The 47,538-nt window shown below is 43.0% G+C and carries 30 protein-coding genes and 2 tRNA genes; 10 read left to right on the forward strand and 22 right to left on the reverse strand.

Annotated features, from left to right (window positions below):
- The first annotated feature begins 50 nt into the window (after positions 1-50).
- The 3 genes from CHB62_RS01780 to CHB62_RS01790 all read left to right on the forward strand — a co-directional run bounded on the left by CHB62_RS01780 (position 51) and on the right by CHB62_RS01790 (position 2,732).
- On the forward strand, positions 51-1,478 hold the full coding sequence (locus CHB62_RS01780; RefSeq protein ID WP_394341632.1) for a C69 family dipeptidase: 1,428 nt from the start codon (positions 51-53) through the stop codon (positions 1,476-1,478).
- A gap of 224 nt (positions 1,479-1,702) precedes the next feature.
- Positions 1,703-1,774: transfer RNA gene (locus CHB62_RS01785), tRNA-Arg, on the forward strand.
- Between the two features lie 154 nt (positions 1,775-1,928).
- Entirely contained in the window at positions 1,929-2,732 is an 804-nt protein-coding gene (locus tag CHB62_RS01790; protein ID WP_089365446.1) for an ADP-ribosylglycohydrolase family protein, read from the forward strand.
- 1,158 nt (positions 2,733-3,890) lie between these two features.
- Here the strand turns inward: CHB62_RS01790 and pdxT are convergent.
- The 3 genes from pdxT to CHB62_RS01805 all read right to left on the reverse strand — a co-directional run bounded on the left by pdxT (position 3,891) and on the right by CHB62_RS01805 (position 6,982).
- Positions 3,891-4,478: a pyridoxal 5'-phosphate synthase glutaminase subunit PdxT gene (gene pdxT, locus CHB62_RS01795; RefSeq protein WP_089365447.1), complete on the reverse strand. Its 588-nt coding sequence runs from the start codon at positions 4,476-4,478 to the stop codon at positions 3,891-3,893.
- Positions 4,475-5,347 carry a pyridoxal 5'-phosphate synthase lyase subunit PdxS gene (gene pdxS / locus CHB62_RS01800; protein WP_089365448.1) on the reverse strand — a complete coding sequence of 291 codons (873 nt, stop codon included), beginning with the start codon at positions 5,345-5,347 and terminating at the stop codon, positions 4,475-4,477. The genes pdxT and pdxS overlap by 4 nt, the downstream gene beginning before the upstream one ends.
- A gap of 681 nt (positions 5,348-6,028) precedes the next feature.
- On the reverse strand, positions 6,029-6,982 hold the full coding sequence (locus CHB62_RS01805) for a hydroxymethylpyrimidine/phosphomethylpyrimidine kinase (RefSeq protein WP_089365449.1): 954 nt from the start codon (positions 6,980-6,982) through the stop codon (positions 6,029-6,031).
- Positions 6,983-7,207: 225 nt separating this feature from the next.
- Between CHB62_RS01805 and CHB62_RS01810 the strand changes: the two genes are divergently transcribed.
- On the forward strand, positions 7,208-9,673 hold the full coding sequence (locus CHB62_RS01810; RefSeq protein WP_089365450.1) for a TonB-dependent receptor: 2,466 nt from the start codon (positions 7,208-7,210) through the stop codon (positions 9,671-9,673).
- 363 nt (positions 9,674-10,036) lie between these two features.
- Here CHB62_RS01810 and CHB62_RS01820 read toward each other — a convergent pair whose 3' ends face one another.
- From CHB62_RS01820 to CHB62_RS01840, 5 genes are all read right to left on the reverse strand, one after another.
- Positions 10,037-11,485, reverse strand: coding sequence for an alpha-galactosidase (locus CHB62_RS01820; protein ID WP_089365452.1), 1,449 nt, complete (start codon positions 11,483-11,485; stop codon positions 10,037-10,039).
- 132 nt (positions 11,486-11,617) lie between these two features.
- Positions 11,618-12,853 (reverse strand): SusF/SusE family carbohydrate-binding protein, encoded by a 1,236-nt coding sequence (locus tag CHB62_RS01825; RefSeq protein WP_089365453.1) that lies wholly within the window; start codon positions 12,851-12,853, stop codon positions 11,618-11,620.
- Positions 12,854-12,883: 30 nt separating this feature from the next.
- The gene (locus CHB62_RS01830) at positions 12,884-14,629 is read right to left on the reverse strand and encodes a RagB/SusD family nutrient uptake outer membrane protein (RefSeq protein ID WP_013264020.1); all 1,746 of its coding nucleotides are present in this window, start codon (positions 14,627-14,629) and stop codon (positions 12,884-12,886) included.
- Between the two features lie 34 nt (positions 14,630-14,663).
- Complete coding sequence (locus CHB62_RS01835) at positions 14,664-17,651, reverse strand: SusC/RagA family TonB-linked outer membrane protein (protein ID WP_089365454.1); 2,988 nt, start codon at positions 17,649-17,651, stop codon at positions 14,664-14,666.
- A gap of 642 nt (positions 17,652-18,293) precedes the next feature.
- Positions 18,294-19,286 carry a patatin-like phospholipase family protein gene (locus tag CHB62_RS01840; RefSeq protein WP_089365455.1) on the reverse strand — a complete coding sequence of 331 codons (993 nt, stop codon included), beginning with the start codon at positions 19,284-19,286 and terminating at the stop codon, positions 18,294-18,296.
- 202 nt (positions 19,287-19,488) lie between these two features.
- On the opposite strand from CHB62_RS01840, the gene CHB62_RS01845 reads away from it, so the two are divergent.
- Positions 19,489-21,204 carry an RluA family pseudouridine synthase gene (locus tag CHB62_RS01845; protein ID WP_089365456.1) on the forward strand — a complete coding sequence of 572 codons (1,716 nt, stop codon included), beginning with the start codon at positions 19,489-19,491 and terminating at the stop codon, positions 21,202-21,204.
- Positions 21,205-21,217: 13 nt separating this feature from the next.
- Here CHB62_RS01845 and CHB62_RS01850 read toward each other — a convergent pair whose 3' ends face one another.
- The gene (locus CHB62_RS01850; RefSeq protein WP_089365457.1) at positions 21,218-23,206 is read right to left on the reverse strand and encodes a KUP/HAK/KT family potassium transporter; all 1,989 of its coding nucleotides are present in this window, start codon (positions 23,204-23,206) and stop codon (positions 21,218-21,220) included.
- Positions 23,207-23,348: 142 nt separating this feature from the next.
- On the opposite strand from CHB62_RS01850, the gene metG reads away from it, so the two are divergent.
- The gene (gene metG, locus CHB62_RS01855) at positions 23,349-25,412 is read left to right on the forward strand and encodes a methionine--tRNA ligase (RefSeq protein WP_089365458.1); all 2,064 of its coding nucleotides are present in this window, start codon (positions 23,349-23,351) and stop codon (positions 25,410-25,412) included.
- 252 nt (positions 25,413-25,664) lie between these two features.
- Here metG and CHB62_RS01860 read toward each other — a convergent pair whose 3' ends face one another.
- Entirely contained in the window at positions 25,665-26,699 is a 1,035-nt protein-coding gene (locus CHB62_RS01860; protein WP_089365459.1) for a Fic family protein, read from the reverse strand.
- Between the two features lie 275 nt (positions 26,700-26,974).
- Positions 26,975-27,775: a hypothetical protein gene (locus CHB62_RS01865; RefSeq protein WP_240616193.1), complete on the reverse strand. Its 801-nt coding sequence runs from the start codon at positions 27,773-27,775 to the stop codon at positions 26,975-26,977.
- 341 nt (positions 27,776-28,116) lie between these two features.
- Here CHB62_RS01865 and CHB62_RS01875 point away from each other — a divergent pair, with 341 nt between their 5' ends.
- Complete coding sequence (locus CHB62_RS01875; RefSeq protein ID WP_089365461.1) at positions 28,117-28,866, forward strand: hypothetical protein; 750 nt, start codon at positions 28,117-28,119, stop codon at positions 28,864-28,866.
- Between the two features lie 314 nt (positions 28,867-29,180).
- Here the strand turns inward: CHB62_RS01875 and CHB62_RS01880 are convergent, their stop codons facing one another.
- Positions 29,181-29,981, reverse strand: coding sequence for a hypothetical protein (locus tag CHB62_RS01880; RefSeq protein ID WP_089365462.1), 801 nt, complete (start codon positions 29,979-29,981; stop codon positions 29,181-29,183).
- 341 nt (positions 29,982-30,322) lie between these two features.
- Between CHB62_RS01880 and CHB62_RS01890 the strand changes: the two genes are divergently transcribed.
- Positions 30,323-31,072 carry a hypothetical protein gene (locus tag CHB62_RS01890; protein WP_089365464.1) on the forward strand — a complete coding sequence of 250 codons (750 nt, stop codon included), beginning with the start codon at positions 30,323-30,325 and terminating at the stop codon, positions 31,070-31,072.
- 50 nt (positions 31,073-31,122) lie between these two features.
- Here the strand turns inward: CHB62_RS01890 and CHB62_RS01895 are convergent, their stop codons facing one another.
- From CHB62_RS01895 to CHB62_RS01930, 8 genes are all read right to left on the reverse strand, one after another.
- Positions 31,123-33,117, reverse strand: a complete 1,995-nt coding sequence (locus tag CHB62_RS01895; protein WP_089365465.1) for a helix-hairpin-helix domain-containing protein — start codon at positions 33,115-33,117, stop codon at positions 31,123-31,125.
- Between the two features lie 195 nt (positions 33,118-33,312).
- Positions 33,313-33,858 carry a hypothetical protein gene (locus CHB62_RS01900; RefSeq protein ID WP_089365466.1) on the reverse strand — a complete coding sequence of 182 codons (546 nt, stop codon included), beginning with the start codon at positions 33,856-33,858 and terminating at the stop codon, positions 33,313-33,315.
- 81 nt (positions 33,859-33,939) lie between these two features.
- Positions 33,940-34,650, reverse strand: coding sequence for an ABC transporter ATP-binding protein (locus CHB62_RS01905; RefSeq protein ID WP_089365467.1), 711 nt, complete (start codon positions 34,648-34,650; stop codon positions 33,940-33,942).
- Positions 34,651-34,668: 18 nt separating this feature from the next.
- Positions 34,669-36,330 (reverse strand): putative transporter, encoded by a 1,662-nt coding sequence (locus tag CHB62_RS01910; protein WP_089365468.1) that lies wholly within the window; start codon positions 36,328-36,330, stop codon positions 34,669-34,671.
- Between the two features lie 9 nt (positions 36,331-36,339).
- Positions 36,340-37,158 (reverse strand): pyridoxamine kinase, encoded by an 819-nt coding sequence (locus tag CHB62_RS01915; protein ID WP_009013005.1) that lies wholly within the window; start codon positions 37,156-37,158, stop codon positions 36,340-36,342.
- Between the two features lie 604 nt (positions 37,159-37,762).
- Complete coding sequence (gene secDF / locus CHB62_RS01920) at positions 37,763-40,783, reverse strand: protein translocase subunit SecDF (RefSeq protein ID WP_089365469.1); 3,021 nt, start codon at positions 40,781-40,783, stop codon at positions 37,763-37,765.
- Positions 40,784-40,888: 105 nt separating this feature from the next.
- On the reverse strand, positions 40,889-41,989 hold the full coding sequence (locus tag CHB62_RS01925; RefSeq protein WP_089365482.1) for an endonuclease/exonuclease/phosphatase family protein: 1,101 nt from the start codon (positions 41,987-41,989) through the stop codon (positions 40,889-40,891).
- Positions 41,990-42,194: 205 nt separating this feature from the next.
- Positions 42,195-43,151 carry a rhomboid family intramembrane serine protease gene (locus CHB62_RS01930; RefSeq protein ID WP_089365470.1) on the reverse strand — a complete coding sequence of 319 codons (957 nt, stop codon included), beginning with the start codon at positions 43,149-43,151 and terminating at the stop codon, positions 42,195-42,197.
- A 215-nt stretch (positions 43,152-43,366) separates the two neighbouring features.
- On the opposite strand from CHB62_RS01930, the gene CHB62_RS01935 reads away from it, so the two are divergent.
- On the forward strand, positions 43,367-43,642 hold the full coding sequence (locus CHB62_RS01935; protein WP_009013001.1) for an HU family DNA-binding protein: 276 nt from the start codon (positions 43,367-43,369) through the stop codon (positions 43,640-43,642).
- A gap of 391 nt (positions 43,643-44,033) precedes the next feature.
- On the opposite strand, the gene CHB62_RS01940 is transcribed toward CHB62_RS01935, so the two are convergent.
- Complete coding sequence (locus tag CHB62_RS01940; protein WP_089365471.1) at positions 44,034-46,097, reverse strand: TonB-dependent receptor; 2,064 nt, start codon at positions 46,095-46,097, stop codon at positions 44,034-44,036.
- A gap of 201 nt (positions 46,098-46,298) precedes the next feature.
- Positions 46,299-47,063, reverse strand: coding sequence for a winged helix-turn-helix domain-containing protein (locus tag CHB62_RS01945; RefSeq protein WP_089365472.1), 765 nt, complete (start codon positions 47,061-47,063; stop codon positions 46,299-46,301).
- A gap of 212 nt (positions 47,064-47,275) precedes the next feature.
- Between CHB62_RS01945 and CHB62_RS01950 the strand changes: the two genes are divergently transcribed.
- A tRNA-Gln gene (locus CHB62_RS01950) sits at positions 47,276-47,346 on the forward strand.
- Positions 47,347-47,538: the final 192 nt, after the last annotated feature.

Consider the following 47,538-nt stretch of genomic DNA (forward strand, 5'->3'; position numbering starts at 1 on the left):
AGTAATTAACAACAAGAACTAAGACATTTAAGCTTATGAAAACAGACAAAATGCAAATTGAACACAACCTCCCTTCAGAGTGTACAACCATCATCATTGGTCAAGAACAGACTGCTGATGGTTCTATGATAGTAGCGCGTTCAGAGGACTGGGACGCTATGGAAGCAAAGAACTACGAGATATTCGAAGATACAGACAATGGTCCACGTGAGTTCGTTGCAAAGGATAGCCCTTTCCGTTGCGAACTCCCAGAGAAGGCTTTGGGCTACTCTGCCCTTTCTCCGTTTAATCTCCATGGCCATTGGGGTAGTGCTGGTTTCAACACTGCAGGCGTGGGCATGAGTGCTACGGAGAGTATCTTCAGTAGTGACGAGGTGTTGGAACACGACCCATTAGTAGAGAATGGTGTGGCAGAGAACTCTGTCTTCAACATAACCCTACCTTACGTACGCACCGCTCGTGAAGGTGTTGAGCGATTGGGTATGCTCATCGAGAAGTATGGTATTGCTGAGGGCTTCGGCATTGGCTTTGTGGATAGTAAAGAAATATGGTACTTAGAGACTGCTTGTGGCCATCGTTGGTTGGCTTGTCGTATGCCAAAAGACCAATACTTCGTCACTGGCAACCAAAGTCGCTTCCGTACTTACGACCCTAATGATAAGGAGAATTACCTTGCATCAGCCGACTTGATTGAGTTTGCTGAGAAGCATGGACTCTATAACCCAGCGCAGGGTGCATTCGACTTCCACGTTGCCTACGCACGTGATGTCGTCCTTGACACTACTTATAACTACCCACGTGTATGGGGCTTACAGCAGTTATTCTCTCCAGAAATCAAGAATGACGTAACACGAAACACCTTCCCTGTCTTTGCTAAGCCTGCTCATAAAATCACACTGACCGAACTCCGCACGGCGTTCCGCTTCCACTACGACAATACGGAGCACGACCCATATCTTAATAGCAATCCAAAGGAGCCTTACCGTCCTGTTTCTATCTTCCGTACCACCCAGACTCACCTCCTACAGGTACGTCCAGAACTGCCACAGGCTATCGGCTGTATCAACTATGTTGCTATGGGTATGGCTGATCTCGGTGTGTTCCTTCCACTCTATCAGGGTATCACTTCTTATCCAGAAGCCTATACAAAGGGTAATGGAGAGTCAAGTGCTGACTCGGCTTATTGGAAGTTCCGCAAGATAATGGTATTGGGTATGACCAACTACAACAAGTATGCTCCTGTCATCAAGGAGGCGTATGCGAAGTTTGAAGCCGAGACCGACCAGCGCCAACGTGAGATGGAAGAAGAGTATTTGCGCATCTACAAGACACAACCTCTCCATGCACAAGACCTGTTACAGGCGTTCTCTGACAAGGTTCTTAACAGTGCACTCGACCTTGCCGACCGCCTGCAAGAACGACTCTTCACGCTGATGACGCAAGACATACAGCAGGAATATCTCTTTCACGGAGCATAATATCGAGAAGGGATTATAGATAATTCCATCACACATTGGGCTGTATCAACTTGTATGAACACACTTGATACAGCCCTTCATGTAGCGTATTAATAAGGTAGGACCACCATGGAAAGGTAAAAAAACTATCATTTCACCTTATATATAACTTTTTTTTCCTATCTTTGCAACCGAGAGTTATTCCACAGCCTCCTAACAGAAGCAAAGTAATACTCGACAGGCTCGCTCTGATAGTTCAATGGATAGAACGTAGGTTTCCTAAACCTTTGATCCGGGTTCGATTCCCGGTCGGAGTACAAACAGCTGCTTTTCTTCTCTTATCGACAAGAGACAAGGGGCTGACTATCCTTTTTTATACGGATTTACTACTAACAACCTAACAGGAAACATATACCCCATAGTGTTTTTCAATCCGCTCTCAAACTATAGAGAGATTAAAGACGAAACTTTATGATTGGTGCTATTATAGGAGATATTGTAGGCTCACGCTTCGAGTTCGGAGCGGTCCCACAGAAAGACTTTGAGCTTTTCACCCCCGATTGTTCTTACACTGATGATACGATATGCACCATGGCTATTGCCGATGCGGTGCTGAACGAACGTGACTATCAGGAGAGTCTGCTCGATTGGTGTCGGCGTTATCCAGACCCAATGGGCGGCTATGGCAATCGATTCTATCAATGGATTAACGCAGACAACCCTGTGCCAATGAACTCTTTCGGCAACGGTTCTGCCATGCGTGTCAGCCCAATTGGCTGGCTATTCGACGAGTGGGAGGATGTGGTTGAGGAGGCTAAGAAGAGCGCAATGGTAAGTCATAACCACCCAGAAGGCATCAAGGGTGCACAATGTATTGCTGAAACCATCTGCTGGCTACGACTGATGCGTTTCTCTAAGGCGGATGTCGAGCGCAAAGTTGAGAAATTCTTTGGATACGAATTGCCTCCTATGCGCGACATAAAGAAGATTGGCTCAGAGGGACACTTCGATGCTACCTGCCAAGAAACAGTACCGATGGCACTGCGCTGCTTCATGGATGCTAATAGTTTTGAGGATACTATCCGCCTTGCAGTACTGTGTGATGGCGATACCGACACAAAGGCTTGCATCGCTGGTTCAGTTGCTGAAGCCTATTATCCTGTACCAGAATGGATGATAGAAAAGGCTATCAGCTACTTGCCCGACGATATGCTCAATATCCTCGGACAGTTCTATGAGCGCATACAAGATAGCTGTGGCCCTAAAAAGCGATAGACTCATCCTACGTCGGTACGTTAGCTTTCAACAGGAAAAAGTAGTCGCTTAATTGTCTTAGAAACAGTTCTTGAGGCATCAACAGACCTACTATGCTTTTTGAAGCTTATTGATTACAAACTATCACATTGTTATATTATTTACTTGATATAAATCAATAATAACGCATAAACCCAAAATAACTATTGAAAAAGTTGCAAATATGAAATAAACTCCATATCTTTGCATCGTGTTTTTCATAGTATTAGATTTAAGGTTAACAAAGGTTGGACTACAGCGGTAGTCCTTTTTTTATGCCTATAAGTCTCGTACTACAACCTTTCTAACAATAAACACGACTCTACCCTACTGTTTTATGCTGTCCGAAAAACAATCTTCATAACCCTTACTCCTTCATATCTTACTCGTTTCATCCGTCCTTCCCATTATGCTTTCGAATGTTTCTTATAGCCTTAACGCCTGCGTCTCTTGCCGAACGTACGTGCCCTATCATCTTTGATAGTCTTTTTATATGAACTACCTTGATAAGCAGCTCACCCTTCGAAGGTCAATTTAAGAGCTTAAAATATCTTTACATAGCAACAAGCCAATCATCCTCTCAACAAGTGCATAACATTCCCTACCACCGACTTTATAACCAACAAGAAATCAATAGGTTACAAGCTGCGTTTAAGAAGACGCCTTTCTTGCTTCAAGAAGGGCGTCTTCAACACCCAAGAAGGGCATGTTCTTGAATGTAGAAGAGCCTCTTCTTACTTCAACATCAGCCTCTTCTCGAATGAAAGGGGAAATGATTAACGAAAAATATCAACAATTCCTATCCGTATGGTTAGTATTCTTTCTCTCTCTATCAGTATTGTTGTAGGGATAAGTTCACGCATCACACCATCCCCAAAAAGAAATTTCATCCATTATCATGACGCCTTTCATATACCTTCCTCACCTTATAATATTATAGTGGGTATCCCACAAACCTATAGTGTGCATGATAGACTCTATCACTATTAAACGCAAATCAAACAATAAGAAGAGGGACATTAAAGCAACTTACAGATACAGATATAGGCCATTACAGACACTCATGAGCATCCATAACAGCCTATACACATCTAATCTATGTCCCTTTTTCATTCCAAAGAAACACTTTGGAACTAAGGATTATCTACTCTTCACCATCTTCAAGAAGTATTCATGCACACGCATGTCATCGTCTAATTCGGGATGAAAAGCTGTGACAAGTTGGTTTCCTTGACGAGCGGCAACGATATGACCATCGACCTCTGAGAGTACTTCCACCTCTTCGCTTGCCTCCTTAATATAAGGTGCACGAATGAAGGTCATTGGTATGTCACCCTCAATCCCCTTAAAGTGAGACTCCACGTGGAAACTTCCTAACTGCCTACCGTAGGCATTACGAGCAGCAGTCGTGTGCATTGTAGCCAAGCGAGGAGGGACAGGAGCAGACGGACTGTTCCCCTCTACCTCACGAGCAAGGAGTATCAAACCCGCACAAGTACCAAAGACAGGTAGCCCTCCCTCTATCGCTTCACGAATAGGAGTAAGCAAACCAAGGTCGCGAAGGAGTTTTCCTTGGGTGGTACTCTCGCCCCCTGGGATTATCAACCCATCTTTCTCCTGCTGCCAATCCTCCAATTGGCGCACCTCAAAGCAATCAATCCCCAGTTTACTGAGCATCATCTCATGCTCTAAGAACGCCCCCTGCAGGGCAAGAACAGCTATTCTCATTGTCCACGCTCAGCCATGAGCACTTCAATTTCATGCTCGTTGATACCAACCATAGCCTCACCTAAGTCTTCTGACAACGCTGCCAATTCCTTAGGGTCATTATAGTTTGTAACCGCCTTCACGATGGCTGCTGCACGCTTAGCAGGGTCGCCACTCTTAAAGATACCAGACCCAACGAACACACCCTCGGCTCCTAACTGCATCATTAACGCCGCATCAGCAGGAGTAGCCACGCCACCTGCAGCAAAGTTAACCACAGGAAGCTTGCCATTATCGTGTACATACTTCACGAGGTCGTAAGGTGCTTGCAACTGCTTAGCAGCCTCAAAGAGTTCGTCCTCACGCTTACCAACGAGCTCGCGAATCTGACTCTGCATCAGACGCATGTGACTAACAGCCTGTACAACATCGCCAGTACCAGGCTCGCCCTTGGTACGTATCATCGTTGCACCTTCTGCTATACGACGCAGAGCCTCGCTCAGATTACGTGCACCACAGACGAATGGCACCTCAAACTGGGTCTTGTCGATATGATAGATATTATCCGCAGGAGAGAGAACCTCACTCTCATCAATGTAATCAATCTCTATTGCCTGTAGTATCTGAGCCTCAGCAATATGACCAATACGGCACTTTGCCATCACAGGGATAGTCACTGCCTCTTGAATACCTTTGATCATCTTAGGGTCACTCATACGTGACACACCGCCAGCAGCACGTATATCAGCAGGGATACGCTCTAAGGCCATTACTGCACAAGCACCTGCAGCCTCAGCGATACGAGCCTGCTCTGGTGTGGTTACGTCCATGATTACACCGCCCTTCAACATCTGGGCAAGGTTGCGGTTTAGTTCTTGTCTATTCGCCATAATAGTTTAATTTTTTAGTTCTCCTACCTTGCTACACTCATAAATGAATGTGCATGAGGAAATACATGTATTAGTTAATAATAGAAATTCACTTTGGAACGAGCAGAGAATCGTAAGGACAATGCTCGCATTTACCTGCTTCAAAAGCCTTCATGCTGTCCTCAACTCTGCCTCGTTAGGCTCTCCTCTCCTTAAAATAATAAGGTAGGGTAATCATAGACCTGCCCCTACTATATCCCGTTAGACTCTCCCCTCCTTCGGATAAATAGGTTGAGGTAATCATAGATCAGTCCCTACTATATCCCATTAGGCCCTATCCTACTTATTATAATAAGGTAAAGGTGACTATAGACCTGCCCCTACTATATCCCGTTAGACTCTCCCCTCCTTCGGATAAATAGGTTGAGGTAATCATAGATCAGCCCCTACTACATCACGTTAGGCCCTATCCTAATTATTATAATAAGGTAAGGGTAACTATAGACCTGCCCCTACTATATCCCGTTAGACTCTCCCCTCCTTCGGATAAATAGGTTGAGGTAATCATAGATCAGTCCCTACTATATCCCATTAGGCCCTATCCTACTTATTATAATAAGGTAAAGGTGACTATAGACCTGCCCCTACTATATCCCGTTAGGCTCTCCCCTCCCTCGGAGGGGCTGGGGGAGGTCCCCCCTCCTACGTCCGTCTCCATTCGCTCGGACTCTGCCCCATTAGCTTCTTAAAGAACTTAGAGAACTGTGCTTGTGAGGCAAATCCATGCTCGTAAGCTATCTCTTGAATCGTCTTTTGTGTCGTCCGAAGCTGACAAGCAAGTGCGTCTGCAAGTGTATGATCGATAATATTTTTAGGCGACTTACCCGATATTCGATGTGCTACCTGCGATAGATAACGTGGAGAAACATTCAGACAATCAGCATAGAAAGCTACATCACGATTCGTACGATAGTGTAATTGCACCGCTTCCAAGAATTCATAATACAGCTGACTACTGCGTCCACTGATGTCACTCTTCCTTGTTATAAGTGTGCGGACATATTCTCGTGCATGCTTTATAGCTTGCTCCATCGGCTCGTCTTGGCTTAGATAGACAGCAAGAGACGACGAGAAACTATTGGCAAGACCGTGTTGTAAAGGGTCGTCGAGCACGTAGGTGCAAACATCTGTCTCTTTCTTTCCCTTCAACGAAGGACTGTTAAAGATTTTCTCCGTCTCCCCCTCTCGTAGGATGACAAGTGAACACAAAGGTAGTAGTCGGCAACGTATCTGCGTTATCACATCATCTGACAACAGTCGGTCGCCATTACTCGCTGTGACAATAGGGTCGTAGATAATATGATGAGGACGATACTTCAACAGTACATCTACCACAACAGCTAACGTCTCAGTAGTTCTTATCATTCCAACCTTTACTGTGTCGGGTTGCACATCATTGATAATAGCCTCAATCTGACCCCTTACAATCTCCGCAGGAAGGTCGTAGAAGGCCTGAATACCTAAGGTATTCTGCACCGTGATAGACGTAACAGCCGACATGGCATAGCCACCTAAGGCCGCTATCGTCCTGATATCAGCTTGTACACCAGACCCACCAGTGCTATCTGAACCTGTTATTGTGAGGATTGTCTTCAATAGCTTCGGATTATTATTTGCCTACAAAGTAAATTGAAAATATTGAATTCACCAAGAGTTATTCCTAAATTGACAAGAAAAACTACCCTTCTGACTTTTATCAGGCTCATCATCTCCATTAGATTCATTAGTCTTATAGTAGTCAAAATACCTACTATTAGGTATTGACGCATTAATAATAATCGCATAATTTTGCGATGTTATTTACAAACCAAATAATTACTAATGAAAAAGTATTTACTAATCTTAACGGCCATGTTTTGTTCTATAGTGGCCATGGCACAAAATACCGATGCAATGCTCTTCGGTGATGTAAAAGCTAAAGAAGGTGGGAAGCATCTTCCGCATGCTGTAATTAGAGTAAAAGGTACCAACCTCAAGACTCAGTGCGATGCTACAGGACATTTCAAACTGAGTAATCTTCCACTGGGTAAGCAGGTTATCATTGCCACACTGGATGGTTATCAGCAACAGGAAAAAGAGGTAGACATGGTTAATAATAAAGGTACTGAGGTCTACTTTGAACTGGAGAAAGACCCTTTGGAGTTGAGCCAGGTCGTTGTAACTGGTACTCGCACCAGTCACTTCGTAAAGGATGTGCCTATCCGTACGGAGGTTTTGACATCACAAGCTATCACTAAGAAGAATGCGCAAAACCTATACGAAGCACTTGAAGGTGTTCCTGGTATTCGCGTAGAACAGCAGTGCCAGTTCTGTAATTTTTCTGAGGTTCGTATGCAGGGATTGGGTGCCGAGCACACACAAGTACTCATTGATGGTGAGCCAATCTACTCTGGTTTGGCTGGCGTCTACGGCTTACAACAGATTGGAACCAATGACATCGACCGCCTTGAGGTAGTTAAGGGTGCAGGTTCAGCCCTCTATGGAAGTAGTGCCGTTGCTGGTGCTATCAACATTATATCAAAGGAACCAACCTTCGAGCCATCTGTTACAGGTGATATTCAGTTTGGTAACTTTGGCTTTAAGAGCTATAAGGGTTCTGGATCTATGCGTTATAACAACATCGGACTGAGTGTTTTCGCACAGCGTACACAGATGGATGCTATCGACCGCACACAGAACGGTTTGACACGTAAGGAGGTTAAGCATAAGGATGGTATCTCTGACCGTGTGGACGAGACGATGAATAACCTTGGTTTCAGCCTTTATTTCTACCAGCCTTTCGCTAAGAACGATAAGCTCGTACTGTGTGGTAAGGCGATTGATGAGCACCGTTTCGGTGGTGTCATGACGAATGATCAATACTTGAACCCATATACTGACGGTACAGAAGACATCCGCACCAACCGCCTTTCAGCTGACCTTGCTTACACCTTACCTATCGGTAAGCATTCAGAACTGAACCTCACAACAGCTTATGTATATCATAAGCGTCAGGCAACAAACGATACCTTCCTCCATGACTATATGGATTCTCACAAGGATCCAGCACATCCAGACCAGGACGGTGCAGAACCTGACGTTTCTATGATGCGTCCATACATTGCTAAGGAGAATACGGTGACACCATCGCTCACCTTCACTTCTATCCTTGGCAACCATACATTGCTTGGTGGTGTGCAGGGTTATTTCACTCGTTTACGTGAGACTGGACTCTATGTCATCTCTGCTGAGGACGAGAAGACAAGTCCTTACTATGGCGTTCCTTACACTTCTATCGGTAAGAAGCACGCTAACGAGCTTGGCTTCTTCATACAAGATGAGTGGAACGTGACACCAAAGTTGACCGTTGTACCGGGTATCCGTGTCGACTCTCATAGCTCTGGTGAGGAGTATGCTACCAGTGTAAAGGTTTCTGATAGTGCCTTCCCAACAACGAAATTCAGTAAGACAACTGTCAATCCTCGTATTGCTATTAAATACGAAGTTACTCCTTCCCTCGTTCTTCGTGCTAATATAGGAACAGGGTTCCGTGCTCCTTACGGATTTTCAGAGGACCTTCATCTATGTAGTGGTTCGCCACGTGTGTGGAAATCATCTAACCTCAAGGGTGAACGGGCTATTAGCTATAACCTCTCAGCAGACTATTATGCAAAGAAGTATCAGTTCAGCATTAACATCTTCCGTACCAACTTGAAGGATAAGATTCAGTTCTCTCCTGCAGACGATGAGGTTAAGAAGTTCGGTTATTCCTATCAGTGGGAGAATGTCGACGATGCTTACGTACAGGGAGTGGAGTTAGGTGCAAAAGCAAACCTCTTCCGCAACTTTAATGCTGGCATCAACTGGACCTTCAATCAAGGTAAATTTAAGCATGAGCGTGCTGACTGGTCAGACCCTAACGATGAGACTGTAAAGGAGTTCCCACAGCGCTTGCAGTATGCTAAAGACAGTCGTAACATCTCTCGTTTCCCTGCAATGACTGGCGATATCGACCTCGATTATACCCCTGGCACATGGAGTTTCTCTCTCACAAGCTCATTGCAAGGACGAATGTACATCGACTACAACTCTGAAGACGATGGTGCAACGTCAAAGATAAAGAAGACTAATACCTTCATGCTCTTCAACTGTCGTGCTGCAAAACGCTTCGGTATGTGTACTGTCTATGCTGGTGCTAAGAACATCTTTAGCTACATTCAAGACGAAAAGCATACAGATGACGCAGCCTTCATGTATGCTCCAGTATACGGCGCAACATGGTATGTGGGTCTTAGCGTTAAACTTTAACACTCTCTGAATTGTTTTTTTGAATATTTGGTCGTAGCCGCATTGCCCCGAATGGTAATGCGGCTACTTTGGCTTTGACATTAGGCTTATTAGCCCAATAGGGCCTATAAGCCCAATAATGATAATGCCCAGCCTTGCCTTGGATATTAGGCTTATTAGGCCTATAAGGCTTATAGGCCCAATAATGATAATGCCCAGTCTTGCCTTGGATATTAGGCTAATTAGGCCTATAGGCCTTATAGGCCCAATAATCCTAATAACTTCAATAGCCACAACAATAAAAAATCGGGCCAAACAGATAACTCCGTTTGGCCCAATTGTGTACTTTCTTCTCCTGACCTAAGCAATCAGAAAGGAGAAGACTTATTTTGTCAGCTTAATAATCTTGCAACCATGTGCTGGGATGACAGCCTCGATCTTATCGCTTACAGTACCCTCATCAGCATGCTTCCAAAGGTCACGTGCAGACCAAGTACCAGTAATACCCACCTTTGTCAAGTCGATAGAACGAGTTGCAGCTGCCTGATCACGGTTGAAGAGACCGATAACCCAAGAGCCATCCTTCATCTGTCCGTACCACACCTCACCATCTGTGTTCCAAAGGTTACGCTCCAATGGCTTACCGACAAAGCCGTCCTTCTGCAAAGCGAGTAATTCGTCATTCTGGAAGAAGGTCAAATCATTACCAGTTGGCATATCTGTGATAGAGATAGGACCACCTGCCATCAAAGGAAGAGAGATAACTGACATCTTCTCATTGTCGTCCGCATAGCTTCCAATACGAATAAAGTCGCCATCAAGACGTATCTTCTTACGACCAGAGATCTTTGACCAGTTGATGAAACCATCAAATGCGTTCTCTGAATTAGGCCACCCACCACGAAGGCTACCACGGTTGTTATCTGAGAAACGATACCAACTACCTTCAAGTGCATCGGCATCAATACGTACCATGTTACCAGCGTACTTTTCAATGATAGCGTCATTGCGCAAGTGTGGCATTACAAGAGAAACATACACACCATACTTCTGTGCATATTTGTTGATCCATTGCATACCCTTCACGTAACGCTCACGACCAAAGCCTTTATCGATAACGTCGGTATAATTCATTCCATCCTCATACCAAGAGAGGAAGTCCATACGCACGAATTTCACGCCTAAGTCAGCATAGTGTTTGAAGAAACCTTCAAAGAACTGTTCGGCACCTGGGTGGTCAGTCATTACCCAACCGAACTGCTCTTTAGCCGTAGGATACTTCACATCCTTGTCCTTTGCTGGGTCATAACCAAGACTGCTCACTGTGATAGAGTCTGTTCCTGGGATGATTGCATTAGGGTTAGAATAGTGTAACCAGAATGGACTGTCATACACACCTAACTTCAGACCCTTCTCTTTCAGCTTTGCAACGATAGTAGTCAAAGGTATCTCTGGAGAACCTTCATCCTTTGTAGAGTGACTGTAACGTGTCATGTAACCATCATCACCGCCCATGGCAGCGAAGCCATCAGTAACAAGCATATCATAGCCATGTGACTTGAGGTTAGTGACTACATAATCGATTGTCTCATCCCAGTCGTTCTCTGTGAAGATATTTGGGAATGAGCCCGCCTTTTCCTGTGCTCGGAGGTTACCATATACACTCCAATAAAGAGGAGCATAATCCATACCTTCCTTTTCTGCAACAGGTGTAAGGCCAACAGTAGGGTCCTGCTTATCGACACTCAAGTCGCTGGTGACATCCCACTCATTACTATTACAACTGGATAGCAAAGCAGCGAATGCTAAACTTGCAAATATATATTTCTTCATTGTTGTTTATTCTGTCATAAGTAGTTATTAAATGGCAGCTGCAAGAGTCGACATTTATCGTATCTCTATTTACACTCTTGTATCAGGAGTGTAAGCCTATAATCTTACAGCTACCTTATTATATTAGTGGAGTTATGCACCTAAGTACTCTGCCTTAAACTTCTTATTCTTTAAGTCGAGTGTCAACTTATACTTACCAGCCTTGGTCACTTTCCACTTCTTGTCACCATAACTCTTCTCCGTACCGTAGGCAAGAGCATCGTTAGCAACACCTTGTTCATTCACTTCAGTATTCTCTGCTGGCGCAAAGAAATAAGGCTTTTCATCAGAGAAACCAGACTTATCAAGCATGAATTTCATCTCACCTTCAGCCAACTGAACCTCAACAGAGAAGAGATGATCGCCTGACTTAGTGAAAGCAACACCATTATCAGTTACCCAACCAGCAGGAGTTGCGCTACCAATCATATAGACGTTTTCAGTATCCCAAGGTGATGGTGCAGCTGGAGCAGGTGCATCAGCCTCGAACTTCGTTACCTTAATCTCATGCTTTGTGAGGTCGAATACAATAGTATAAGTACCAACTTCCGTTACCTTCCACTTATTGTCTTCGCCACCAACAACCATGCCTTGCTTTGCAGGACCATCATGGTTGAACTCACAATCAGCTACAGGTGCTTGAATCATGTTGTTCCATCCATCTGATTTGTCAAATGACAACTTGAACTCACCTACGTTGAGATGACCCTCATAAGTGAACTGTAAAGGATTAGAAGAGGTCTTAGCAAACTTAGCAGAACCGTCCTGTACCTTTGCTTTCAACCCATCAATATCCCAACCGTAGGGCGTTGCATTACCAATAAATGACAACCACTCTGTCTCGATAGGAACGATTGGACCAGCTGGTTCTTCGCCCTCATAAGTAACTGTAAGCTTACGTGTACGGAGATCGACAGCGAAGGTATAAATACCAGCTTTAGTCACCTTCCACTTATTATCAGCACCACCTTTGCGAATATCTATCGCATCACTGGCTACGCCTTTATCATTGATTTCAGTATTAGCAGCAGGTGCGTAAACAAATGTGGCACCCCAATCACCCTTAGAGAGTGGCAACTTAATCTCACCCGTCCTTAGCTTACCGTGATAAGTAAAGAGGTACTTATTATTCTCATCACGTGTCATCTCGTATGGATTGTCAATGCTCCACCCAGCAGGGGTAGCATCACCCACCATATAGAGATGGTCGACCTTCAATGGAAGCTCTTCTGTGATGACCACGATATCCTTATCATCATGACATGATTGGAAGGTTATTGGCGCTAAAAGAGCCAATAGCGCCATACCATATTTAACTATTGATTTCATCTTACGAATAGGTTTTAATCATTTAATAAATTAGTTGCCATCATAACCAGGGTTCTGCTTCATGTCCTTATGAGCACCCATGATGTCTGGGTGGAATGGGAAGATTTCGATGTGCTTATCGGCATCTGCCTCCTTATCCCACCATGCATCTTCGAACTTACCAAAGCGAATCAAATCGATACGGCGACGTCCCTCTGCGAAGAACTCACGTCCCCACTCTGCCAACATCTCCTTCATATCGAGGGTTGCTGTACCTTCTGGGGCATAGAGAACAGTGCTCCAATCAGAAGAAGGATAGTTACGTTTACGTACCATGTTCAAGAGTTTACCTGCTGTAGTAGCATCTCCCTTGCGCAGCTTACACTCTGCAAGGCTATAGATAATCTCTGGGAGACGTACCTCACAGTAGTCTGCTTCAAGCTGAAGGTCCTCTTCAGTATCTGGATAGAGAGGATACTTAGCAAACATCCAACCTGAGTTGTCGTCACCATCCTCAAGTCTACTTTCAGTCTTATTGAGCCACTTGCTACCATCAGTAGCACCGAACTTACCAACAGCATCACGTATGTCAAGAACATATCTACCGTTGTGATCCTTCAAATACTGTGGATGTCCGTCATCATCAATATATTGAATCTTACCGAAGATGAACATACCCTCACGTCGACCATTGTTTAAGTTCTTGTACATCTTTAGTCGAACGTCTGATGGATACTTCTTAAATTGAGCGATAGGCATACCTAACTCGAAGTTATACTTCTCTCCCTTAGGGTTATAAGATGGTGAAGCAGAGTACTTGAGGTTGTGTGAACCTTCCTTACACTTCTTATCCTTCAACCAGTCATTAGCCTTAGATGGAGTAGTCCACCAATAAACATCACCCTTGTAGTGCCAGTGTGTCTCGCCCTGAGAGCTTGGGAATGCGAAGATAACCTCATCACACTTGTCATTATCCCAATCGAAAGCAGCGTCCCAACGGTCAGCTACAGCGTATGTACCATACTTACCATCAAGAATGTCCTGTGCATACTTCTCTGCATCAGCATAGCGGTCTTCACCAACATAAACCTGTGCATTCATATACAAGCGAACCAACAATGCAGCAGCACCAGCTTGTGTCCACTGACCTTCAATGTTGCCATTACCACCGAGGGAAGCCTTCTTAACCAAATCAGGTAAAGCATCCTTCAATTCTTTCTCTATAAAGTCGAAGATCTGACGTGGTGGAACCTGGCCTTTAGAGTTCTGTGATAGGTCTTTGAAGCCAACAGAGTAGTAGACATTACGGAACGCATCTAACAGACGAAGATAATACCATGCACGGAGAACGTGGTTCTGTGCGCGAAGGTTAGCGAACTCTGCTTCTGAAAAACCAAACTTTGATGCAGAGAGTGTGTTAAGGTCTTCAATAACCTTATTAGCCTGTCCGATACCTTGATAGCAACCATTGAACTCAGACTGAGCCTCACCATTCGTGTTAATCCACTTATGGCGGTGCATACGAGCCCAACGACCACCATCATCCCACCAGTCTTCACGTGTAGGAGTAATCAATTGGTCGGCTGTTTCTTCATTCAGTACATGGCGACTCTGGATACTCCAGAAGCCATGTTCGAATGGACGAAGTACTGCGCGGATAACGTCATCCTTCGTATTATAATAGTTGCTTGATGCCACTTGGTCGTACAGTGTCTCACTAAGATCAGTACAACTTGAGGCTGTCATAAGAGCCGCAGGCACTGCTAACAATGCTGCGTATTTATATAACTTATTCATTGCTTTTCATTATCTAAATGATTGAACGATTGTTTTAGAAGTCAACTTGCAATCCTAACATGAACTGGCGTGTTGATGGATAGTATGTACGTGAACCCGTAGCACCTGGTGTCAAGCCATTCAACTGATAGGTAGAAGGGTCTACACCAGAGAACTTCGTAATCGTAAAGAGGTTGGTTGCAGTTGCATAGATACGAACAGAGCTAAGATACTTCTTCTTCATATCTAAGGTATAACCAAGACTTACAGAAGAGAGCTTCAAGTAGTCACCAGGCTCAAGGAAGTAGTCTGAGACGATAGGGTTCTGTGTTACTGCAAGGTTCTTACTATATGCTTTATCCATTACATTACCTTGGAAGTTCTTAATACCATAATAGAAGTCATGGATATTGAAGATATCAAAGCCCAAAGCTGTCTGGAAGAACAATGAAGCATCTAAGTTCTTATAACGGAAACTATGTGTCATAGAACCCGTGAACTTTGGAAGACCATTGCCAACAAACTGACGATCGTCATCTGTAGCATTGTCTGCTAAGACCTTATCACCATCCTTGTCATAAACAATCCACTTACCATCAGGAGTGATACCAGCATACTTCCACATATAGAAGCTACCGATACGGCGTCCCTTCTCGATACGTTGCAGTGTATGGAATGGGTATGGATCCTGTGTATTAACCATGTAATAGAAGTCCTGACCAACAAACTTACTATTGCTGAACTTAACGAACTCATTACCCATTGTTGCTCCTACAACATTGAGTGTATAGGTGAAGTCCTTCTTCTTAATAGCATTCCAAGTTACATCAAACTCGAAACCACTGTTACGCATAGTACCTACGTTCACGAAAGTAGTCGTAAACAAATATGGTGGAACAGTCACGTTATAATCACCCAAGAGGTCTTGCTGTGTACGATTGAAGTAGTTGAAAGAACCGAAGAGGTTACCATTGAACAACGCCCAATCAAGTCCGACGTTCCAGTTCTTACCCTTCTCCCAGTGCAAGTCATCGTTTGGATTCTTACCAGGACCCCATACTTGATAAGACTTACCATTATACATATAATAACCAAAGCCCTGCATTGTGTCAAGTGACTTGTATGATTCGAAGTCCTGATTACCTGTCACACCGAAGTCAGCACGGAGTTTCAAGTCGGTCAACCAGCTCTTTGTTCCTGCCATAAAGGCCTCGTCAGAGATACGCCAACCTGCAGACACAGCAGGGAAGTTACCCCACTTGTAATGCTCACCGAACTTTGTTGAACCCTCATGACGCAAAGAAGCTGTTAACATATAGCGTCCTTTCCAGTCATAGCTTACACGTCCGAAGAATGCAATCAGCTTGTAACCATTCTTATAAGAACCCATACCAAGCTCGTCTTTCTTCTTCATGAACTTACCTGTTCCTAAGTTGTTGTCCTCAAGAGCATCGTTAGGGAAGTCCTTATTCTCTGCATTGAAGCCTGAGTAGAGAGCCTCTTGATAAGAGTAACCAAACATAGCCTTTAAGTTGTGATTACCAAAAGAGTTGCTATAGTTGTTAATCCACTCCAAACTATGGAGAGATTCCTTTTTATAATTCTGTGATGCTTCACCATCACGACCTGCATTAATCGTACGGGTGTTGGTTGATGGGCTGAACCACTGGTTATAGTTATCATATTGATGGTCAGCGAATGTCAACTGTGTAGTCAACACCTGCTTTCCAGGATTGGTCAATAACAATGGGAAAAGATTCAACTTAACGGTACCATCCCAGTCAATCAACTTTGTTGTACCAGTATCTTTACGTCTCTTCTCCTGCTCAATAGGGTTCCAGTCAGCAGGCTGTCCCTTAAAGTTATAGTACAGCGCAGGGTTCTGTGGATCCCAGATAGGAGTAGTAGGGTTAGCCTCCAAGGCATTGCGGAACACATCCCAAGTTGCATTCTTACGATAGGCAACACGTGGAGCGATATTCAAACCGAAGGTTATCAAACCGCTGTTGGTTGTATGGTTCAAACTGATACGAGCACCATACTCCTGACGACCAGAGTACTTATCAATACCCTTTGCATCACGATAGTCTACCGATGCACGGTAATTAGACTTGATATTACCACCACTAAGTGTCAATGTATGAACAGTGCGAACACCAACACGGCTCACTTCCTTCATCCAGTCTGTTGAACCGCCAAGGTCATAACCAGTACCAGAAGCCAATCGGTTGGCACGATACTCATCAGCTGAGAGCATATCAAGATCCTTCTTAATGACATCTAAAGCAATAGAGCCACTATAAGAGGTATGCAAGTTTCCGTCACGAGCTCCCTTCTTTGTCGTTACGAGAATAACACCGTTAGAACCACGAGTACCGTAGATTGCTGATGCAGCACCATCCTTCAAGACATCATAACTCTCAATGTCATTAGGATTGAGGTTGGTTAAGTTACCACCAGGTACACCATCGATGACAATCAACGGACCAAGTCCTGCAGCACGAGATGAGACACCACGCACCTGGATACTTGCCTGATTGTTAGGGTCACCAGCACCAGTATTGGTAATACTAACACCAGCCACCTTACCTTGAATCATCATAGATGGGTCTACACTTGCTACTTGTGTGAAGTTCTTAGAAGATACGTGAGACACAGCAGAAGTAAGTTCCTTCTTATCCATCGTACCATAACCAACTACAACAACCTCATCAAGATTAGCAGCATCTTCCTGCAACTTAATCTTAAAATCAGTCTGATTGTTTACTGGTAAATCCTGTGTCTTGTAACCGATGTAGGTCACACGGAGTCGAGATTTAGGACTTGCAACAGATAGAGAGAAGTTACCATCAATATCCGTCACCACACCATTCTTGGTACCTTCCTCCATAATGGTTGCACCAATGACTGGTTCTCCATTCTGATCGGTTACCGATCCCTTAACATTGAGTTTTTGAGCCGCCACGTTCAAGGTGCATATTAGACCCACCAATAGGGCAAGTACCTTACGCCATGAACTGGTCTCAGTTTGCAATGGTTTCATGATTGTTAATTTGATTTATGTTTTTAAAATTATTTCCTGTCGTTATAACGGAAACTCCTTATCTTAAAAGGTGTATGCAAAGATACACGAAAATTAGACTATATGGTAAGGATAAAAGGGTAAATAAATGAAATTACAAATACTCTTCACTGACTATCAGCAACTTACAAACCGTATTATACAAAAAAATACAACATGAGTTATAAGCACCAAAAATATATTTTAACAACTAACAAAAGCGCAATAGATACATATTTAACAGTTAACTCCACTCCTCTATACTCTTCTTTGTAAGCAGAAACTTACTCAAACAGAACCATAAATTTCTTGTTCTCAGTCTATACTTCGCGCCCTCTCGAAGACCAAAACTATCGATGAAATGGGCAGAAATTGATGTTTTTGACACCTCACAAGGGTAGATTGACACCAAGAGGACGTTTCTCTTCAGTTGTCCGAAGCGTCCGAACACTTTGTCCGAAGCCTTCGGACAGGTTGTCCGGAGTACTCGGACACTTTGTCCGGGGCCTCCGGACAGTTTGTGCGGAGTATCCGTACCATAAGAGAAGATAGTTTGGAACGATGAAGAATGGCGTTAGTTAATATATCGTAAAGCACTAACGCCTTACTTATAAGGAAACAGTTCTATCGCACACCGATACCTTTCAACACCGAACTAATCTGCGTCCGATGCTTCAAAGCTGTCTCTTCGCCTATTCGAAGGATGTCTTTTATGGCCTTCTTATTGAAGTCGGTGACACCATAACGACCTAACTCAGGATTAATATATAGGTCGGCTTGCGTCCGGTTAACATTATATTTCTTTATATCTGGCCGTTCGGCCAACCATTTCAGAATACCACCCATACCTTTCAGAAAGGCGAAAGGCGAATGATAGTCATCATACTTACGTTGCTGAAGGTCGACAGCTATCACCACGTCTGCCCCCATCTTGCGCACAACATCTACTGGAAGATTGTTACTCATACCGCCATCTACCAGCATCAGCGTGTCCATTCGTATGGCTTTAAACGCCCCAGGGATAGCCATACTGGCACGCATATTCCGCACAACAGACCCTGTATCGAGGATTATCTCTTGTTGGCAACGAATATCATAGGCTACACATGCAAAGGGAATAGCCTGTTGGAGAGCACCACGCCGCACTGGCGAACGACTGACAAGGCTGTCAAGAAAGTCGTAGACATGGTCGCCATGTAAGATGCCAAATCCTTTCTGTCCACCAACATCCGCCTTCTTATGGACAGGGAAGCCGAAGACATAGACCACACCATCCTCTTCCTTGTACATCTTTCCTACAAGAGCTGTATCTCTATCAGCCAATAACGACAACCAATTCTGCGACCGAAAAAGCTTATCGAGGTCGTCTGCCCGATAACCTTGAGCGTAGAGTCCGCCTATAATTGCCCCTATACTCGTCCCTGCAATATAGTCGATAGGTATCTTGGCCCGCTCTAACTCTCTCAGTACTCCTATGGCTGCAGCACCTTTTGCACCACCGCCACCAAGTACAAGTCCCACCTTTGGGCGGGTCTTCCCACCTTCGTTCTGTTGCTGTGCCATCACAGATAGACCACAGCATATCAGCATCAGAAATACAAGTAAGTATTTTTTCATAGCGACAAAAGTAATGTTTTTCTAAGAGAAAAAGCGTGTTTTTTCCTTTTATTGTTGCTTTTCATTTCTCCAACAATCTTCATATTTCCTCAAAAGCAAGTAACTTGTTCACTCATCAACTTGTCAACTTGTCAACTTCAAAACAAACAACTTGTTCACTCGTAAACTTGTTTACTCGTCAACTATTCCCTACCTTTGCACCATGAAGTTCCATCCTATCCTATCAGAACAGACTCTACCCGCTCGGTTTAATAATCCTTTCGATTACGAGCCAGACGCTCTTTGCTGTGCAGCAGTTAAGCTGTTGCAGGCAAATCTACCCATTGCACCTACCGAGGGGAAGATGTATGGCGTTCTGATTGTTGAACGAGACGGACAGATTGGCTATCTGCAAGCCTACTCAGGACAAATAGCTGATGAGGGAGAAGACTTTGTCCCTGCTGTCTTCGACTATCTTCAGCCTGATGGTTACTTCAAAACTCACGAAGCAGAGATTACCCAATTGAATCAAAAGATAGTCCAACTAAAAGCCTCAACAGCCTATCGACAGGCACTGGATAACCTTAAAAAGATTCAGCAAGAGGCTGAAAAGGCTATCGACGAAGCACGGAGAGTGATGCAAGGTGCCAAATTCTTACGTGATAAACGTCGTAAGGAGGCTTTTATTTCAGAGGCAGAACGAAATGAGATGACACGTCAGAGCCAGTTTCTTAAAGCCGAATTGCAACGTAAGAAAAAGGCATACGCTGAGCAGATTACCGCTGCACAGACAGTTGTAAACAGCTATCAAGAACAGATAACAGCTTGGAAACGAGAGCGCAAGATGAAGTCTGATCGGCTACAACGTTGGCTTTTCGCTCAATTCTCACTGCTCAATGCACACAGAGAACGTAAGAACTTACTCGATATCTTCCGTGATTACTATCTAAGGAACAGTCCTGCTCGTACGAAGGCGGCCAATATAACAAATGTGAATACTGCTGAACGTGCTGCCAAGGAAAGTCTTGCAGCTTCGCTACTTCCGCCTTCTGGTGCAGGTGAATGCTGTGAACCAAAGCTCTTACAATATGCCTTTCTACATGGTTATAAGCCTATTAGCATGGCAATGTTTTGGTGGGGACCATCGCCAAAAACCGAGATAAGACAGCATGGAAACTACTATCCTGCTTGTAATGGAAAGTGTAAACCTATCTTGGAATGGATGTTGGAAGGGATAGACGTTGACGATAAGGAGTGCGATAGGACAGATTATGAAACCGAATTAGCTCTTTCTGAAAGACTAAAAATACTCTATGAAGACGATTATCTTGCAGTAGTTGTCAAGCCGTCGGGCTTACTTTCTATTCCAGGAAAAGGCTGTCAACCATCCGTTTACAGTATTCTAAGCGAACGATGGAAGGGTAAGAGCGATGCCTTCATGGTACATCGATTAGACATGGCAACAAGTGGTTTGCTCGTTGTAGCCCGCTCTTCTGAGGTTCATAAGGCTTTGCAAGCACAGTTTATTGGGCGAACTGTCAAGAAGAAGTATGTTGCTTTGCTTCCACTCTCTATCCTTGACAAACAGTTACCAGCAGAGGGACGGATAGACCTCCCGCTCTCTCCCAACCCAGACGACCGTCCTCGACAGCGGGTTGATAGGACTAATGGGAAGCCTGCAACCACCGAGTATCGATTTATCGGTAAGACCGTGTATGGTAAGGATGGGCAGGAAGCAGTGAAGATAGCACTCAATCCGCTGACAGGTCGTACCCATCAGCTACGCATCCATTGTGCACATCCAGACGGATTGGGCACCCCTATCATAGGAGACAACCTCTACGGACAGCGAGCAGAACGCCTTTGGCTACACGCAGAGCACCTTGAGTTCACTCATCCTATCACTCAGAGACGAATGAGTTTCGATACTCCTTTATAAGTATCGGGCCTCTCTACTCCTCCTCTTCTTCTATTCTTTCAACCCTTGGAATACCGTCTCCACCCTTCTTTGTATGTACCTTCACTGTTAACGGCACATTCTCTATCAGCACATTACTTGTGTTCAGACCTAAAGAGCGGTTCATGCTCAACTTCAGATGGTCTATCCATTCATAGGCATCCATGATGAGTCGCTCCTTAAAAGAGAAAGAAGTGAAGGCAGAGTAAATCCTATTAATAAGTACGAAGACAAAGTTTCCCATCACATTATGCTTAGCCAGTGAAGGATAAGACGACGCAAGTGAGAAGCCATCCTTAGCCACCATATCCTCGATTATCTGCCTGAAATAACGATTGACAAGTGGGTGGATGCGGAATCCTAACCGTAGGTTGATACGATAAAGAGTATCGGGAACGAGTGTGGTGACGTCATACTCTAGCGTTGAAGGACTGTCTTGATAGTCAATATGCAGCAGGAAATAATGGTCAGCACGCATTGGATGCTTGTTAATGATTGAATAGAGAATCTTCTGTTCGATGTCGTATTTACCTCCAAGCTTGGTTAGATAGACTATGTTTGTCGCATACTTAGGGATTGACTCATCGCTCTTAATATCGGAAATAATACTGAATGATTCACGAACATCACGTATCTGTATCTGCGAATTACGAATGGTTGTGGCATTATACCACACGTACATGATTCCTATCATCACACTGGCAAGAAGCATGGTTACCCAACCTCCATTCATAAACTTTGCCATGTTTGCGACGAAGAAGATACTCTCCAAACCGACAAAGACGATAAGAAACAGGAGTGTTAGCCAACGATTTACACGACGAATAGTAAGATAAGCACTCAAGAGGAAGGTAGTCATGAGCATGGTTATCGTGATTGACAAGCCATAAGCAGCCTCCATTCGTTCCGAACTCTGGAAGAAAAGTATCACAATCACACATAAGATAAAGAGCGACATATTGACAAATGGAATGTAAAGTTGTCCCTTAACATCGGTCGGATACTTAATCTTCTGACGTGGCCAAAACTTCAAGTTCATTGCTTCACTGAAGATAGTAAACGACCCACTAATCAATGCTTGACTCGCAATGATGGCTGCTATCGTTGCCATGACGATACCGAAAAAGAGCATACCGTGGGGCATAATGGCATAAAAAGGATTCAACCCAGAGGTAAGATTATCAACATGTGCTATTATCCAAGCCCCTTGACCAAGATAATTGAGGATAAGCATAATCTTAACAAATGCCCAACTCGTGCGGATGTTATTAATTCCACAATGCCCTAAGTCGGAGTATAAGGCCTCAGCACCAGTCGTACAGAGGAACACTGCACCCAAGATTAAGAACCACTCAGGGTTGCTCGTCAGCAAGCGAATGGCATGTAAGGGATTAAAAGCCTGTAAGATAGGGACATAATCACCGACATGCATGGCTCCTAATACGCCTAACATAGAGAACCATACGAACATCAATGGACCAAACAACTTACCGATCATGTTTGTTCCGAATTGCTGAATGAAGAACAATACCGTAACGATACACAGGGCAATAGGTACTACGGGGGTCTCTGGCTCATATACTTTTAATCCTTCAATAGCAGAGAGAACAGTGATAGAAGGGGTTATGACTCCATCAGCTATCAGTGTACTGGCTCCGACAATGGCTAAGAGATAAAACCACTTACGACTATGTCGACGTATCAAAGCATACAGAGCGAGTATTCCTCCCTCCCCTTTATTGTCTGCACGAAGGGCTATCAAGACATACTTAACGGTTGTCTGGAGAGTTAAAGTCCATATAATACACGATACAGCACCAATGATATACTCTGCATTGACAGGGTTTCCTGCCCTGACAATAGCCTTCATCACATACAAAGGAGACGTACCAATATCGCCAAACACGATACCTAAGGTCACAAGAACGCCCACCAAGCTAAGCTTATGGTGTGCTGCATTACTGCAATTGTTATCCTGAGTCATTCTTATAAATACTTAAAACGAGTGCAAAGGTAAATAAAATCACGGTAACAAGAGAACTAACTATTGGCTTTTATCTATATTTCTTTTGTCGTTTACCTTATTTACAGTAACTTTGCACGTATAAAACAACAATCAAACAGATATGGAAGAAAAGAAATTCAAGCGTACTACTGTGACGGCCGCATTGCCTTATGCGAATGGTGGTGTGCATATAGGACACCTTGCCGGAGTGTATGTTCCAGCCGACATCTACGTACGCTACCTCCGATTGAAGAACCGTGAAGTAGCTTTCATCTGTGGTAGTGACGAGCATGGAGTGCCTATCACCATCCGTGCAAAGAAGGAAGGTGTCACCCCACAGGACGTATGTGACCGTTATCATAAGTTGATAAAGGACTCGTTTGAGGAGTTTGGTATCTCCTTCGACATCTACAGTCGCACTACAAGTGAGACGCACAATAAGTTCGCTTCAGACTTCTTCCGTAAGCTATACGACGATGGCAAGCTCGTTGAACAGGAGAGTGAGCAGTACTATGATGAGGAGGCTCACCAGTTCCTTGCCGACCGCTATATCATGGGTGAGTGTCCTCACTGTGGTAATCCGAATGCATACGGCGATCAATGTGAGAAGTGTGGCAGTGACTTAAGCCCTATGGAACTGAAGAATCCACACTCTACTATCTCAGGTTCACAGCCTGTCATCAAGCGTACAAAGAACTGGTACCTCCCTCTGAATGACTATCAAGAGTGGCTGAAGCAGTGGATTTTGACGGATCACAAGGAGTGGCGACCAAACGTTTATGGGCAGTGTAAGAGCTGGTTAGACATGGATTTGCAACCACGTGCTATGACCCGCGACCTCGATTGGGGTATTCCTGTTCCTGTACAGGGTGCTGAGGGTAAGGTTCTTTACGTATGGTTCGATGCGCCAATTGGCTATATATCAAACACGAAGGAACTTTGCGAGAATGATCCAGAGCATTTCGGTACATGGCAGAAATGGTGGCAAGACCCAGAGACACGTCTCGTTCATTTCATTGGAAAGGATAATATCGTCTTCCATTGTATCATCTTCCCAACCATGCTAAAGACTCATGGCGACTATATCTTACCTGATAACGTACCAGCCAACGAGTTCCTTAACCTCGAAGATAATAAGATTTCTACAAGTAAGAACTGGGCGGTATGGCTCCACGAGTATCTCCGTGACTTTGAAGGAAAGCAGGATGTACTACGTTATGTACTGACTGCTAACGCACCAGAGACCAAAGATAACAACTTTACATGGAAAGACTTTCAAGAGCGTAACAACTCTGAACTCGTTGCTGTCTACGGTAATTTCGTAAACCGTGCACTACAGTTAACAAAGAAGTATTGGAACGGTGTGGTTCCTGCCTGTGGTGAGTTAGAGGAGATTGACCGCCAGACAATACAAGAGTTTAAGGATGTCAAGGAGAAGGTTGAGGCTTATCTTGAAATCTTTAAGTTCCGTGAGGCACAGAAGGAGGCTATGAACCTCGCCCGCATCGGTAATAAATACATCGCAGAGACAGAACCTTGGAAGCTTTGGAAGACCGACCCTAAGCGCGTTGAGACCATTCTCTACATCTCACTTCAGCTCGTTGCCAACCTCAGTATTGCCTTCGAACCATTCTTGCCATTTAGCAGTAAGAAACTTCGTGAGATGATTAACATGACGGAGTATAACTGGAGTGAACTTGGTTCTACCGACCTTCTCACAGCTGGAAAGCAGTTGGCTGAACCAGAACTACTCTTTGACAAGATTGACGACGAGGCTATCGAGGCTCAGTTACGTAAGTTGGAAGAGACTAAGATGGCTAACAAAGCCGCTTCCTACAAGGCTGAACCTATCAAGAAGGACATTCCTTTCGAAGACTTCGAGAAGCTTGATATCCGTGTAGGACATATCATCAAGTGTGAGAAGGTGAAGAAGAGTAAGAAGCTCTTGCAGTTCACTATCGATGATGGTTCGGGTGTTGAGCGCACTATCCTTAGTGGTATTGCAGCCTACTACGAGCCAGAGCAGCTCACTGGTAAGGACGTTCTTTTCGTTGCAAACTTTGCTCCTCGTAAGATGATGGGCATCGAGAGCCAAGGAATGATACTCTCTGCCGTTAATTTCGATGGCTCCCTCTCCGTAACAACAACAATGGGTGAGGTGAAACCAGGTAGTCAAGTGGGATAAGATAAGCCCAAGTGGCTTTTTCAAATAACCTTAAAAGGCAATTATAATGTGTGCATCTCCATACGTTATAATTGCCTTTTTTATTAAGTTTCAATACCTTAGAATAATACGCTAAGTTCGCTGACTCTTTTTGTTTACATCGTAGTTTGAAGAAAAGAAATCTCTCACTTTCAAACTAAACTCTGCTCTCCTTCTCACCTTTACATCTCATAGACAGTAATTGAAAGTCCAAAGACACATACATATTACATATTAGAAATACTCCTTTACGGCAAACTCAAACTGTTCCATGAATATTTGCTTAAAAGCATAAAGGTTATTTTGCTCATAAAAGATGAGCATAGCTTTCTTGTAGTCTATTGAGTCTACAGAACGAAAACTAAGTGGACAATAGTCATTAGCAATAAGTATTGCATTACTCGTAATACGTGCTGTGCGCTTATTCCCATCTGAGAAAGGTTGAATATAAGACAGAAGTACGAGTGTGAGTAGGGCTTTCTCAAAGATATTAGACTTACTATTGATTAGTTCACAGGCATCTCTCATAGCCTCACGGATTTGGAATTCATTATCTAAAGGGTGGTAATTAGTACCTGTAATGCCCACACGATGACGACGAAGACCTTTATCTATAGAGAGATCCTTTGTTAGTAATTGGTGAATATCCTCTATATGACTAACCGTTAGTTCCTTTAGATAGTCTGAGTTGTCAAGGACAAAGCTCAAAGCATCCTTATGATTGAGTAGCATCACAGCCTCTTCTCTCGTCTTACCTTCAGCTGTCTTACTCTCACGGAGCAAACGTTCTGTTTCAAGCAAAGTATATGTGTTACCTTCTATTTGTGAAGACTTCCAACTAAGATCAATTCCTAATCGCTCCATCTCCTTACGATACTCATTATCAGTCAACTCACTGACATGCTGCCGAAACTCATCTTGTAATGCATCAAGGTGTGACTGCTCTTTGTCAGAGAAAAGTCTTGTTTCTGCAAGTAGACCATTAATTAGCTCAAAATTATAACTGCTCTGCACTTGTCGCTCATCCACTTCAAGCGCGAAATAAGTATCAAGATTGAGTGGCATCAGCAACTGGGCTTGGGGAGAAAGCCTATAACGAGTAGCACGTGCTTTTCCTTCTGCCACGATGTCTCCTGCCTTAATGCCAGCTGCTATCATACGTTTCAAAGTCGCATCACTACCTTTGAAAGCTGTTCCTGCAGTAATATCACCACGAGAAGAGAGTGGATGATAATGCAGATATTGTAATATATCTCTTGATTCATTCATGACTTACAAACCTTAATCGGTGCAAATATAGCAATAAAAAGCCAATTATCGGCTCATCGTAAGCCTAAAAACAAGTAAAAAGAATAGTATTTTGAGCCGATTCTGACGCTCTATATGTTTTAAAGACAAGCACTCGATAACTCTACACAGCCCTTAAAAGCTACATATTCAACTCGTTTTATTTACCAAAAGCGATATATGGGACCTTCTCAAAAACTAAGAACAAAACGACAACACACAAACTCTTTTATTCATAATCCATTTGTTTAAGATAACTATTCAAACCTTAGTTCGTCAAAATCTTCTATTTCCGAGAGTTTCATTAATGGCTTTTTCTTCAACTTAACAACAGTCCTCTTGAACACTTCATCTATTTCTGAGTCATCATCAGAATCAGCATTAAACTTGTAAGCATTAATATTCTCATCATCATATTCGACGCCTGTAAGAAAGTTAATGCTCGTTTTAAATAAGACTACTGGGCCACGATCATGAGACGCTTCATAGCCTATAAGCATAAAATCTGAGTTCTGATAACGGAAACAATACTCCCAATAACCATATCTACCATGGTAATAATGTAAATATAGCTTACTATCCTTTATGATTACACCCAACTCTGGAGAAAAATAATTACCTCCATCTTCATTCTCTGATGAGAAGCAATTGTAATTCTTTACAGCAACTTTATAGCCTTTCTCTTCAGAGAACAGCACAATAATACCCCTACGATTTCGGTCTATCAATTTACCTTCATAATCTCTTTCAAAACCATTCTTACGTGTTGCCTTGATGATTAACACACAGTCTTCAAGCCCATCTTTATTTAAGTCACCCGAAATCTTCTCAAATAGTTTATAACCTTTGGGAATGAAATCAGTTATTCGCTGCTTGTCAGCAACATCATACTGATGCATATCTCCTTGTTTTTCCACCTTTGATATACGCTTCATTGACTGGCTTACTGCAGCTTGAGGGTCAGCAGTATCGGCTTTTGACCGCACCTTATCACGGCAACCTGTCAACGCCATTGCCATACAGAGCAAACAAATAGTTATCTTACTGACTTGTTTCATGTCGTATATAGTATTACTTTCATCTGCAAATATAGATAAAAAAAAGGATAACAAACGACAGAAAACACCTTTTATTATCACCAAAGTGTATGTGTTTACTAATCAAAAAGAAGGTAGATCAATAGCACAACAATCCTCTCCTACGAATTATTTTCATGACAAGAAGAATTTATTTTCATGAAGATAAATATTTATTTTCACGACAAAAAATATTTATTTTCATGTAAATAATTCGACAAACATAGTTCTTACTTGTTTATGTCGGTACTTTTAATTACTTTTGCAACCGTAGGAAATGATAGAATCGATAGTTAATTATAAAACAAAAGAGGGTTAGGAATATGAGAAGAAAGGTTTTCTACTTTTTATTATTTACGCTGTTTGCCGTTAATTGCATGGCTTGCAACCTTTCTGCCGACACCACAAAGACAAGTAAAAAGGCTGATAATCCACTGATAGAGGACGGGTATGATGTAGATGCTGATACGGTTATGGGATATTATGGGAAGCCAATTCAGCACCTGACAAGCTTTGTGAATAACACCATAACGCTTAGTTGTCCTACACCAGACCGCTGGAAGGGCTTTTATACATGGAAGGGCTTTAAGATATCTAACTTCTATGTGAAGACGGGTGAAGCATCTTTCAGGGGGATGAATGCCGCTATTTTGTCTCCAATAACGATGACGACAAGCATAGACAGCATCACAGATTCAATTTTTACCGACCGTCTTCTTGCCATTGAATACAAGGGAAAAAGATGGGTTTATAGCAATGTTATCCATAACACGGAGGCGGATACTATGCTAAGTTTTGAGGAGATTAGGACAGGAAAAGAGGGTATAGAACTGAGTTATGAGGCTGGACAAGGATACAAATATGACTATCAACTCCTTATCAATATGTCTGATGGACAACCCTGTTTGACGAACATCTACGTTGAAGAACACAATTCTACCGCAAAGTATCAAGCCACACATCAATTCGATTTTACGGCGTTTGACGACGAAGGTGACTTCTCTCTTTATCGTTACCGACGCCATTTCCCAATGCTCTTACGGATGGGAAACTATGAAGCCTTTGGTGAATAGCAGCCTACGCTATCGTCCCCATAAATCGTAATCACATAAAGTATCAACACCTAAAACTGCCAACGCAATTGAATATCGAGTCCACTTAACGTTGAAGGCGAACTTAAAAACGAGTAGAAAGAATGGTATTTTGAGCCGATTCTTACGCTCTATATGTTTTAAAGGCAAGCGCTCGATAACTCTACACAGCCCTTAAAAGCTACATATTCAACGCGTTTTATTTACCAAAAGCAATATAAGGGACCTTCTCAAATAGTAAGAACAAAACGACAACACACAAACTCTTTTATTCGTAATCCCTTTGTTTAAGATAACTATTCAAACCTTAGTTCGTCGAAATCTTCTATTTCCGAGAGTTTCATTAAAGGCTTTTTCTTCAACTTAACGACAGTCCTCTTGAACACCTCATCTATTTCTGAATCATCATCAGAATCTGCATCATACTTGTCAGCATTGATATTCTCATCATCATATACGATGCCTGTAAGAAAGTTGATGCTCGTTTTAAATAAGACTACTGGTCCACGATCATGAGACACTTCATAGCCTATAAGCATAAAATCTGAGTTCTGATAACGGAAACAATACTCCCAATAACCATACCGACCATGACAATAACGCAAATAAAGATTCCCTTTTCTCTCCTCTACCCACAGTTCTGGAGAAAAATAATTACCTCCATCTTCATTCTCTGATGAGAAGCAATTGTAATTCTTCGACGCAAGTTTATAACCATTTTTCTCGGTAAACAGTATGATAATACCCCTACGATTTCGGTCTATCAATTTACCTTCATAATCTCTTTCAAAACCATCTTTGCGTGTTGCCTTGATGATTAACACACAGTCTTCAAGCCCATCTTTGTTCAAGTCACCCGATATCTTCTCAAATAGTTTATAACCTTTGGGAATGAAATCAGTTATTCGCTGCTGGTCAGCAACATCATATTGATGCATATCTCCTTGTTTTTCCACCTTTGATATACGCTTCATTGACTGGCTTACTGCGGCTTGAGGGTCGGCTGCATCGGCTTTTGACCGCACCTTATCACGGCAACCTGTCAACACCATTGCCACACAGAGCAAACAAAGAATTATCTTACTGACTTGTTTCATGTCGTATATAGTATTGCTTTCATCTGCAAATATAGATAAAAAAAAGGATAACAAAAGACAGAAAAGACCTTTTCTTACCACCCAATTGTATGTGTTTACTAATCAAAAAGAGGGTAGCGCAATAGCGCAACAAGCTACTCCTGCGAATTATTTTCATGACAAGAAGAATTTATTTTCATGAAGATAAATATTTATTTTCACGACAAAAAATATTTTTTTTCATGAAAATAATTCGGCAAGCATGGTCTCGACTTGTTTATATCGGTACTTTTAATTACTTTTGCAACCATAGGAAAGAATAGAATCGATGGTTAAGAATAAAACAAAAGAGGGTTAGGAATATGAGAAGAAAGGGTTTCTACTTTTTATTATTTACGCTGTTTGCTGTTAGTTGCATGGCTTGCAACCTTTCTGCCGATACCACAAAGACAAGCAAAAAGGCAGATAATCCACTGATAGAGGACGGATATGATGTCGATGCTGATACGGTTATGGAATATTATGGGAAGCCAATTCAACACCTGACAAGCTTTACGAATAACACCATAACGCTTAGTTGTCCTACACCAAACCGCTGGAAGGGCTTTTATACATGGAAAGGTTTTAAGATATCTAACTTCTATGTGAAGACGAGTGAAGCATCTTTCAGGGGGATGAATGCCGCTATTTTGTCTCCAATAACGATGACGACAAGCATAGACAGCATCACGGATTCGATTTTTACCGACCGTCTTCTTGTCATTGAATACAAGGGAAAAAGATGGGTTTATAGCAATGTTATCCGTAACACGGAGGCGGATACAATGCTAAGTTTTGAGGGGATTAGGACAGGAAAAGTGGGTATAGAACTGAGTTATGAGGGTGGACAAGGATACAAATATGACTATCAACTCCTTATCAATATGTCTGATGGACAACCCTGTTTGACGGACATCTACGTTGACGAACACAATTCTACTGCAAAGTATCAAGCCACACGTCAATTCGATTTTACGGCGTTTGACGACGAAGGTGACTTCTCTCTTTATCGTTACCGACGCCATTTCCCAATGCTCTTACGGATGGGAAACTATGAAGCTTTTGGTGAATAACGCCCTACACTATCGTCCCCATAAATCGTAACCACAGCAAGTATCAACACCTAAAACCGCCAACGCAATTGAATATCAAGTCCACTTAACGTTGAGGAGTTGACTTGTTGAAGCCCAGAAGAGATATGGTCGCGGTCGAAATAATGCGTGGTAGCACTGCGAAGAATTATCATAAGACGGCTCGATAGGTCTGCCCGAGCAAACAGGCTATAGTGCATACCCTTACCAAAGAAGGCAGGGAAGCTAAAAGAATAGAGTGGACCACGCTCGTAAACATAGATACGTGAAGCGAAATCTGTTGTTTGGAAATAACCAATCATACCATTCAGCGTGAGCCACGAAAGGGGTTTCCATGTTCCAGATTCGCTCACCATATAGCCGATACTACGCTTTACACTACTGCTTGTAGCGACATCCAACTGACTCTTACAGGCTAAAGAAGCTGCAGAATAGGTCAAGGCAAGACGCCCACGCTGCGCCACCTCGTTTAGAAGCATCGTCTTATCAGCATTGTCTCTCCCACGTATTCGAAGGCGATAACGGGCCAAGAGCGACCAACGTTGCCGATTATAAGTAAGCATCAGTAGGTTATCCCACGCCTTACTAACTGTATGTGCACCAAAACGAGGGTGTGAGAAATAGGCGAAATCAGTGTAAGCCATGAGCGACAAACCACGAGTTAGCCCCCAGTTAGCACCGATGAGCAAGCCACTCTCGTTCTGAACCGTTCCGTTATCACCAAAGCTACGAGCGAAGAGGGCAGTGTACTGATAGTCATAATAGCGTTGCACCGCAAGAAGCGACAGGTTATGAGCGGCTTGAAAAGAAAGGTTATTCACCGTAGCTATGTGTCCCTTACCATCTATTGCCGTCTCCCCTGTCAACGCCCAACGTGGGTGTTGATAGCTATAATCGGCACTTACGTTCCAAAAGTCATTACCTGCGGGGGCGTAATGACGGTAATATAAAGACGTATTAGGGGTTAAATCCTTATTAAAACGGCTATAAACGCCTGACAGACTGAGGCTAATTGCACCAGACGACCAACCGACGTGTGCGCCAGCAGCTAATTGTGAGGCTGCATCTTTACGGCTTATTTCACGCAAAGTACGGTGATAACCCGTTTTAAGGATGGTCTTGATAGTCCCATCGTCAGTCAGTGTGGCATCTATACTACGGTAGGAAAGGAAGGTGGTGAGGTTGAGGTGCTTTGCAATCTCTATTGTTGAAGCAGCTCCCTGCAGATAGTTAGCAGCCGAGCGAGAGGAGTGTGCCCGAATAGCCGTAGCTTGTCTGCCTAACATGGAGAGCATAGCAAGCTTCCCAAAGCCTAAGGAGTTGTTGATAACAAGTCCTTGTCCGAAGCTCACTTTATAGCGTCCTATAGCCAAAGCCTTCACCCGTCCCATCTTTCTCAACAGTAAGTAAAAGCTATAATGGTCGTATCCAAGGCCATTGCCATGCGCCAAGAAGGGTTCGCCAGCATCTTGTGCACCCACCAATCCAGCCTGAACATAATCGCTATAACGGAAAGAATAACGGAAGGAATGGGTATAGGGATAGCCAAGATAGCCTTGCCGGTCGCCTTCTCGTTGGTAGAACGGAACATTCGCAGTCAATAAGAAGCAGTGCTTCCCACCCTTCGCAATGGCTTTAAGGGAGGGGAACTTGCATTGTTCCTCAACTGGTGAGACATAGACAAAATAAGGGAGAAGCTGACGACGGAGAGCATCTAAGGACTCAATCATAGCCAATTCGCCCAACGACTGCATACCATGATATTGATAGACGTAGGCTTGTAGGTCCTCTATCTGTTCTGCTGTGAGGAACGGGATACGTGCAAGTTCTTCCCTACTTGCCGTATTTAGATTCAAAGGATGTGCTGCAAGGTCGGCTAAGACATCGTAGTCATCCTCCCTTGCGTCCCTATTCTCGTCATTTGTCGCATAGAGTTCCTCTAACAGTTCGTCCCATTCTAAAGGCTGTTGTGCTGTAGACGTGAGGCTAAAAAGGCCCAATAGGCAGGTTAGTAGTAGGTGTTTCATTTAGTTAGATTTCCTTAGTATTAAGACAGCAAATATAGTCTTTGTTACTGAGAAAAGCAAATAAAACAACAAGAAAAGTGATAAGAAAACCCTCTCTTATGTCGCTCTACCAACAAATACGGGGTTGGAGAGAGAAAAAGAGAGGGTTATGGGTTGTGCTAAAAAGCATGAATAGCACGGCAAACAAAGGTTAGCTTATTGGATTCTCACACTTTTGCCATCCTTATAACAGGCGATAGTGCGACTGCCATTGGTATAGATATCTTCGCTACCAGGCATATCCAAGGTAAATCCGGCAGCCTTAACCTGAGCTACAAGATTGTCGTATGCAGGCTGATTGAACACTGCAATGATGATAGCTCCATCCTTAAAAGCAACGTAACTGGACACACCCTTGCGCATTGGCTTTGGATAGTCTTCATACTTATCGGCCGTTAGAAGCTTTGCAAGAGCACAGTTCTTATAGTACATCTTAGTGAACTTATCAAGTCGATAAACCTCATAATTCGTCTTCAACTTGTAGCCGTATTTCTTCGTGATGGCGTCTACCTTACTTGGATTCTGATACATATCCAAAGCCTCAGCAATACTAATAACATCCTTCAAAGGCTCAACTGCGACCACTGTATCTCTAACGACAGGAGTCACTACAGGCACTGTAGCCTTCTGTTGTGTACCACAACTATTCAAGAGCAAAGCCAATAAAAGGACGATAGGAGCTATCCATACATTCTTTTTCATAAGTTCTTTCTATTTTAATTAATGTTGTTTTTATTACGAATAAGGTTGGGGCAGTATTCGAAATAATAGTATCTACAAGTCTTAACTGTCCATAATTGTCTGCATAGAAGCCTTCACATCGGCTGCAGAAACCTCCTTAAGACGTCCCTCTCTCACCTCCAACAAACAGTCTGCAAAGCGTACTGCAAGTTCTAAGTCATGAGTAGAAAGGAGGATGAGCTTATCCCTCTCGTGTGCCATTCGCCGTAATGTCTGAAAGGTTTCGGCCTTAGAAGGGAAATCGAGAAAGGCTGTTGGTTCATCAAGTAAGATGACTGACGTTTCTTGAGCGAGTGCTTTCGCAATCATCACCTTCTGCCTTTCGCCATCAGACAGGGTCTGTATCATTCTCCCTTTGAGCTTTTCAATCCCCATCGCAGCGATTGCATCCTCAACAACCAAGCGGTCTTCAGCACGCAACCGACCAAAGAAGCCAGTGTAAGGCGACCTCCCCAAGCCTATTATCTCCTCTATCGTGAGGTTTTGAACATCTGGTTTTTGTGTCAAGACAATGCTCACCTCTCGTGCCAACTCACGTTGTGAATAGGATTGTATGTCACGTCCATCGAGTAACAGATTTCCACCTAACTTAGGAAGAAAGCCTGTAAGCGTCTTCAGAAGTGTAGACTTACCAATGCCATTCTCCCCTATCAAGCATGAAAGTTGCCCACTCCTCAATGCTAAATCAATATCAGTAATGACGGGATGGGACGCAGAATAGCCTATAGTCAGGTGTGACAAACTGATAATCATGACGCTTACACTCTCCTATCAAACGAAGAACATGACCAATATCTGTGCGATGATGACCCTGGCAAACATGCCCAATGGGTAGACTGAAGCGTAACTAATATTACTTGTTTCGCCCTTGACTGTATCGTTGGCATAGCCCAACGCCATCGGATTAGCCATCGAACCGCAAAGGATACCACAGATAGTTCCGAAGTCAAACTTCTTCAATCGTAAGGCGATTAAGCCTACAATGACTACTGGAACAACGGTGAGTGCAAAGCCTAAGCCTATCCATAGCAAGCCCTCTGGGCGTACGACGGTGGCGAGGAAGTCTTTACCTGCATCCAAGCCTAAGCAAGCAAGATAGAGTGACAAGCCTAACTTACGCAACATAAGAGACGCACTACGTGTGGTATAAGCGATGAAGTGCAATCGAGGACCAAATGCTCCGGCCAATATACCCATGATGATAGGACCGCCAGCAATACCCAATCGGATTGGAGACTCCATACCTGGAAGGTTGATAGGGATTGTTCCTAAGGCCAAACCAAACACCATTCCGAGGAAAATAACAGCGAGGTTAGGCTCATTGAGTGTCTTAACTGAATTGCCAAGGAACTTCTCTGCATGGTCGATAGCCTCTGGTTGACCCACTAAGGTAAGGCGGTCTCCATAACGGAGGACAAGGTCTTGCGTTGCAAGTAGCTTGATATCTGCACGGATAACACGGCTCACATTGACATTATAAGCATCACGCAAGTGAAGTTGTCCAAGCTTCTTTCCATTTAACACACCGTTTGACAAGATGATAACACGGCTCTCCACCTTTGTGTCAAGGTGGTTCCAATCGACTTGCTCCTTGTTCAAATCACGGTTGACCTTCTGTCCGAAGAGTATTTCCATGGCTGACACCTCATCACGTTTAGTAGCTACAAGGAGATTATCATTGGTTTTCAACACCGTTGAACTCATTGGGACAATCACGTCTTCACCACGCCAAATGCGTGAGATGATAAACTTGCGGTGGGTACCCTGAGCTATTTCGGCTATTGACTTACCATTAATAGCTGGATTGAGAACGACAAACTGTCCGATATAAGTATGGTCGTCTTCTGCGCCAGAGTGCACTACTAAGTCGGAAGGTCGCACAAAGAACTTGCGAAGAAATATCATGGCAAAGATAACACCGACCACACCCAATGGATAAGTAACGGCTGTTGCCAAGGCAGCAGGACCACCACTATGCCCCGCATGTTGTAATGCCTGCTGTGCAGCACCAAGTGCTGGCGTGTTCGTTGTAGCACCACAAAGGATACCAACCATGTTTGACATCGGTACGTTCATGCCGTAGGAGAGGACGACAGACATAATCGTTCCTAAGAAGATAACGCCTAAACTCCACAGATTAAACAAGGTTCCTTCATGTCGGAAGGACCCAAAGAAGGTTGGACCAACGCTCAGTCCGAGCGTATAAACAAAGATTACCAACCCGAAAGTCTCACAGTAATTGAGCATCTGCTCGTCTACTTGCAGCCCAAAGCTACCCGCAGCGATGCCAAAGAAGAACACAAAGGCTATACCAAGAGATATACCTGCTATCCTAATCTTACCTAATCCCAATCCCACTGTACATACAAGTGAGAGGACCACAACTGCTTGTAGGGCAGAAGGGATGCTAAATAGTCCGTCAATCCAGTTCATATCTTATTATTACAATACCTGAAGATACTTCTCCAAAGGGATTCCCCTGTTCTTATCCGAGTTGTCCTTATTGAGGTCTATCAGCCTGTAAACACCGTCAATAGCCTTCTGCGTGCTCGGAATGAGTAGTTCGCCGTCCAAGAGATGACCAATAAGAATAGCCGAGAAAATGTCGCCTGTGCCTGGGAAATGGACGGGTATCTCTGTATAAGGTAGTGAGAAATACTTATCTGTCACGTGGTTATAGCCTACGACAGACGGTGTTCCATCAACAAGGATAGACGTTATCAAGGCCGATTTCGTACCGATTAGGCGCAGTCCATCAAGCAGTCTCTTGGCTTCATCGAAACTTACTCCCTGCTCATCATACTTACTTGACGTAAGATAGCAGGCTTCTGTGTAATTAGGGAAAGTAAGGTCGGCTACGCTAATCATCTCACGCATGGAGTTTATCGCAGCTGCTGTCACACCATTATAGAGTTTTCCTTCATCGCCCATGATAGGGTCGACGAAGATGGTCGTGCCTCGTTCTGCCTGTTCGCGACAGTAGTCGGCTACCAATTTAGCCTGTCGCTCTGAAGCAATAAAGCCTGTCGCAATGGCGTCAAAACTAAAACCAAGCTCCTTCCATACTGGGAAAACGCCCTTAATATAGTCTGTTGTCTCAAGGATATTGAACTTACCATAGTCGAGGGTGTTGGACACCAAGGCCGTAGGAAGGTTGTAAACAGGGTGTCCTAAGTATGATAAGATAGGGAGCATAGCCGCTGTCGCGACTTTTCCGTACCCTGCTATATCATTTATAAGTAGTATATGTTTCTTGCTCATTCTATCTTTTTAAATTAGACTACAAAGGTAGTGCAAACCGCATGAACGGCAAAATAAAAACCAATAAATCACCATAATAAGTCTTGCTTTCCATCTTCTATAGTCCTACTGACGTCGAATACAAGTGGTGCTGACGCTCCTCACCTATCGAGTTAAGGCTAAGGACCAATAGTAATGAGGGTTATAACAAGAGAAGATGACCAACAATGCAAGCCGACTATAAGCGTTGAGAACATAGCCTATAGAACCACTTAAACACTTCGTTCAAGGTCCTTAAGCGGCTTGAGCATCAACTGCTATGATTTCTTTTCATGAAGAGAAATAATTATTTTCACGACAATAAATATTTATTTTCACGACAAAAAATATTTTTTTTCATGAAAATAATTCGCAAGTCAACGTATAGTAACACACAAAACGCTCCCTCTCTCAACCCTCCTTTACGGCCGACACGCCTCTGAGATAGGCCTTTAATAAGTTTGAAATAGTATCCTTAAAAGTCTAAAATGCGCTTTCTAACAAGACGAAAACAGCCCGCTATCATTGCTGATAACGGGCTATTATATATAATAAGGTGTAAACCTTAGTTCAGACTACCTATTGACTAAGCCTCAACAGATGCTGTAGCAAGCTCCTTTGAACGCTTTTCAATCTTCTTACCCAATACGAGGTAAGCAACAGGAGATGCGATGAAGATTGAACTCAAAGTACCGATGATAATACCGATAATCATTGCGAAAGAGAAGCTACGGATACTTTCACCACCAAGGACGAAAATAGACACGAGTACTATCAAGGTTGATACAGACGTATTAATAGTACGTGAGAGGGTCTGGTTGATAGAGTCGTTGAATATCTTCTGAATATCAGCCTTAGCAAGATTATGCTTGTGTTTACCCAAGTTCTCACGGATACGGTCGTAAACAACCACTGTATCGTTGATATCATAACCGATAACTGTCAAGATGGCACCGATGAACGTCTGGTCAATCTCAAGTGAGAAGCCTATCCAACCATAGCATAATGAGAAGCAACCGATAACGATTGTCGTGTCAAGAACAAGTCCAACAATAGAACCAACAGAGAAACCTATGTTGCGGAAACGCAAGAGTATGTACAAGAAGATGAAGAAGATAGCCAACAACACACTCATGATTGCATTATAAGTAATGTTCTTTGCGATTGAAGGACCAACCTTCGCACTCTGGATAATAGAGCCACCTTCACGGATATCTGGGTTCTTGAAGTTCACAACACTTGCCTGACTAACAAAGCCACCCTTCTTCAATGCGTTGTAAAGGATTGTCTCTGCCTTGTCGTCCTCAGCTGGGTTATTTGAATCAATATTATAGTTCGTAGAGATACGAACGGTCTTACCGTCTGTACCCAACGCAATAACAGTTGTCGTTGCAGGCTTACCAGCATTCTCACCAACCGTATTCACGAAGGCACCTGTCATCACCTTACGAACATCCTCTACGTGAGTTGGCTTGTTCAAAGTGACAACGTAGTTGCGACCACCAGTGAAATCAATACTACGACTCAAGCCACGAACAGCGAAGCTAACAATACATACTGAGACAGCAACACCCCAAACAGTGAATGTAGTCTTATACATACTGAGGAAGTGATAGTTCTTATTCTGCATGAAGTTCTTTGAGAACGCTGTTGTGAAGGTCTGATTCATCCACTTATCCTTACCTACACGGTTCTCAAATACAAGACGTGTGAGGAATACTGCGGTGAAGAATGAGATTACAAGACCAATGATCCAAGTGGTAGCGAAACCACGGATAGGACCTGTACCAGTCACAAGAAGGATAACACCAGTAATGAGTGATGTCAAGTTAGAGTCGAAGATAGCTGAGAAGGCATTACCGTAACCTTCTTTCAAAGCCACTTTCATACCCTTTCCGAGTTTCAACTCCTCCTTAATACGTTCATAGATAAGCACGTTAGCATCCACGGCTGTACCCAAGGTCAACACGATACCGGCAATACCTGGCATAGTTAATGCCGACTGGAAGGACGCTAAGACACCCAAAGTAAAGAAGAGGTTGGCTATCAAAGCAAGGTTAGCCATCATACCAGGGATGAAGTTGTACATGACAATCATGTAAAGCATCAAGAGGACGAAAGCGATAGCAAATGAGATAAGACCCTGCTCAATTGACTGTGCACCAAGTGTAGGACCTACGACTTCCTCCTGTACAATCTTCGCAGGAGCAGGCATACGACCTGACTTCAATGTGTTAGCCAAGTCCTTAGTATCCTCAATAGTGAAGTTACCAGAGATAACTGACTGTCCACCAGTAATCTCACCTTTTACGTTTGGAGCTGAGTAAACAACGCCATCGAGTACGATTGCGATAGCCTTACCTTGATTTGCCTTTGTCAAAGCAGCCCACTCACGAGCACCCTCAGAGTTCATTGTCATACTAACCTGAGGACGACCATGCTGATCAAACTCGTCTTTAGCAAATGTAACAACGTCACCCTCCAATGGAGCACGACCGTCAGCGGTTGTTACCTTCAGTGCATAAAGCTCAAAGACATTCTTCTTATTAAGTCCTTCTGCTGGCTTTGCACCCCAAAGAAGCTTCAAGTCGCTTGGGAAGATCTGCTTAGCAAGCTGACTGTAAATAATCTTATTGATAGCAGCAGTATCTCGTACGCTTGCATAACCTACGAGACTAAGCGCATTACCAGGAATAGTCTGTAGCATAGAAAGCAATGGGTGCATCTTCTTCATAGCATCCATCTGAGCGTTCCCACCCTCAGCTGCATCGCTTCTGTCAAGTACTAACTTTTTAGCTGGGGCCTTCTTTCCCTGTACCTCCTTATTTGAAGCAGTAGCAGTTGTATCTGTCTTTGTATCAGCATTAGCCAAACGCTGATCGAGCTGAGTAAGATAAGGATTAATCTCTTGGTTGTTGTAAGTCTCCCAGAACTCAAGGTTAGCAGAGCCTTGGAGGAGTTTACGCATACGCTCAGGCTCACGAATACCAGGCATCTCAACCATAAGGCGACCTTCTTGACCCTCTAATTTCTGGATATTTGGCTGTACAACGCCATACTGGTCGATACGGTTTGTAACAACATTGTAGGAGTTGTCGATAGCTGAAGCAACTGCTTCACGAAGTGCCTTTACAACTTCTCCATCCGTACTCTGGGTACTTACCTTGCCTTTCAACTCCTGTGTAGCGAAGATCTCAGCCAGCTTATGACCTGGAGCTACCTGATGATAGGCATCAACAAAGAGTGTGATAAAGTCTTTCTGACTCTTCGTCTCTTCCTGCTTAGCCATCTCTAAAGCCTTCTGATAAGCAGCATCTTGCTTATGATCAGCCAAGAAATCAATAACGTCAGGTACTGAAATCTCAAGTACAACATTCATACCGCCCTTCAAGTCAAGACCAAGACCGATCTGTGTTTCAAGGCATTTCTGGTAAGAGTAGATACCCAAATACTTTACAGAATCCTTATAATCCTGTTGCGCAATAGGGTCTTTAATCGTTGCTGCCATACCATCATAGTAGCTTGTCGCTACTGAAAATGACAGGTAGAAGATACTTGCGAGCGTCAAGAGAATGGCTACGCAAATTACTAATCCTTTGTTTTGCATTTTATTTGATTGTATTTAATTATTGTTTCACTACGCCTGATAGACGTGCAAAGATAAGCAAATTTTCACACTTTGAGAAATTTATAACTTATAAATGTGTGTTTTTTAAGGTTTTGGACGGTATTTAAGCCAACAATAGATGGGATAATGGTCAGAAGTAGTCACACTATTGTCGACCTTAGCCCCATACGACTCAAAATCGTCAGAACAAAAGATATGGTCAATGCGAAAGTACATCCCACTCTTATGATAGCTTATCCCTGGTCCATTTCCACTCTCTACATAGCAGTCATTCAGCTCTTTTGAGATGACATGATGCGTATAGCTTAATGGACTATCATTGAAGTCTCCACACAAGATAACAGGTATCTGCTTATCGAGATATTTCTTAACAAAACGTGCAACTGCCTCTGCCTGTGGTGCACGCCGAGCCGATACATCCCCTAACTTCTTGATTAGATGGACCGATTGTTTCTTAGCTTCATCGGTCTTCAACTCACCCTTCACGAGTGTCTTAAACCCTTCTTTGTCGCCAGAACTCAGTCCGTTACTCTCGAAATGGTTATTCACGACGAGTGTCTTAGTTCCTTTGATATCAAGCATATAAGCCACACTCTGGTTACTACTTGAGCCATACGGGATTGTATCTTGCCAAAGAACAGGATACTTACTCAGTAATACGATATAATCAGCACCAGGGTGTTTTTTTATCATCAACTTGAAGTATGGGTAGTGTTTCTTCAGTGTTGAATAAATCTGATCACCGTTATCCAACCTTGCTTGCGCCTCTTGCAAACAGACTATATCAGCCTTACTCTTTACGATATAATCAACGATTGGATTCTTCGCACCATGCGGTTCATCCCAAGAAGAGAACATAAAGACATTATAAGACAGCACCTTTATACTGCCATGTGGCTTATCTTCAGGAAAGTTAAAGGGTGAATACGTCCGGATAGGACCATAACAAAGAATAAAGCCTAACAACGGCAACCAAATAGAACGCAATCGACAAAAGCACCAAACGACAAGAAACACGAGATTGAACACAAGCAATATTGGGAATCCTAAGCCCAAATTAGCCAATGAAGGATAGTCGACAGGATTGAGCCTACCGATATTCCCAACAAGTAACATCAACAGAACAACGATGATATTACCTATCAATAAAACCCTATATGTAAGTTTCTTTAATTTGCTAAACATCTCTACACCAAGCACGCTGGTACTCACTACCATTGGTTCCTTTAGTTTTCAACAATCCTATAAATAGTCACAAAAGAGCTATAAAGTAAGTACTATACCGTCAAACAATAACGACCTACTATCTACTCACCTCTTAATTCCTTGCTGCCATATATCCTTCTCAGATTTCATCAACACCCTACCAACCAGCAACAGAGGGATTTCCTTATTTCTTACTACTATCAAAGAGCTTCTGTTTCTCCTCTTTCGTCAGACTGTCATAACCACTCTTACGAATCTTATCCAAGATACGATCGACCTCTTCTTGCTGTTGTTTTTTACGAGCATTATACTCCCAATCACTATTACTATCCGTAGTATTATTGTGTGAAGCATCCGTCCAAGACTCCCTACTACCATTCGCATTCGCATGAGGAGTCGCACCTCCACGTTGTTCCCACGAATTCTTCATACGATCAAAGAACTGATGTCCCTTATTCATACCGAAGTCTCCATAGCCGGAATACGGACGTCTCTTCCAATAACGGATAAGAATAAAACCAAAGAGCATACCTCCTAAGTGTGCCAAATGCGCCACTCCGTCATTGCTTGTACCAATAGCAGAGAACAATTCAACTACTACCGAGCCTATAACAATCCACTTTGCTTTAATAGGGACAGGGATAGGTATGATGAACATACGCTCTTCTGGGAACAACATACCGAAGGCAAGTAGTACGCCATAGATGGCTCCAGAGGCACCTACAGTGTTCATCATGTTCAGATACTCACTCATAGGAATAATCGAATTAGCTATCCTCACAGTTTCATACTGCGCCAGACCCTCCACTACATACGTACCATACTGTGCCAACTCTTGGCAAACACCAGCGCCAAGACCACAGACCATGTAATAAAAAAGGAACTTCTTTGGACCCCATACATTCTCTACAACCATGCCGAACATCCACAACATGAACATATTCATCAATAGATGAGTTACGCCACCGTGCATGAACATATACGTAACAAACTGCCAAGCACGGAAATCAGGAGCCAAAATGAAATGTAAACCAAGGAGGGTATCCAAATCAATATTCAATCCTCTTAAAGCGTATGTGGCAACAAAAACCAGCACATTGATGATAAGAAGATTCTTTGTTATTACGGGTATATTTCGCATTTAAGTGATGTCTTAATCTTTACAACGTATTATTTATCAATGCAAAAATACTAAATTCTATCGTTATTAAGCATAAAACAAGCAACATAAAGACTATTTTTTATGATTTTCTACACTTTTCCCTTGATTTTATTTGATTTATAAAAGTAATCAAGTATATTTGCATCATGATCTTGTAATCACTCATACAATTAATCAATAAATAAATCAAAATTATGAACAAAACGGAATTGATCGAGAAGATTGCAGCTAATGCTGAGGTAAGCAAGGCTGTTGCTAAGAAAGCTTTAGACGCAACTACAGAAGCAATTAAGGATGCACTCGCTGCTGGTGATAAAGTACAACTCGTAGGTTTTGGCACCTTCTCTACAACTGAACGTCCTGCTCATGAGGGTATCAACCCAAGTTCTAAGGAGAAGATTATGATTGCAGCTAAGAAGGTTGCTAAGTTCAAGGCTGGTGCTGACCTTTCAGACGCTGTGAACAAGTAATCTGTAAATATAAATACATGATACAATTAGGCAGGCCAATGGTCTGCCTTTTTCTTTTTTATACCCTTTGTTCTCACCTTATCATCAGTTTTCTTTCCCCTCTCCATCTCTTTTTACTCACCTTCTCGACCTATCCGTCTCGAATTATTATCATGAAAAAAAATAATTATTATCATGAAAAAAAATATTTTTCTTCATGAAAATAAATTCTTTCTTACGTGAAAATAATTTGGAAATAACGTCTTTCTGGCTCGCTGAACACAATCAATAAGATGATTGCCATCCCATAAAAAGAAAGGGGAAAGCTCCCTTTTCAATCCCTTCCGATAATAAATCAAAGGACAGAAAAGCGAACTTTCCCCTACTATCACAGATGAATAATATCATTACCCTACATGATTCCCGTCTGTTTATACGCTTCGTTCTGTACTTTCTTCTCTATTTCTTTATAACTCTTACCCCTTGACAGCTTCCAACTAAACTTTAGCATTATCATATTACCCAAGTCTCTGCTGCGATAAATATACTCTTTATGGAGGTTTTCATTCAGTACTTTACCACGCTGTATAGCGGGATGTTGCTGGAAAGGATGCTGCATAAAGAGCGACAGACTACACCTACTCCACCTGTAACTAACCCCAAAATAGACTGCTGGACCATTCCTTCCCTCATGCTCTCCTTCAACAAATTTCCAACCATTATCGGCATATCCCGTGAGTGTCCAGTGTCCAAGATAAGCTTCAACATTACCTCCATAGTTGTAACTCGTTAGGTAATGACGATACAGACTACTCACATTAAAGAAACGAAAGACACCTCCAAAAAGTGTTACAGACAGCCGTTCGGGTACGACATCATACCGCACATAGTTTTGATTAGCTATCATCATGATATTACCGACATTCTGTTGCGAATAAAGGAACTCATCCGTCGGAGTACGTTCATACACACTCATATTGCTACCAAGGTCACGTCGGTACTCTATATTTGCCCCACAGCTAACACGACTACCATTATAACTTATATCAAAAATATTCTTTATGACCCTTGAAGGTTGTAGATTAGGGTTACCAACCTTCCATTCACGACTATTCTCTCTGATTTTTGCATCGCTCACCATAGCGTATGAAGACACACGACGATAGGTTTCAAAGGTGTAACGAGCACTTAACCCTGTCAAGACTTCGTAACTCAACGTCAGTTTCGGACGGAAGGTCCAGTAGTCAAAGCTATAGTTTTCCTGCGAATAGGTCTTATTAGCAACCCCTACACCTGCCGAATAGCCTAATTGCTTCCATCTTCCTTTCACCTCAGAGAATAGATAAAGCTCTCCTCTCCGCACCTTATTATGAGCTGACACATCACCCGTATATTCATTATTCGTAAACGACATCGAGTGTTCCAAACCTGCAGAAAGGGTGAAAGGCTTGAGTTTATTCTCATAAATAGCTTCACTCTCCAGCGACCAAGTACGCCCATCAACATCATAGGCATAAGTTCTCCCTTCTCCATTATATCCCCGCTTGTCCGTGTAAATACCCGAACCAACAACGTTAGCCGTAACACTCTGATGCTTACCAAGCTGATGAAAGAAGTAAAGATCAAGAGTTGGAGAGAAATCACTTGACACATTAATCGTCCGATAAGTCTGCTCTATCGTTCCATCTCGATACACAAAATCAGCATAATTACCAGGCGTATTGCCTCCTCCCACTGACAGATTTGCTTGGAAAACATACGTAGCCGAGTCGGCAAGACTATACTTTATCTCAAACTGATTACCAAAACGACGACTCCTTCCATCGGTCTGATTGCGTGAAACCAGATAATGACTACCGTTGTTCAAGGTATAGTCAGCCACTTCTGAAGACCGAAAACCATGCTGGTCTTTATAAAGGGAAGTAAAGGTTAAAGCCAGTTCTGAATTCTTATGATTATACTTTGCATAGAGCGTATTACCGCCATTCACAGTCGTAACAGAGTTTGATAAATCTGCTCCGAGAACGTAACCAGTGGTGTTACGCTTCGTCCGAATATCAATAACATAGCCTATTCCTTCACCATATCGTACACCCGGATTATCGATGAAATCGATGTTTTTCACAAGTTTTGGGTCCAATGACAGTAGGTCTTCTTTGCTTGCTAAGGTTCCATTCAGCCTGATTTGCACGCTACCATCATTCATCAAAGGGGTGACAGTACGCATCACCTCGTCTACTCTAAGGCGTGGAAGCGACAGCTTAGCAAGCAGACTATACCCGTCTGTTGACGCTTCTCGTTGTGCATCAGACGGTATAATCAACAGTCCATCAACCTTTTTCGTCACTCGTGCAGCCTCAACCGTCACCTCTTTCATCACTACACTCTTCGCTTTCTCACCGTTCTCTTTCTCGTTCTGTGCCCCAATAGGCAATGCAAGAAAGCATAATGACAACATCCATAAACCTTTTCTCATAGTCTTTGTTTTTTGCTACAAAGATAGAGTTCAGCTCCTATTAGGGCAAAAAAGTACACTGACAATTAGCTGACATTAGCTAATTGAGGGTCAACAGACAAGTAAATAGCACAACTGAACCTACCTAACAAGAACTTGCCAAGTATAATATTCCTATAAAGTAAGCTTAAAATTTATAAAGCAAAAGGGACATTCTTTCCATTAAGAAAGACAGTCCTTTTCTTTCTTTGAGGCCGAATCAGAAGTAAGTCGGTAGCCATCTCCCCTATCAGCAACAATCTTTAATCCACAACGCTCGCTGACTATAGGTTTCAACCGACGGATAAGTGTGTAGAGCGTCTCGCTTGCGTCGGGTTTCTTAGGCCATAGAGTTTCACAGATAAAAGCCTTTGTCAATTTGCGATTAGACGCATTGATAAATAGCTCCATCAGCTGTTGTTGCATTGGCGTAAAGGCTATCCTCTCTCCATGACAGTCACGAAAACTGCGATCGGAAGTGGCATACACCATCTTACCCAACACCAACCGACCTGATTGATGACGCCGAAGATAAACGATAGACACCGCCATCCAGCCCAATGATAATATCAAAAAGAGAAACGACAAACGCTGGTCTGACAAGCCCCACACCGTTGCAAAGGAACAATCAGCATAACTCTGAACTCTCAGCGAACGACTGCCAGACCGCCACTTCATCTGTCTACTGCAAAGCGAATGCGCGTCTTCACCCAAAGCATACGACACAACCGAGCGACGTCTTAGGGCAGCTATCTGTAAATGTTGGCGATAGTTTTCTATCGTGTCTGGCGTTATCCACGCCTCACGCTTCTGTGCAAGAGTCTTCGACAAAGCCTGATTCATGTCTTGCACTATTGCTGTTTCTGCACAGTGATAACCGTCAACACTTGCCCACACTGCCGAGCAAATGAGAAATAAGAATACAACAACTGCCGATATAGGTTTCATAGGCTTATATAATAAGAGGTGTAAGAACTGTTTGAGCTATAGCTTGTCACAAAGATAGTATATTCTGTCATGAAATACAAATAAGGGACGAGAAATATAGCGCAAAAGCCATAGAAACACAGTATATTTACTCTTCAAACAACATTAAGACGCAAAATTATACAGTAAAATTTGGGCATTAACCGAAAAAACATTACCTTTGCACCCACGATTGTCCTATGGTGTAATGGTAGCACTACAGTTTTTGGTTCTGTCAGTGGTGGTTCGAATCCGCCTGGGACAACACAGATTATCCGCAGATTCATTATGTTTCTGCGGATTTTTTAGTTTATGCTCATTACTAAATGATAATATTTATGACCTATCAACAAACTAAATTCGGGTCAGTCCTAAAACCCAGTTGCAAGTCTATCCTCTTAAGCACATAATTTCATAAGTATTTATTACCTTTGCATCATGAAGAATCACCAATTAT

The sequence above is a fragment of the Prevotella jejuni genome, assembly GCF_900187995.1.
GTDB classification, from domain to species: Bacteria; Bacteroidota; Bacteroidia; order Bacteroidales; family Bacteroidaceae; genus Prevotella; species Prevotella jejuni.

Coding starts and splice junctions, on each gene's coding strand:
- CHB62_RS01780 (WP_394341632.1), top strand. CDS start 51: ATGCAAATTGAACACAACCTCCCTTCAGAGTGTACAACCATCATCATT.
- CHB62_RS01790 (WP_089365446.1), top strand. CDS start 1,929: ATGATTGGTGCTATTATAGGAGATATTGTAGGCTCACGCTTCGAGTTC.
- pdxT (WP_089365447.1), bottom strand. CDS start 4,478: ATGAGAATAGCTGTTCTTGCCCTGCAGGGGGCGTTCTTAGAGCATGAG.
- pdxS (WP_089365448.1), bottom strand. CDS start 5,347: ATGGCGAATAGACAAGAACTAAACCGCAACCTTGCCCAGATGTTGAAG.
- CHB62_RS01810 (WP_089365450.1), top strand. CDS start 7,208: ATGAAAAAGTATTTACTAATCTTAACGGCCATGTTTTGTTCTATAGTG.
- CHB62_RS01820 (WP_089365452.1), bottom strand. CDS start 11,485: ATGAAGAAATATATATTTGCAAGTTTAGCATTCGCTGCTTTGCTATCC.
- CHB62_RS01825 (WP_089365453.1), bottom strand. CDS start 12,853: ATGAAATCAATAGTTAAATATGGTATGGCGCTATTGGCTCTTTTAGCG.
- CHB62_RS01830 (WP_013264020.1), bottom strand. CDS start 14,629: ATGAATAAGTTATATAAATACGCAGCATTGTTAGCAGTGCCTGCGGCT.
- CHB62_RS01835 (WP_089365454.1), bottom strand. CDS start 17,651: ATGAAACCATTGCAAACTGAGACCAGTTCATGGCGTAAGGTACTTGCC.
- CHB62_RS01840 (WP_089365455.1), bottom strand. CDS start 19,286: ATGAAAAAATACTTACTTGTATTTCTGATGCTGATATGCTGTGGTCTA.
- CHB62_RS01845 (WP_089365456.1), top strand. CDS start 19,489: ATGAAGTTCCATCCTATCCTATCAGAACAGACTCTACCCGCTCGGTTT.
- CHB62_RS01850 (WP_089365457.1), bottom strand. CDS start 23,206: ATGACTCAGGATAACAATTGCAGTAATGCAGCACACCATAAGCTTAGC.
- metG (WP_089365458.1), top strand. CDS start 23,349: ATGGAAGAAAAGAAATTCAAGCGTACTACTGTGACGGCCGCATTGCCT.
- CHB62_RS01860 (WP_089365459.1), bottom strand. CDS start 26,699: ATGAATGAATCAAGAGATATATTACAATATCTGCATTATCATCCACTC.
- CHB62_RS01865 (WP_240616193.1), bottom strand. CDS start 27,775: ATGAAACAAGTCAGTAAGATAACTATTTGTTTGCTCTGTATGGCAATG.
- CHB62_RS01875 (WP_089365461.1), top strand. CDS start 28,117: ATGAGAAGAAAGGTTTTCTACTTTTTATTATTTACGCTGTTTGCCGTT.
- CHB62_RS01880 (WP_089365462.1), bottom strand. CDS start 29,981: ATGAAACAAGTCAGTAAGATAATTCTTTGTTTGCTCTGTGTGGCAATG.
- CHB62_RS01890 (WP_089365464.1), top strand. CDS start 30,323: ATGAGAAGAAAGGGTTTCTACTTTTTATTATTTACGCTGTTTGCTGTT.
- CHB62_RS01895 (WP_089365465.1), bottom strand. CDS start 33,117: ATGAAACACCTACTACTAACCTGCCTATTGGGCCTTTTTAGCCTCACG.
- CHB62_RS01900 (WP_089365466.1), bottom strand. CDS start 33,858: ATGAAAAAGAATGTATGGATAGCTCCTATCGTCCTTTTATTGGCTTTG.
- CHB62_RS01905 (WP_089365467.1), bottom strand. CDS start 34,650: ATGATTATCAGTTTGTCACACCTGACTATAGGCTATTCTGCGTCCCAT.
- CHB62_RS01910 (WP_089365468.1), bottom strand. CDS start 36,330: ATGAACTGGATTGACGGACTATTTAGCATCCCTTCTGCCCTACAAGCA.
- CHB62_RS01915 (WP_009013005.1), bottom strand. CDS start 37,158: ATGAGCAAGAAACATATACTACTTATAAATGATATAGCAGGGTACGGA.
- secDF (WP_089365469.1), bottom strand. CDS start 40,783: ATGCAAAACAAAGGATTAGTAATTTGCGTAGCCATTCTCTTGACGCTC.
- CHB62_RS01925 (WP_089365482.1), bottom strand. CDS start 41,989: ATGTTTAGCAAATTAAAGAAACTTACATATAGGGTTTTATTGATAGGT.
- CHB62_RS01930 (WP_089365470.1), bottom strand. CDS start 43,151: ATGCGAAATATACCCGTAATAACAAAGAATCTTCTTATCATCAATGTG.
- CHB62_RS01935 (WP_009013001.1), top strand. CDS start 43,367: ATGAACAAAACGGAATTGATCGAGAAGATTGCAGCTAATGCTGAGGTA.
- CHB62_RS01940 (WP_089365471.1), bottom strand. CDS start 46,097: ATGAGAAAAGGTTTATGGATGTTGTCATTATGCTTTCTTGCATTGCCT.
- CHB62_RS01945 (WP_089365472.1), bottom strand. CDS start 47,063: ATGAAACCTATATCGGCAGTTGTTGTATTCTTATTTCTCATTTGCTCG.